Source organism: Crocosphaera sp. (genome assembly GCF_030064895.1).
Lineage (GTDB): Bacteria > Cyanobacteriota > Cyanobacteriia > Cyanobacteriales > Microcystaceae > Crocosphaera.
In genome coordinates, this window is the sequence record NZ_JASJEB010000006.1 from 57672 (window position 1) to 110841 (window position 53170).

Sequence of the window (53170 nt, forward strand, 5' to 3'; positions counted from 1 at the left end):
AAAGAACCTGTCAGTGTAGTAGAACCAACCTTCCCATCTGAATAAACAATAAAAACTTTCTCGCCAATGAGCCTTGTAATTAAATAACATCTCCAATTTACGGATAAAGAATAGCTAAAATCTAATAGCTGAATAATTTTCTGCTTTAATATTGTCTTCATTTTGTTAATGATGATTAATGATTGAATATAAAAGGCATAGTGGACAAGAGAAGATTAGCAACAAAGCTCAAAAATTGTTCGTCTTCGTAACCGACAAGAAACAATAACCAGACAATTCTAACATTGCTATAGAAAAAATTGAGTACACTAAAACAAGAAAATACACTAACAGCGATCAGCGAGATAGCTAAACTATGTTTTCCATGCCCATTATCTTCAAAAAAAACACCCTAGTAACCCTCAGTTGTACCCTAACGGCGATGGCGGCCATGATCGCCCTGAAAACCATTCCCAGAAACGTACAAGCCCAAACCCTAGCCCCGAATAGTCCCCTTACCGTTCGCTCCGATATCCAAGAAGCCAACTCAGAAACCGGCGTAGTCACCGCCAGAGGTAACGTACAATTTTTCTACCCTGCCCGACAAATTCAAGGTACATCCGCACAAGCACAGTATTTCAGCCGAGAACGGCGTTTAGTTCTCACCGGAGACGTTTATGTACTGCAAGAAGGCAACAGTATGAGGGCCGAAACCATGACCTATCTCATCGACGAAGGACGCTTTATTGCTACCCCAGAATCAGCCCAACAAGTAGAATCAATTTACCTCGTCACAGAAAACCAAAACAACCCCCCTCAACCCACCCCCGTGTCACCGGCACCACCCTTAGACACCACCTTGCCCACCCCCGACTTTTAAATGCCGAGCAATGACACTAATTTTAGAAAATATCCATAAAAGCTACGGAAAAAGAGACATTGTTAACCGCGTCAATATTAATGTTGCCCCTGGAGAAATTGTTGGGTTGCTCGGACCCAATGGTGCAGGGAAAACAACCACATTTTATATAGCCACCGGTCTTATTAAACCCAATAAAGGCAAAGTTTGGTTAAATCAACAAGAAGTGACGCGCTTACCCTTAAATAAGCGCGCTCGTCTCGGTATTGGCTATATGACCCAGCAACCCAGTATTTTTCGTCATCTCAGCGTGGCCGAAAATATTCAAGTTGCCCTGGAACAAACCAACGTTCCCTTTCGCCAAAGACCCCAACGCCTTCATAGCTTACTCAAAGAATTTCGTCTGGAAAAAATTGCCAACACCAAAGGCTCTCAAGTTTCCGGGGGAGAAAGACGGAGAACAGAGTTAGCCCGTTCCTTAGCAGTAGGTAAACAGGGGCCAGACTTTTTATTATTAGATGAACCCTTTGCCGGGGTTGATCCCATCGCTGTCTCAGAAATTCAAACCATGATCGCCCAATTACGCGATCGCCAAATGGGTATTTTGATCACAGATCACAATGTTCAAGCCACCCTAGCCATTACTAACCGCGCTTATATTATGAGGGATGGTCAAATTTTAGCCGCCGGCAGTGCCGAAGAAATTTATAACAATCCTTTGGTACGACAATATTATTTAGGAGATTAGAGAAAATCGGTCAACTCTAAAAGCACACACAAAATTATGGATATTGGTCAAGCAAACCCCCTTAAAATCAAATTAAAACCCAGCATCCCTGGTTTAGCAATCATGGATCGTTACCTATTTATTGAACTGCTGTTGCCTTTTCTGTTTGGCATGGGTATCTTCACCTCTTTAGGTTTATCCATTGGTACATTATTCGACCTGGTGCGTCGCGTCACCGAGTCAGGGTTAATGTTATCAGTCGCTTTAAAGGTTTTACTGCTAAAAATGCCAGGCTTTGTTAGTTTGGCCTTTCCTATGGCCATGTTATTAGCAGCTTTGATGGCTTATAGTCGTTTATCCAGTGACAGCGAAATTATCGCCTTACGCAGTTTGGGGGTAAGCGTTTATCGTTTAATCATCCCCGTGATTCTTTTTGGTTTCGTGGTTACAGGATGCGCTTTTGTTGTCAACGATTGGATCGCACCGGCGGCCACCCATGAAGCTGCTGTTACCTTAGAACGGGCAGTCAACCAAGAACGACCGGATTTTAAAGAGCGCAATATTGTTTATCCCGAATATAAAACCATTCAAGAGGAAGACGGACAAGAAGCCACTGTTTTGAGCCGTTTATTCTACGCCGAAGAATACAACGGCGAGCAAATGCAAGGGTTGACCATTTTAGACCGCACCCAAGAAGGAGTTAACCAAATTGTTACCTCAGAGTCCGCTACCTGGAATATTTCCAGCAATACTTGGGACTTTTTCAATGGGACTATTTACTTGATTGCCCCAGATGGTTCCTATCGCAATATTGTGCGCTTTCAACATCAACAATTAGCTTTGCCCCGGGCCCCGTTAGATTTAGCCAACCGTCGTCAAAATTTCACAGAAATGACCATCGCCGAAACCAAAGAATATCTCAAAGCCATGCAATTAAGTGGCAACGAGAAACGGGTAAGAAAGGTTAAGGTTCGTCTCCAAGAAAAGTACGCTCTACCTTTCGTATGTTTAATCTTTGGTTTAGTGGGGGCTGCCATTGGTGTTAGACCCCAAAATACCAATAAGGCCACCAGTTTTGGGGTCTGTGTCGGTTTAATTTTCGGTTACTATCTACTGGCCTTTATGAGTACGTCCCTCGGTATTTGGGGCATTTTAACCCCCTTTCTGGGGGCTTGGTTACCCAATATTCTTGGATTGGTTGCCGGTAGCTTATTATTAGTTCAATCAGCAAGTTTACGATAGTCCACGTATTAATCAATTGTTAATTGCTATATGTCTGAACCCCGTTCCTTAACCATCGGTTGGCTTTACCCCAACTTAATGAGTACCTACGGCGATCGCGGTAACGTTATCTGTATACAACGCCGTTGTCAATGGCGAGAGATTCCTGTAACTATTCTTCCTTTGGATCAGCAAACAGAAGCAGATTTATTTAAAAGTGTTGATGTGATTGTTGGCGGTGGGGCCCAAGATCGTCAACAAGAAATCGTTATGCGAGACTTACAAGGGGCAAAAGCTGATATTCTCCGCAGTAAGTTAGACGGAGGGACTCCTGGGGTGTTTACCTGTGGTTCACCCCAACTTCTGGGCCATTATTATGAACCGGCTTTAGGCCAGCGTATCGAGGGGTTAGGTTTATTAGATTTAGTCACCAAACACCCCGGCCCAAATGTCTCCCGTTGTATCGGTAATGTGGTCTTTGAAATTACTGCTTCTCCCCTGGCAGAAGATTTAAAAAAAATGTTGGGTCAACCACCGATTATTATTGGCTTTGAAAATCATGGGGGACGCACTTATTTAGGGGATGTACAACCCTTGGGTAAGGTTCAGTCAGGATACGGCAATAACGGGGAAGATGGTTACGAAGGGGCTTTTTATCGTCATGCGATCGCGACTTATTCCCACGGGCCTTTATTACCAAAAAATCCTTTTGTGGCTGATTGGTTGATTAAAACAGCATTAAAGGAAAAATATCAAACAGAAATCGAGTTAATACCCCTCGATGATACTTTGTCCCAACAAGCAAGGGAAGCCATGTTAAAACGCTTAGAAACCTCAGCCTAATTAGATAATTAACTCCATGAGCAAATCTACGTCATTTAAAATTTCTTTTCTTAGCCTAGCTTTGATTAGTTTTATTGTCATTACCTTAACTACCTATATTTTAAGAGGGTTAGGAATCTTAGGATTTATACCAGGAATTGTTATTTTGCTGTTAATCGCTGTCTCAATTTTTATAGCCATTTTCTACAGTATTTCAGGGAGAAGACGTTTCTAGAAACAACCATTTTTGAAACATTTTTCTGAAAAAGCTTTTGACTCAAAGTTGAAATTTGGTTAAAATAACCTCTGGTCAACAAAATACGTTAACCTACCTTAAGTACGGGTAAAATACCTGAAACTTCTAGAGAACACCAGAAATTATGACTGGAAAAGTATTCGATGGTAATCCGACTCCGGCTGCCTTCCTGATCCTTATTCTTCCCCTTGCCGCCATTATTGTCCTTCTTTACAAGGCTTGGATCTGGGTATTAGGATTTGTTGCATTAGTGATTGTCTGGAAATTAGTGGACAATTATCAATGGCAGCAGTGGAGTGCTAAGATTAACCCCATTTTTAACCAATTAATTCAAGAAAATCAGGGACAAATCACCCCGATGGATTTATCCCTCAAAGCAAATTTAAGTGCAAGAGGTGCTAAACGTTTCTTGGCCAGAAAAGCTGAAGAATTTAGCGCAACTTCTCGGGAATTACCAGAACAAGGAAAAGTATATTATTTCATTACTGCCAGCACTTTGGGCAGTATTCTTGATGATAGTGAACCAGTGGCAGAAGAACCAGAAGAACCCGAAACCTTTGACATTGACGAGGATGATGATGAGCAAATTGAGACACCTCCCAGTAATCAGGTAACATCCCAATCTTCTGAGGTGTCTTCACCCCCATCTACTACCTCTTCCTCTTTATCACCTTCCGAGGTGTCTTCTTCTCCATCCACTACCTCTTTATCAAGTCCTTTTGCTCAGTTGGCCGCCCTCAAAGAAGAACGACTACAACAAGATCAACCTTCACCAACAGAAACACCACAACCCCCACCAACTCTATCAACCCCTCCTGAAACTCCCCCAGAAGTTACTTCTTCTGAATCTGAAAAAACCTCTGCTGATGGCAAGGAAAAGGAGAAACTACGGCTTATTCAATCGGATTTGGCTAAAAGACTCGATACAACTCCCAGTACCATTGGCCGCCGTAAAACCGATGCTAGTTTCGCCGAATGGAGTCAAAGTAAAGATCCCGATGGTATCGCCTGGAAATATCTGAGACAGTCTCGGGTGTTTATCCCTGTTGACCCTGATAAGCGTTATGTCTGACAAGATCTATCCCCCCTCTGTAAGGGGGGTTAGGGGGGATCAAATGGGAGAAATATAAAGGTTTGTTAAGAATTCAGTTAGGCAGGAACAAAAATTGATATATTAGTAATTGAAGCAAGGAAAGCTTCCCTGGCAGATAAAACAGCCCAGTGAAAGTCAAAAGTGAAAGAAAGAGGTAAGTAAACGCTGTTTAAACTAACGTCTGTCTCGTATCCCACAACAACACCCAATCCGAAAATGGATAATTCCTCAAATGGGTAAATAGGAAGTAATACCGCAAGGTGAGCTTAGGAAGTAGGAAAGATTTAAGCAATTGCTAGGTATCTTCAGATAGTATCACAAAGGAGAGGAAAGAAATCTGAGAGTAGGATATGGGTGTTGTTTGTTACATTAATCAAGGAATTGCCATTATCTAGGTCATTGGAGTTAGACTATAAGTGGTGTCGTTTTAAATAGGGTTTTCTCATGTCAACCCATTCCCTTGACCAACAGATTGTTAAACAACGCTTAATAGAAATTATAAGGAAGATTCACGAATGTGTAGAGTTGGCTAAACTACGGCACTTAATTGCCACTGAACTCAAAGCCTTGCTTAAGGTAGATAGAGTTTTGATACATGAGCTAAGAGAGGAGTTAGACGAAGTTAAGACACCTCCATCGGACAGAGCAGATCGATACGCCAACTCTGTGCCTAAAAGCTTGGAAGAAGTCTATCATAGTAATCTGCAATCGACTCTCATGATATCAGAAAATTGGGAGCATTCTCTAGAAATAGGTGGTGAAATTACTCAAATATTCATACCTATTGTCTCAAAAAGACGAGAATGGGGAATATTAGTCATAGAGCATAAATCAAAACTGCGCCCTTGGGAACTAGAAGATAGCAAGTTGGTGCAGGAAGTTGTATTTCATATTAGTATTGCAGTAGAGCATCATCGAATGTACCAAGAAGAACAAAAGCAAAAGCGAATTCTTAATCTAGCAGTGGAAAGAGTTGCAGAAGAACACATTACTATTGCTGGTATTATCGATAAAATTCGCCGCTCTCTTGACATCAAGACCATATTAAGAACAACCACAGCAGAAACCCGCAAATTTTTCCAGTGCGATCGCGTGGCAATTTATCGCTTCAATACAGACCATAGTGGAGAATTTATTGCTGAGTCTGTTGCAGAGGGTTGGCGATCGCTGAGGAAAAATTCTCCTCAAGATGTTGATAACCAGGGGGAAGAGTACTGTACGAACCTTTGGGATAATCTAGAATTCAGTGACACTTATTTAGAAGGAACTGCCGCCAAAACCTTTAACCCTGAGGACTTGTTTCGAGTTTGTGACGATATCTATGAAGCCGGTTTTTCTCAAGACTATGTACAACTACTAGAAAAATATCAAGTTCAAGCTTATATTTTTGTGGCCATTTATAAGAATAGTACCCTGTGGGGACTTTTGGCCATCTGTCAAAATAGTAGTCCTCGTCACTGGGAAACCAGAGAAATTAACTTTATGGTACAACTAGGGGTAAATTTGGCTATTGCCCTACAACAAGGGGAACTCTTGGCCCGCACCCAAGAACAAGAAAAACAACTGCAAACCGCTTTAGAAACCGCCTTAAAACAGCAGACAGACACCTTACTCAAAATTAACCAAAAAGAACGAGCTTTAGGGCGAGTCATCGATAAAATTCGTCAAACCCTGGACTTAAAAACTATTTTCCAAACCGCAGCTACAGAAATGCAGCAACTGTTACGGGTGGAACATATAGCTATCTATCGCTTTGATAAAAGTTATGGAGGCGAGTTTATTTTTGAATCTGATCCTGGAGATTTTACTTCTTTGGTGGGGAAAAGTTGGAACGATGATTATTTACAAGAAACCCAAGGGGGAAGATTTCAAAATAATCAACCTTGTATTATTGACGATGTTCGCCGAGAGAATAACGTCTCTCAGTGTTATTTAGCAGCTTTAGAGGGTTTCCTGGTCAGATCCCTGGCCATTGTCCCTTTATTTCAAGGGTCACAACTATGGGGACTGTTAGCCGGGTTTGAGCATAGTCGTTGTCGACAGTGGAAAACTGACGAAATTAAGCTATTACAGCGAGTTGCGCGTCATCTCAGTGTGGGGCTACAACAAAGCTTTTATTTTCAACAAGTTAAAGAATACGGTGAAGAACAAGGGATTATATTAGAGCAAGAACGGGCTTTGTTGGAAGTCATTGATAAAATTCGTCGGACTTTAGATTTAGACACCATTTTTCAAACTTCTGTTACAGAAATTCGTCAGCTTCTCAAGGCAGATCGGGTCTGTATTTTTCGCTTCGATCCTGGTTCAGAGTTTGCCCTGGCAGAATTAATTTCCGAAGATGTGGCCGATGAGTATCCTTCTTGTCTGAAAGCACAAGTAGAGGATCACTGCTTTGCTAAACAGAAAGAAACCTTTTTTAAACAAAATCATATCTTTACCATTGACGATATCAGTAAAGCTAATATGTTAGACTGTCATCGTCAGACCTTAGAACGGTTTAACGTGAAAGCCAATTTGGTCGCTCCCTTGTTGATGGGAAAAAGACTTTGGGGGTTACTGTGTATTCATCAATGTTCTGGTCCTCGCCACTGGAAAACCAGAGAAAAAGGATTTATTACCAAAATAGCCACCCATCTCAGTGTCGGTATTCAACAAGCGGCCTTACTCAAAGATAGTCAGCAACGGGCGAGGGTTCTCGAGACTACTTTAGAACAAGTGCAAGTTCAAAAACGACATTTAGGGGACATCGCCAGCCAAGAAAAGGCTTTGTCTCGTGTGATTGAGCGCATCCGTCAAAGTTTGACCTTAGAAAAAATTTTTGCTTCTACCACCGAAGAAGTTAGACAGATGTTAAACTGCGATCGCGTGGTGGTGTATCGTTTTTGGGAAAATTGGGGCGGAGAATTTCTCTACGAGTCTGTTGGGCCGGGTTGGAAACCTTTGGTGGGTGAGGGCGCAGAGAACACTATGTGGGAGGATAGTTATCTGCAAAATACCAAAGGAGGACGTTATCGGCACCAGGAAATTTTTTTGGTGAGAGACGTTGAAACAGCAGACTTAGCCCCTTGTCATCGGGAAATATATCAACAATTCCAAATTAGGGCGTTGATGACCATTCCTGTGTTTAGTGGGGAAAAACTTTGGGGAATTTTGGGGGTTTATGACAATCAGCAGCCTCGATATTGGCATCGACGAGAAATTAACATAGTAAAGCAGGTAGCTAACCAGTTAGGGGTTGCAATCTATCAGAGTAACTTGTTGAGACGAACCCGAAAACAATCAGAAATGCTACAACGAACTTTAGCCGATCTCAATGCGATCGTGGATAATTTGGGTAATGGCTTATTAGTGGTGGATATTCTTGGGAAAATTACTCGCTATAATCCTACGTTACAGTCCATGTTTCAAATGACATCCTCCTTATTGGGAAGAAAAGTTGTCGATATCTTTCCTCCTGAGTTATCTACTTTGCTAGAAAAGAAAGAATTACAAGAACAAGAAGTGGTGACAATGGAAGTTCCTTTGGCTAAGGGCGTGGGTCAAGCTTTAGCCAGTAATATTATTAAGGAATCAGAAGGGGGTAGTCAAGAATTTCTTGGAGTGGTTATTTTAATTCGAGATATTACTAAAGAACGGGAAATAGAAGAGATGAAAAAGAACTTTTTATCGATGGTTTCCCACGAGTTAAGAACTCCTTTAACTTCTATTGTTGGCTTTTCTTCTTTGGTTCGCGATAAACTCAATGAGCTAATTTTTCCTCAGATAGAAAACCCAGATAGCCAAACAAGCAAAACCATGGATCGCATTCAACAAAATTTAGACATTGTGGTATCGGAAGGGGAAAGATTGAGCAACTTGGTCAATGACTTTCTGGACATGACAAAAATTGAGTCTGGGAAAATAACTTTGAATCTATTTCCCGTTAAACCTAGTACGATTTTGAGTTGGGCGATCGCTTCTACTATGCCTTTATTTGATACCTCTCCTGTGGAATTAATAGAAGACTTTTCTCCGGATTTACCGACTATTTTAGGGGATGAAGACCGCCTGATTCAAGTCCTTGTAAATTTGATTTCTAATAGCTTTAAATTTACGGAAAAGGGTTCAGTAACTTGTCATGCAGAAGTAGATCACAACGACCTATTGATTTCTATCATAGACACGGGTATTGGAATTGCAGAAAATGATTATAGAAAGGTTTTCAAGCCATTTCAACAGGTAGGTAATATGTTAACCAACAAACCGAAAGGAACAGGGTTAGGTTTATCTATTTCTCAGCAAATTGTCGAACAGCATGGAGGGAAAATTTGGTGTACTAGCAAGGTCGGAAAAGGTACAACATTCTTTGTCAGTCTCCCCTTAAAACAAGAGAATTAAAATTTTCAAATAACAAAATTTTAAATTGACAATTGATTAATTCTTGGAATGATAATTAAACACCAAAGGAGAGATTTTTAAGTAAATTAATTATCCATAATCCATTATTAAATTATTACAATGAAAAAAATTTTAATTGTTGATGATGAACCCAATATTGTTATTTTGATGGAGCAAATTTTAGAAGAGTTAGAAGATGAAGGTGTATCAATTTTAACAGCAAAAAATGGAGAAGAAGCGTTAGAAACGATTAAAAAAGAACAACCTAACTTAGTATTTTTGGATGTAATGATGCCTTATATCAGTGGTCTAGAAGTTTGTGAAACAATAAAAAAAGACGATTATCTGTCCAATATTTATATTATTCTCTTAACGGCTAGAGGACAAAGCTTTGATGAGGCAAATGGGTTCAAAGCTGGTGCTGATCTTTATATAACTAAACCGTTTCGTCCTAAAGACGTATTACTCAAGTCTAAAGAAATTCTGGGAATTGATCAGGTATCATAAAGATTCAACATTTTTATGAACTATTAAACCTAAATTTCGGGCTAAAGTTTTACTTTTCCATGAGTGCCTTTTTATTTTTGCCTTTACCCGAAAGGGTGCGGTAATTTGAAACTCTCACCGTTCAACTACGCTGTAAGGGGAATCCAAGGCGCAAAAATATGATATAAGTATTTATAACAGTTCTTAACATTTTTATATATGTAAACTATTTATAGCAGAGGGTAAACCATCCCCCGAACCCCTCCCAGGAGGGAAGAGGGAAGAGGAGAATAGGAGGCAAAACCTTTCTCTGATGGGTTTCCAGTAGCTAGACTGTCTTAAACTTTGGTTAGACTGCTATATAGGGTTTCTCGGACTCATGAGGTACATCTTGATTTTATTTTCTGTTCCCTGTTACCTAAGAGTAAACACTCCTGTACCTCACAAATGTGAGAACTGCTATATCCCTCTTTCATCACTTTCGGAACCACCTTGTTAATTCTAAGTCCTAAAAACCTTTGATAATAAGCGATCGCTAACTTTTTTCTGATAATAACTCAAATTTTTGATTTCTATTAAATATTTGGACAAAAATAAACGTTATAGTTGAGAAGAGGCAGGATTAGGGTTACCGCTATGTTTACAAATGTTTAAACAGTGGGCTTTATATATGTCCGACTACTTAGTTAGTGATCGCTGAAAAGCTTACCCAGAAAGAGGTACAGAGTCTAACTTCTATCTGGTCTTCCCCCAGAGTCATGAAAGAGGGATATATAGTTAATTCAAATAGAAATGAGACAAAACGTGCCTACTGTGTACCTACTGTATTGTCACCATAGTGAGCAGGATGCTCACACTACTCTGTCTCAAACTTATTTGAAACGACTATATCTGACTACTGAATGATTCCATACTTATTATTCAAATATGATTCAAGTTAAATTAAAGAAGTTACTCAGGAAACGCGACCTTAGTTCCTTGTTAGAGAGTTTCAGGGAAACATTGAATCTATCGTTTTTTATTAGTGATTCCCAAGAAAATGTACTTTGGGGTAATTTTGATAAAAGTTATGATTGTCATTATCCTATTATAGTTGATGAGCAAATTGTAGGTAGGATTCAAGGGAAAACCAATAAGATTAATGCTGTGTGTCAGATGTTGAACTATATTGCTAATGAAGAATTAAATAAAAAATTATTAGCGGCTGATACATTGGAAAGATATGAAGAAATTTATTTTTTATCTAGTATTTCTCATCAACTTTCAAAGTGTTTAACCTTTGAAGAAATAATGGAAATTCTTACAAGGGAAACGAATAAGTTGCTAAAAAGTTCACAAGTTTCTGTTAAATTATTAAACGAAAAAGGAGAGTTGAATATTTTTTCTTATTCACATCAAGAAAAAGAGTTGAAGAAAAGTCAAGGAACTATTGAAAGCATCAGTGGTTATGTCTTACGGTCTGGAAAAGCAGAAATTGTCAATAATGTCAATGAAGATTGTCGATATATACCTTCAGATAATAACATAAAGTCTGTTATTTGTGCGCCTCTAAAAGTCCAAAATCAAACTATCGGAGTCATTAAAGTTAGTCATCATGAATTTATTAAATATACCAGCGAACAATTGAAATTATTTACCGCATTAACTGCTCAATCTGCTATTGCTATTCAGAACGGTCAACATCGTGATAAATTGATAGAGTATTCTCAGAATTTAGAACAAAAAGTTATTAAACGAACTGAAGAGTTAGAAAAGTCTAAACAAAAACTACAAGTATCTAATCAAAAGTTAAAGAAAGCAACGAAAAAATTAAAGTATTTAGCTACAGTTGATGAACTCACCCAAGTATATAATCGACGATATTTTAATGACTATTTAGAGCAAGAATGGCGAAGATTAGTAAGAGGAAGAGGAGATATTTCTTTGATTCTCTGTGATATAGATTATTTTAAACTTTATAATGATTATTATCATCATCAAGCTGGAGATGAATGTTTATATCAAGTCGCTCACTGTTTGAAAAATTTTGTTAGAAGGTCAACAGATGTAGTAGCAAGGTTTGGAGGGGAAGAGTTTGTCATTATTCTTTCTAATACTAACCGTTTCGGTGCGAAAAAAGTAGCGGAAAAACTTTGCCAAGCTGTTGAATCTTTAAAGATTCCTCACTACCATTCTCAGTGTAGTCCTTATGTTACTATGAGTTTAGGAGTTGCTACTACTATACCCACCTCACAAGGTTCTCCTGAAAGGTTAATTGAAGCTGCTGATAAAGCACTTTATCAAGCTAAACTTAAGGGCAGAAATTGTTTTTCTCTGGCTGAGTTTATTCCTGTAATTATTTAAGATTTTGGCCAAACTTTTTCCTTATTAATTGGTTGTTCTTCTCCTGGGGGGACTGTTCTTTCTTCCATGAAGTAAATTTCGAGACTTTCTAACTTTTGATCAGGAGGATGGTTATTGTTCCATTCTCGAATTAAGTAGTCAACAAAATGGGGATAAAGTTTTTGGCCAATGGCACGATTCAGGTTAATATAATAGACACGCCATTGAATGGTTTGATATATTTCTCGGCGTTGTTTCAAGGTGGGTTTATCCCAAGATATGGGACTATTTTTATCAAGAAGGTTGACTGTTTCTCCATTGTTTAATTTTCCTATAATAACGTGCCATCCGTCATCTCTCGGTGGTGCAGGAGCAAAAATACTCCAAGATTGATCTAAACGGGTTAAATAACCAAGAATATTAATGCGTTGAAAGGTACGACGGTTTAACAAGTTACGGGTGAACAAAACCCAGTCTTTTTTGTTATTATTACGATACTCTGGATTACGTGCCACGGTTTGCTCTACAAACCCTTTTAAATTCCAGATAGTTGTTAATAATAATAACAATAATACAACTAGATTAAAAGGAGAAGAAGATTGAACAGTTAAAGGACGAAACTTAAACGGTTTGGTAAAGTTTCCTGCAACTTTGCGGTTAGAAGCAATCATTTCATAGAACTTTGTTCCCCCATTCATCATGGGTTTCCAACGTAATAGAGGTTCTAATAAAAAGAGAATAGGAGAAAGACTAACTACATAAGCGATCGCCTCAAATTTATAATGACGTTTCTCTTGCCAATCTACCACAACCCAAGAATTTTTTTCTAACATATCTTCGTAGATAGATTCGTATCCTTGTGCTTCTAGTAAAGGGGTTCCTGGTAAGATTAATAAGGTACGAATTCCATGCACTACTTTCTTACAAAAACCACAATCTTTATCGTAGTAAATAGTTAATCCTGTTCTGGGTTTAGTGCTAACTTTTTGGTGCAGTTTATCCCACACTTCTGTTGGTAATAATGCTAACCAATTAATAATACTGAGGTAACTTAAAACCCCAATAGCAAAACATAATTCAAAGCCAATATGTAGAAGAATAAAAGAAATGATAGTTAGACAACGAAAGAAGCTAGTGCGAATAGGAATAAAAATTAAAAACGGTCCTATCCATTCAAAAATTAATGCTCCAAATGTGAGTATTTGTAGAATAGGAATGGGAAAACCTAAGAGAAAATGACCAAATTCAGTGGCATATTGATCGAAGTGAAGAGAATAATAAACTGCATCACCATCGGGCCACCAAAGTTCACTTTTTGTTTTATAAGCTGCTGACCAAGTATAAATAAATATTAGTTGTACCATGAAGGCCAATGTAGCTATATTCATGACCTTTTTTGGTAATGGTTTTGGATTAGAATTGAAAGCACTATCGATAGAATAGGAACAACCTAACGGTAAAAACATCGACCAGAAAAGCATAGCCCGCAAAACGTCATCCCCGGCAAAAATTAAAGCAGGATTACGATTTTGTAGGGAAATATTTAACGCCCAAACCGCAATAACTGCCAGTCTAGTGCGATAGCCAACTAATAAGAACAAACAAAGAATAAAAGCGATGATAAATAAAAGAACTTGAAACCATAAACCATCATGTAGTAAATTAAATGACCAGTACCAAGAATTTAGTAAGGAATTTGGTGCTTTTTGAAGGGCAATAAAAGAAGCGAATAAATTAGTATGTAAGGCTTCTCTAGGCAGTACACCTTGATCAGTATAATGTGCGGAAACACCTCTAAAACGGCTCAATAAATCCGCCATAACTACTAAGGCTAAACCGATCCTGAAAACGGCCAAAGAGCGCAAATCTAAACCGAAAATATTAGTTAGTTTTGATAACTTTTTTTGATTCATATCAGTTATTAATTGTGTTGATAACCGGTTTTAATTGCTCGGCTAATTGTTCTGAGCGCAGTTTTCTCGCTTCAAAAACAAGGTGATGATGAGTATCAGCAAACAAACTAGAATCCTTCTTCAAATTGTAATCGTTTTTATCATACACAAGAGGAGCAATTTTGCTTAATTTGTTGGCAATATCTTCCATATTTGATAAGTTTTTTTCATCGTGACTTGCATAAACCCAAGGCAAAGATAAAATTAAAGTAGCATCTTTGGCCTCGACTTCTTGGCGAAACTGTTCAATTCTTTTAACTGCATGGGGAGAAATGGATTTATGAATTTTCCATTGCCACCATTTTCCCTGACGATATTTAACCGTGGTGGGATCACCCTTTTCCGTCAAAGGTTCGGAATAGTAACCCGTAAAACGGCCTTTTTCTACTAGATCTACCGCAGATTTAGTGATGGGTCTGAGACTAGGAACTCCCTGCATCCAGATGGTTTCTAGTAACTGTTGCGGAGGAACTCCACCGAGTCCTGGCCTTCCAGTGGCCACTCCAAAGGGGGCTGATCTTTCCAATAAACCATCCTCATCCAGTAAAATTAGGTCTTCAGGAATCAAAAGAACCATGTCTCCAGGACGCACGGCCTTAAGAATACTGGGTAAGATAACATTTAAGCCCACAGGACCGTCTAAACCCATGTTGAGGACGGGAATACCTAACTTTTCTGATAAAACCTCGGAGTCAACGGCATGATGGGCCCCAGAACCCCCTAAAATTAATAGTCGAGGAGAGTCTTGAACTTGTGCTGCTAGGGACATTTTTTCAAAATACATCCCCCGTAAGAAGCTTAATTCGCCACCATAATAGACATTATAGATGAAGCCCAATGACCAAGCGGCCGTTGCTGCGATCGCCCAAGGAGCTAATTTGAAAAGTTTCTGCATATCTGTTTAAATTAAACTTTTTCTAATAATATACCCCCCATAACAATATGGAGGGTTAAATATTTTGTACTAATAGCCAATGTTATCTTTAAGCTTATTGAACAGCAAGGGAGTGGGATAGAAGCATAATTAATTTATGAAACTTTAGCCAATTTATGGATACTAGGAACAGAAAATTTGGTGCTTTCTTCTAAGAGATAATCAAGAAAAGCTTTAGTAATAACTGATAATTGTTTACCTCCTAAATAGGCAACGTACCAACGACGTTTAATAGGAAAATGTTCTACATCCAAAACGGTTAATTCACTATCAATTCCTTCGGAGATTAATGTATGTTGAGAAAGAACGGAAATGCCCAAACCACCTGCAATAGCTTGTTTTATAGCTTCGTTACTACCTAATTCTAATCTGACAGGAACAGAGACTTTATGTTTATCAAAAAGGTTTTGTACAGCCCTTCTTGTTCCTGAACCCTGTTCCCTCATAATAAATTGTTCTCCATCTAAAGCGGTAATAGGAATATTATTTTTATTCGCTAAGGGATGGGTTTTTAAAGCAACTACAACTAAAGGGTTATCAAGAAAAGCTTGAGTACATAAATCTAATGCTTCTGGCGGATTACTGACGATGTAAAGATCATCTTCATTTTCTAACATTCTACGTTGAATTTGTTGATGATTTGTTACTTTTAATGATACATCTATGCCTGGATATTGCTGACAGAAAGAACCTAAAATACGAGGGATAAAATACTTGGCTGTTGTAATTACACCTAAACGTAATTGTCCTTGTCTAGTGCCTTTTAAATCAGCGACTTTCATCTCAAAATTATCCAGCCTTTCAAAAGTTTCCTGACAAGTTTTAAGTAATTCTTGCCCTGCTTCTGTCAAATAGAGACGTTTGCCAATTTGTTCAAATAACGGAAGACCAATGGCTTTAGTTAGTTGTTTGATTTGACTGGAAACTGTGGGTTGAGTAATAAATAATTCTTCGGCCGCACGGGTAAAACTGCCATGACGTGCTGTGGCTTCAAATACCTTCAATTGGTGTAAGGTAGCTTGTATCAATGGTAATGCCCTCTGCTGTGCGATGTGAGTAATAAGAGGATCTTCATAATCCTCGCCTCCATCATAGACTAATTTCGATAGTATATCAAGTTTAGGTTGAAATTAGTCTATTGTCATCAGAGAACTTTGTAACATTAACAACTTTTTTCTCAGCCAAGTTGTTGTAAGATTCTGCAAAATACTCGTATATTTAGTAATAAATACTTATGCCTAATTCTAACTCAGAAACTTGTCCTGTATGTGGTGTGAAAATTGTTGGAGGGGATAAAGTTATTTTTTCATCGGGTCCGGTGGCAACTCGGGCGCGTTTGTGGGCAAGGGTGTGTAATTATGCCAAAAAGGGCGGATGTATTAATCAGGATCAAGAAGCTATCGGTCAAGTTCATGAGAATGATTATTATAATCCCATGAAATGACCTAAAAAAAGAGACTTTTCTCTAAAGAATAAGTCTCTTGTCTTCTGGAAAAAGCAGTTGACCGAAAAAGTGGGGGTGCAGGTTCCCCGTCCGTCTTGATGCAGTCGCTCCTTGATGGGAACCACCAAGACTGCGCTGCATCGCTTTAGGACGCACAGTCAAGGTATTTTATGCTATACTAATTTTACGCCACTAAATATAGTGTCAAATGATAGTTTTTGAGTTCAAAGTCAAAGGAAAAAACAAGCAGTACCAAGCCATCGACGAAGCCATCAGAACATCCCAATTTGTTCGCAATAAGTGCTTGCGTTATTGGATGGATGGGAAAAAGGTTAATCGTGCTGAACTTTATCGGTACAATACTAAACTACGTTCTGAGTTTTCCTTTGTTCAAGACCTCAACTCTCATGCTTGTCAAGCTTCTGTAGAAAGATGCTGGTCAGCGATTGCTAGATTTTTTGATAACTGCAAGAAGCAAATTCTTGGGAAGAAAGGATACCCTCGGTTTAAGAAAAATACTCGTTCTGTTGAGTATAAAACCAGTGGATGGAAACTTTTAGACCCAAAACATATTGAGTTTACTGATAAAAAAGGCATCGGAAAACTCAAGTTGATTGGAACTTGGGATTTAGCTTTTTATCCTGAAGATAAAATTAAACGAGTTAGGTTGGTGCGTAGAGCAGATGGTTATTACTGTCAATTTTGCATCTCTGTTGATGTCAAAGAAGATTTAGCACCTACTCATAAAACCATTGGTTTAGATGTTGGTTTAAAGGAATTCTATACTGACTCAATGGGGGGAACTGAACCCAACCCTAGATTTTATCGTCAAGGAGAAAAAAGATTAAAGTTTCATCAACGGCGTATTTCTCGTAAAAAGAAAGGCTCAACCAACCGTAGAAAAGCCATTAATAAACTTGGTCGTAAACATCTCAAAATAAGTAGGCAACGTGAAGAACACGCTAAGAGACTAGCGCGTTGCGTAATCCAATCTAACGATTTGGTGGCCTACGAAGATTTGAGAATTAAAAACTTAGTTAAGAACCATTGTTTGGCTAAGTCAATTAATGATGCAGGTTGGTATCAATTTAGAAAATGGTTGGAGTATTTTGGGGTGAAAATGGGTAGGGTAACTGTTGCAGTTAATCCTGCTTATACAAGCCAAGTTTGTTCTAACTGTGGGGCTGTCGTTAAAAAATCCTTGTCTACAAGAACTCATGTTTGTGCTTGTGGATGTCGATTAGATCGGGATGAAAACGCAGCCATAAATATTCTTAATGGAGCCTTGGGTACTGTAGGGCATACAGGAACCTGGATCTTAGATCAGAACGCTTCAGGAGACTTGTCCTCTACTTTTGTTGGAGCAATCCTGCATCAGCAAGACGGGTCGTTGATTGAAGAATCCCCGTGCCTTTAGGTCGGGGAGTGTCAAGCTCAAACAATAACCTCCATAGGACTACCTGTTTTTGGTGGGGGATAAATGCGAATTCTTGCTTTTTGTCCCAATTGATTCAAATAGTGACCAACTATTTCTAAAGATTTCAAAATTTGCCAAGTCAAGCCATTTCTAGGACAAATCAAGACTAAAGTTAAGCCATCACGACCAGTAGTCAAATTCCAGCCACATTTCGATAATAAGCTTTGGGTTTCTTCGTCACAGGAATTATAAAACAAACTGCTAAGCACATCATTAAATTCCCAACATAATTCGAGATCATTGGGAACCCAAGAGGGTAAATCATCGGGAGGTAAAAAGGATGGATTCATAGTATTGTCAGGGATTTCTTATCTAATCTAAGTTTTGTATAAAATGTTACAGAAGTCAATACGGTACTATATTAAAAACCATTAAGATTCTTCCACCTCTCCGCAAACCTCCCACTCTCCCCATCACCTTCTAGAATAGGAATAGGGTTGGACACTTTTGATACCTATCAATGAACAATAAACAACAACAAAGATCACGGGAGGATATTCCTGAAGCATTGCGGGATATTCCTATTTCTCCTACTGCTACGACTTCATCCCTAAACCCTAAATGGCTAATCATGGGGTTAGGTGGGGTTATTATGATTGTGCTTGGTACATTAGGGATTATGCGTCTTGTTTCTTCCCCCTCACAGACTAATACTGTGTCTGTTGAACCCTCTCCCTCACCGAGTCCAACCCCTGAACCTGAACCCATTGAAAATATTTTGGGTCATTTACCTTATGAAGAAGCTGATCCCAGTCAACTAAAAGCTATTACTAATGATGGCAGAATTAAACTTAGAAAAAAAGCTGCCGATAGCTTTTTACAAATGCAGCGAGATGCGCGTGCAAGTGGCATTGTTTTAACGGCAATTTCTGGGTTTAGAACTGTTCAACAGCAGGACTATTTATTCTTTGAAATTCAACGCCAACGGAATCAAAATCCTAGTAAAAGGGCTGAAGTGAGTGCGCCTCCAAACTATAGTGAACATCATACAGGATACGCTATTGATATTGGGGATGGTAAGGTTCCTGCTACTAATTTAAGTGAGAATTTTGAACAAACTCCTGCTTTTCGCTGGTTGGAAAATAATGCAGCTAGATATAGTTTTGAGTTGTCTTTTCCTCGTAATAACATTCAAGGTATTAGTTATGAACCTTGGCACTGGCGTTATGTAGGTGATACTGACAGTTTAAAGACGTTTTATGAGGCTCAACAATTACAAAATAATTCTTCTTCTGAAGAAAATACAGTTAATTAATGTGAGATTTAATCAAGATGACAACAGCTAATGGATTAAACAATGATAGTAATTTAGCTCAACAAGAATGGTGGGTTATTCGTTGGTTAGAATTATTGGATTCTTATCGGTTTAAAAAGAGGTTAGAAAGGGCAAGAAATTATGCGAGAGAGGGTCATGTCTTAAGTATTGATTTTTCTGGTTCTAAGGTATTTGCTAAGGTTCAAGGAACAGACCCAGAACCCTATAAAGTTTCTCTTTCTCTTGACCCTTTTACGGATGAAGATTGGAGTTTTATTCTTCAAAGTTTATCGGAGAAAGCGATTTTTTCTGCTCAATTATTATCTGGGAAAATGCCAGATGATATTGAAAAGGTTTTTACTGATAATGGTTTGAGTGTCTTTCCTTTTAAATTATCAGATGTTCATTCCCATTGTACTTGTCCGGATAAAGCTAATCCTTGTAAACATATTGGGGCTATTTATTATCAGTTAGCTGAAAGATTTAGTGAAGATCCTTTTATTATTTTCCAGTTAAGAGGAAGAAGCAAAAATCAAATTTTGGAAGGGTTGAGAAATTTACGCAAGGAAAAAATTGATCAAGAAGAAAATGTTTCAGATAATATTGAAGAAACAGTTAATTATACGGAAGAAGTAGAAGAAAAAAACACGCAAGAAAATCAGCAATTAGATGTTAAGCAATTCTGGCAATATCAAGAATCTCTTGACCCTTCTTTAGTTGTTATTGTTCCTCCCACAGACAATAAAACAGTCTTGGATGTTTTAGGAAGAATACCTTTAGCTTATGAAGAGGCAAAAATTGTTAAAGATTATTTACAGCAAGTCTATCAAACGGTTTCACAACAAGGGATGATGACAGCTTTAAAAAGAGATGAATAATTAACAGTGAACAGTGAACAGTTAAAAGTTAACAATTAATAATTGTGATTACGAGGTACTCCGAATCTTCATAACCTCATAATTATAATAAGTAGTCCTATATTCAATATTTTATGAGCAAAAAAACTTCTATTTTATATTTAATTTGTCCTGGGTTTCATCAGCAAAAACTGACCCATTCTTTTGTCGAAAATATTACTAATTATTGTCCTGATCTAGATAATTTATTGATCTTTCCCACGGATCAATATCCTCCCTATTCAGGCTTTCATCTTACACACTATTTACAAGAAAAATGCAAGCAAAAATCACAAAACTTAATGTTTATTGCCTTTAGTGCAGGAGTGGTCGCTGCGGTTACTGCTGCAATGCAATGGCAAGGACAAGGGGGTAAGATTAAGGGGTTAATTGCTTTTGATGGTTGGGGGGTTCCTTTACTGGGTGCTTTTCCTATTTATCGCATCAGTCACGACGAATTTACCCATTACAGTTCTGCTATCTTAGGTAGAGGAAATCTGAGTTTCTATGCTGATCCTGCGGTTGAACATTTGGACTTGTGGCGATCGCCTCATCAAGTTCAAGGTTGGACAAGCGAAACAATGACAGATAAAACTTTTTTGTCTCGTCTGTCTTTAATGGAGTTTTTGCGTAAAGTTTTGTAAGTTTTTGAATTTCAGAAAATAAACTTTCCCCAAGTTACCTTACTAATCACTTATAGTTACACAGTTTTTTACAAATGTCAAGTGCTACCCCGAAAAGTTTAGAGAAATTTATTGAGTTTTGCCAAAAACATATCACAGGAAAAGAGCGAAAAGAGGCGCAAATTTTCTTAGATAGATTCTTTCAAGCGTTTGGTCATGAGGGGGTATTAGAAGTAGGGGGAAGTTATGAGGAAGCGATTAAGAAAGGGAGTAAAAGAGGTGGTACTGGTTTTGCTGATTTAGTCTGGAAACCTCGGGTTTTAATTGAGATGAAAAAGCGGGGGGAATCTTTGGATAAACATTATTCTCAAGCCTTTGATTATTGGATGAGATTAGTGCCGAATCGGCCTCGTTATGTCATCTTATGTAACTTTGATGAGTTTTGGATTTTTGACTTTGATTCACAGATAGATGAACCCGTTGATATTGTGGCACTTTCGGAGTTAAAAAGTCGTGCCAGTGCGTTTAATTTTATGGAGTTGGGGAACCGGACTCCTGTGTTTAAAAATAATCAGGTGGAGGTGACAGAAAAAGCAGCAAGACGTATGGGAGAATTATTTAAAATGTTACAGAAACGGAGTAAAAAAGATAATTTTACTGAGTTACAAGCACAGCGTTTTATCCTGCAATGTGTGTTAGCAATGTTTGCACAAGATCGGGGTTTATTACCGAGAGATTTATTTTTGTGTTGTGTTAAAGATTGTTTAAATGGAGGGAGTTCTTACGATGTTTTGGGAGGGTTATTTAGGGAGATGAATCAACAGGGAAAAACTCCTGCTGGACAATATAAAGGGGTGGATTATTTTAATGGTGGTTTATTTTCTCATATACAACCCATAGAGTTAAAGAGACAAGAATTGGAATTGTTAGAAGCAGCATCTCTTCAAGATTGGAATAAGATTCGGCCTGCTATTTTTGGGAATCTTTTTGAGGGTACAGTCAATGAAGATGAACGTCATGCTTATGGTATTCATTACACTTCGGAAGCAGATATTATGAAGATTGTTCGACCGACTATTAGTCGTTATTGGGAGGAGAAAATAGACGCAGCTAAAAACATCGGTGAATTGAATCAATTACAGTTAGAGTTACAACAATATAAGATATTAGATCCGGCTTGTGGTTCGGGAAATTTTTTGTATATTGCTTATCAAGAGTTAAAGCGCATTGAACAGTTATTATTAAGGAAAATTTATCAGCGTCGTAAGTCTAAAAATGAACAGATGATGATGGGTTTTGTCACCCTTAAACAGTTTCATGGCATGGATATTAATCCTTTTGCTGTAGAGTTAGCGAGAGTGACATTAATGATCGCTAGAAAAGTTGCGATCGATAAGTTTAAGTTGACGGAAAATTATTTACCTTTGGATAGTTTGGATAACAATATTGTTTGTCAAGATGCTTTATTTAATGACTGGGTTAAAACAGATGCAATTATCGGTAATCCTCCTTTTTTGGGTGGCTATCGTATTCGTCAAGAATTAGGAGATAACTATACAGACAAAGTATTTAAGAAGTTCTCTGATGTACAAGCACAAATTGATTTTTCTAGTTATTGGTTTCGTTTAAGTCATGACAATATAGACGAAAAAGGAAGAGTCGGTTTAGTAGCAACTAACTCTATCAGTCAAGGAAAAAGTCGGGTTGCTGCACTCGATTATATTATTCAAAATGGAGGTCATATTCATGACGCTATTTCTAGTCAACCTTGGTCGGGAGAAGCTAATGTTTATGTTAGTATTGTTAATTGGTCAAAGACATTAACTAATCAATCATTTTTAGATGATAATCTTGTTTTAAAAATAAATTCTGCACTTAAAGTAACAACAGATATTTCTACTGCTAAAAGATTAAAAGGAAATATAAATTATTCTTTTGTTGGAGTACAACCTAATAGTAAAGGATTTTTAATTGATGAAGAAATTAGAAACAACTGGAATAAGTTAGATGCAAAGAATAAAGAGGTATTAAAACTATTTTCATCTGCTAAAGATTTAACTAATAAACCTCATGGAATACCGAGTCGATGGATTATTGATTTTGCTGATATAAGTATTGAAGAAGTGAGTGAATATAAACATCCCTTTCTCCATGTTCAAGAATATGTAAAACCAGAAAGAATGAATAACAGAGAAGCAGTTTTAAGAGAAAAATGGTGGCGTTTTAAACGAACTAATGAAGCGATGAGAAAAGCATTACAAACAGTTGACTTTTATTTTAATATTCCTAGACATTCTAAATGGTTTATCTTTGTAGTTGCTGATCAATCTTGGCTTCCTGCTGACTCAACAGTTGTTGTTGCATCTGATGATTTTTATATCTTAGGTATTTTGACATCAAAAATTCATAGACTATGGATACAAGGACAAAGTTCAACTCTTGGTCAAACTATCCGTTACACTCCTAAAACTTGTTTTGAAACCTTTCCTTTTCCCCAAAACCCTACTTATGAAACCGTTGATAATATTCGCAAAATAATGACACAACTCCATGATTATAGAACCCAACAAATGGAAAAGAAAAAATGGGGAATTACTAAACTATATAATGCTTTTTTTGATGAACCCAGTAGCAAACTTTATCAACTCCATCAACAACTAGATAATGTTGTCATGGAAGCGTATCAATTTAACACTGATGATGATATTTTAGAAAAACTATTAACTTTAAATTTAGCATTAGCAGAAAAAGAAAATAAAGGAGAATCAATTATTGGACCTTGGTGTCCTAATAAGTCCAAAATTTAGAATTTATTAGATGTAAAAATTTAAAATTTTAAAATATTGTAGGGAATTAATACTATTAAGCCCAGTATACTTAGGAGATTCCTCGGAGTGGTAATTAAATCAAAAAATAACAATATTTATCCTTTCCTCGGAATGACAATTTATATATCAATAAATAGATTCCTAAGAGGGATAATTAAAGCTAGAAATAATCAGATTCAACCGATAACTGGTAACTGGTAACTGGTAACTGGTAACTGATGACTGATAACTGATAATTGATAACTGCTATTAAAGCCAAGTAGAAATAGATCGCAACTCATTAGGAATAGATGTATTTGTCTCAAACTCCAATATAGTTTCTGAGTCCCCTAAATATCCTGATTGAGCGAAGGATAATAACATTCGACATAGTGCAACCCAAACCACTTGATCAAATTCCCAATCTTGTCCTTTTCTAGAGTAACAACTAATAGATTTTAACGCCCAAAAATAACTATTTCTTACAATTGATCCACCTTTTTTATAACTAGGTAAATCTTCTTGATTAATATACAAAATATCATCTTTTAAATAAACTTTCATAGAGCATTTTTGTCTCTTTAATTGTTATTCCGAGGTGAACAGTAATCTCTTTAATATCCTAACCATAATACATAATGGTATATCATAAGAAAAAGGGGCATTTACGCCCCTTCTATCAAACATTAAATTTTTTAGTTTCATTGGGAGTATAGCATGACCCCAGAAGAAAGACTGAGCCAAATAGAGACATTATTAGAGACGGCAGCGAGTTACATCGTTAGACATGAAGAGGCTGTAAGCCGCCAAGAAGAAAGATTGAATCAATTAAATGAGCAAAATATTCAAACAAGTCTAAGAATGGCTGAGTTAGCGGAAATGATTCGCCAATTAGGTCAATATCAGCAAGAAGTATTAAGACGGGTTGATGAAAGTCACGAACGTATCGATCGCATTTGGGAATACTTGTCAAGTCAAAATGGAAACGGTAGATCCAATAATTAGTTTAATCATAAGACAGGCATAAATGTCTGTCTTTTTTTGTCAAAAAAAGTTAAAATAATTTCAACCCTTGACCTTCCAAATAAATTTCATGCCAAGAAGGTTGACGATAATCTGGGTTTTGAGTTTGATCAACATATCCAACTAAATTAGGAAGTTGTTTAAAATGAATTTCTCGATTAAGATATTGATCAATTTGTTGAACAAAATTCTGGGGATAGTCTCTAATAATAGGGTGTTTAATTACCATAGATTCATATTTACCTTCGTCCGGGTCAGTAACAATATCTAAACTCAAAGCAGCTAAAGGTTGAATAAACATTCCTGTGGCAGCAATTTTAAATTTCCCATTTACCTCATTTTGTTTCAAAACAGCGACAAAGTGACCCCCTTCGGGAATATTGTAGGGAATGCTATCTTGATCAGCGATGGGTTCAACCTCGATGTTATAACCCAAACTTAACCCTTCTTCTAGGGTAATATCTTCGTAAGTTTGCTCAGGATGAGGTACATAAATAGTGAACTGATGCAAGTCTAACCAAGGATTATTAATAGGATCATCCGTTTCCGACTTCCAAGTATTATAACGTTCTTTCATCGCTTGACCCACATGACTATCTTGGTTACAAATATTAATCAGGGCTAGACTAAGAACAGATTGCTCAAACTTGTTGGTTGCCAGAATTTCTGAGGGTAGGAGTTCCATAAACAGTAATCCTTAATTGTTACATAACTCTATGATAATCAGGAATTTAGAGAGAGAATCTTAATTTTTTTTTAAAGACTATTGCGACAACAGTTCGTTTTGGGTGCGAACTTTCCTCATGGTTTGAGGTAACACCCCCACTAATAGAGCAAAGGTTTCATCCGGTAAAACATTAGCGGTTTCCAGGTCAAACCAATGTTCAAACTGATTTAAAATCACTTGGGCCCTCTGTTGCGCAATAGTATTATCGCTAATTTGTTTAGCCAGTTTAACCCATTGTCGCCGAATTAAATAACTTTTGATTCGTTCTTGACCGATTCTCGGTTCAATTAAGGATAATTTACCCACGGGAAGCACATCAATAACATCTTTATCAAAATTTGCCCCAATAGCTGCACCCGGGCCAGCAAACTCCGCATGATAGGGTTTATAGAGAATTAAGCCATTTTTACGACGAGGGTTAATAACCAATAAATTTTCGCTATGGAGATGTTGAAGAATTTCATCGATTTGTTTTTGTTCGTTGTCGGTAACTTGCTGCTGAAAAACGGTATTAGACATAGTTTTTTATAGTTTCTTTTTCAAGAATAATTTTTGAGAACGAACCCAAAACCAATTGGGCCAAAGAAGTTCAGTTTCACAGATTTTATAACCATTGCTCAAATACAATTTTTGGGCAGCATAATTATTCTCTAAAACATGAAGATTAAGACTATCGTATCCCCATTTTGAGGCCATTTGTTCACATTCTTTGAGTAACTGTTTAGCAATTCCTTTGCGTCGATGAGTCTCAAGAACTGCTAAATTACTAATATAGAGATAATCGCAATTAAATCCATTTTTAAGACTCAGTTCAACAGTTCCGATCACTTTTTCCTTAGTTCCTGAAGGGGTTTTGCTAATTTCTACTGCGACTAAACAACAATAATAGGGAACTGTTCCCCTAAGACGCAAGCGCAAATCTTCGGATACTCCTAATTTTAAAATAGGTTGTAGGAAAGATAACCATCCCCCAGATGGATGAAAGCTAAGGGTAAGAACCTCTGTTAAAGCTTTGATATCTTTTGATGTAGCACCCCGAATGTTAATAGAAAGGTTACAGGGCGGATTTTTCTCTAATTCTGACCCCTCACCCATCAATGACGACAAACCACAAAAGTCCACAATTTTTCCCCACTCAATTTTTAAATAATCTGAATTTCTTTGTATCATCTATTATGACCTTTTTGACACTCTCGCTGTTAACCTGTCGGTGTAAAGCTGGTTCTCTGGCAACACTTAAGATAGCATTTCTTTTGTTAATTAGCTAATCTCTTCCTGAGACCAGGTAATGAGTACAGTCTGACGACAAGGCAAAAACCCTGATTTGCTATACTCATCTCAAAACCATTGAGTATTTATATAATAATAAGTGTAGAACATTAAAAGTTACTATGTTGAATATTTTTAATTCTTTATTAGGTCGCGACCCAGAAAAAATTAAAGCGGATGTGGAAATATACACTTGGCAAACTTGTCCGTTTTGTATCCGTGCTAAATTACTTTTATGGTGGAAAGGCGTTAATTTCACTGAGTATAAAATCGATGGGGATGAGGCCGCTAGGGACAAAATGGCACAACGTTCTTCTGGAAAGCGGTCAGTTCCTCAAATTTTCATCAATAATCAACATATTGGAGGATGTGATGATTTATATGCACTCGATGGAGAAAATAAATTAGATCCTCTTTTAGTAATGGATAATGGATAATTAGACCAGAAGGTTTTAAGCTAATTAATTATCCATTATAGTGTTTCTTAGAATTATCAGGTATGTACCTCAATAGTATGATAAATTCTATATCTGTTGATAATCTCCTGATTTTCCTCCTGTTTTACTAACTAAACAGATATTTTCAATTGTCATGGATTTTTCTAAGGCTTTGGCCATATCATAAAGGGTTAAAGCAGCAATAGAAACGGCGGTTAATGCTTCCATTTCTACTCCTGTTTCTGCTTTAGTAATAACCTTTGCTTCTATTATATAGCCTGGTAAAGTTTTATCTCCTCTTATGTTTACTTCTATTTTATGTAGGGGTAAAGGATGACATAAGGGGATCAAGTTCGCTGTTTGTTTGGCGGCCATAATACCGGCTAATTTTGCAGTTCCTAAAACGTCACCTTTGGGGGTATTTCCTGTTTCTATTGCCTCAAAAGTTGCTAACTTCATTCTTATTTGTCCTTGTGCAATCGCTTGACGACGGGTCACATTTTTAGAAGAAACATCGACCATTTGTGCCTCTCCTTTTTCGTTCAGATGAGATAAGTTAAATGATTTTTGTTCAGACATTATTTTTAAATTTTTTCTGGTTAATTTTTGAAATCTTTTCCCATTCTCTCTCTGATAAAGGTTCTGTTATCAATTCTATCTTAAAATGTTCTGTTGCTGCTGCGGTTAAAACTTCTATAATATCTTCTTGAGAATAATTTTTAGATAATCTTTCTTTTAAGGTTAAATTCCAAGGAGCGACTTGATTAAAAACTGTTTCAAATAACTTTTTATCTGTTGACAAAACCATAGAACCATGCTGCAAAATTGAGCGTTTTCCCCTTCGTTGCGCGCTACCAATTAATTTACTACCATCTGCTGTAATTAAGTCTGCTACGGTTGCTGTATTAAAACAACTAGAATTATTAATATATCCCCGTTTTCCTGTACCGTATTCTAAAACGATATCTAATGTTTTCCAACCTTGAATTAAAAAGGTACAAATATCTTCATAAATAGCCAAGGTTTTACGATGATCTAAGGGCATAACTATCATATAAGTTAAATCTCCTTGATGTAAAACCGCCCTCCCTCCTGTGGGACGAGTTACTAAGTCTAAAGGTTCCTTTTCCCAGATTAAATTATGCCAATGGGACGGATATTTTTTTTGTAAATAACCCAAAGAAATAGTTGGTTTTGACCAATTATAAAAGCGTAAAATAGGTGGAGTTAGTCCCTGTTCATGTTGTTCAAATAACCAGCGATCAATAGACATTTGTAATTTTCCCGATGCTTCGATGGGAGGAATCAAACGCCATTTTTTTTCTATCTTCATCAATCTAAAAATAAATAATCTGCCCTACAAAAACTATTAAAACTGTAATCGTGAGAGCAAAAATATCTTGATTTTTATAAGTTAATTTTTCTGAATTTACAGGAAAGCCTTGATAACCTCTTGATAACATAGCATTGTAAATCAATTCTCCCCTTTCATAACTACGAATAAATAAAGACCCAATAGCATTTCCCATGACATGACGGATCATCTTACCATTACTCATTAAATTGCGAGAAATAGCTGCTCTTTTCATGGTGGTAAATTCTCGATTTATGACACCTATATAACGATACATAGAAGCCATAATTGATACTAATAAAGGAGGCATTTTTAAGGCTAATAATGCTTTAAATAATTCGGGAATTTCTGTTGTAATTATTAACGTATTTAACATCAATAATGATAAAATTACTTTCGTGGTAACACTACCTAACACCATGACTCCAGTAGTGGTAACTTGGAGAATACCCCAAGACCAAATAATCTCACCTTCAGGACGAAATAAAGTCCCCAATAATACCACACCAACAAAAGCAAATTCCACCATCACTCTCGACAATAAACTAGTCCAAGAAACCCGACTAATTAAGATAATAAATAATACTCCAACCCCATAAATTAGCCAACTTTTCCATTGTCCATTGGGAGTTAAAGCAATGGCAAAAACACCAATAAAAGTACATAGAACTCTTGATTGAACATTCAAAGAATGCCAAATTGTGGGCGGTTGTTTTTTCTGCTGACTGAGAAAAGAATGAATGTGTAGTAACATATTGAATTTAGAATTGAGAATGTAGAATTTAGAAATATTTTGCCTCTAAATTCTACATTTACGTCTTATCGAAAATAGTTGGGTTTAAAACCCCGCCTTTTAAGGCGCATAGTTTTTAAAACGGAGCATAAATCTCTGTTTTAAAAACAACTTCTGTTCGCTAGAGCCGGAACGTAGTGAGGAACTTCTGACTTCTGACTTCTGACTTCTGACTTCGTTAATCTTCTCCATGCACTGAGGGGCGAGCTAATAATTTACCCGTTCCCCAGGCAATACCAAAAGTGACAACAGTACCGGCTAAACCAGCTAGAGGAGTTGCTAAAATGTCGGGAACTCCTCGCAAAGCATATTCTTCAAAAACCGCGTAGAAGGGCAATTTTTGTGCCGGCGCATCTTCTATGGCCTTATCTTCAAATTTTAAGTCTTGGGAGACTCTATCTAACCCGTCGGGGTTGGAACTGGCAAAGGGAGAAACGAAAACAGCGACAATGAGAGCAATCCCCATTGCAGTTAGCATAAAAGAACGATTACGCTGTTTATTAGATAGTTTATTCGTCATTTTTCTGATTCTTCTCTTGTTACTGGTGAACTTGCTGTGTCACATCTAACTTAATAGATGAAGGACGATCGTAGATGAGCTCGGGACGCGATCGCCAGACATACCCTACAGCGATCAGAGTAATAATGGCCTCTCCTACACCGATAACCACGTGCCAAGTTACCATGGCAATCATCGACACAATTAAGGGAACAGTGCCTGATAAAGCCAATTGTAAGGCTGTTGCGATCGCAGCGATCACCACACTACACCAAGCAGCAACCACAGTAGCGATGGTCATACTTCTCCAGGAATTACGTCCTAAAGCGAAACGAATCGCTCTATAGAGATAATACCCGCAAAAAGTTCCTATTAGACCCATATTCAAGATATTTGCGCCTAAAACAGTTAAACCACCATCTTGGAACAAAACTGCTTGGACAATAAAGACCACTGTTACCACTAAGGTTCCGGCCCAGGGTCCCAAAATAATAGCGGCCAGGGTTCCCCCCACTAAATGGCCCGATGTTCCCCCAGGAATAGGGAAGTTGATCATTTGTGCAGCAAAAATAAAAGCTGCACAAACTCCCATCAACGGTACTGTTTTTTCTTGGTAGTCTCTCTGTACTTTTTTCAAGGAAACAGCAATTAAAACAATGGTAATAACCCAACAAAATAAGCTAACAGAGGGACTCAAAAAGCCATCAGGAATATGTAGTGCAAAATAGGGTGTGAAGAGAGAATTTTGGATAATTTGTAGCATAAAAACTCAACAAAAGCCTCTTTGTATTAATTTAGATTCACCCTCCTTTGTAAACGTTTTTTCTAGCTTTCATAATTATTTTCACAACATCTTTAGATTTTCCATAAAACTATTAGGGTTAAAAAGAAATTAAACAATCGGGTTTTAAAGAGACAATTTTATTAATTTTTAAGAATTGCTCTTGATTTATTCTTGAAGTTATGAACCAACTTATGAAATAAATCTAAATAAAAAGTCCTATTTGCTAAAAGTTAGGCACAATTACAATAGATGTCAGTGATCGCCAAATATAGATTTAATTATAGTTAGGGAATCAAAATAGTATGAAAAGTTATTTTTTAAATTTTTATAAAACTAAAATCTATCAAAGACTGATTTTAGGAATATTAAGCTTATTATTAGTCTTATTTCAAAGCAATTTTTTATCTAGTTACAGTTCAGAAGATGTAGATAATAACCAGGGTTTTCCTGTTGTCTTTAACTACATCACTCTTTTCAATATTTATCAAGCAAATGGGTCTTTATCGGCACAAGAAAGAGCGACTATTATCACCCGAAGATTAAAAACCATTGCTAATGATAGTAATATAGAAATTACTGATGATAAATTTGATATTGATGATCGAGGGAATGTCATTGTTATTTTGTTTAAAAATAAAACTTTAATCACTATAACCGCAGACGATGCTATAGCAGAAACAACTTCCCGTCAAGACTTAGCAGAACAATATTTTAATACTATCAAAAAAGCCTTGAAATCTTATCGACGCGAACGCCGTCCTTTTTATTGGGTAATTGGCGTTATTTTTACGGTGATTAGTTTATTAATTTTATTGTTGATTTTAAAAATATTTGATTTTATTTTTCCTTATATGAATTCCCATCTAGAAAGATGGCAAGGAACTTTAATTACCTCTATTAGAATCAAAAATGTAGAATTATTATCAGCCGAAAAATTAACCCAAATATTTAAAACCCTAATTAACACAGTTCGCATAATTATTACTTTTTTCATTCTTTATATTTTTGTTCCCATTATTTTAGGTTTTTTCCCACAAACAAGAAAAATTGCTAACATTCTTTTTGATTATTTAATCAAGGCTATTACAACAGTATTTAGTGGTTTAGTTGGTTATTTGCCTAATATTTTTGTAGTAGGAGTGATTATATATTTAACCTATTATATTTTACGATTTTTAAAATTTATTTTTAATGAAATAGAAACAGGAAATCTACATTTTTCGGGTTTTTATTCTGAATGGGCAAAACCAACTTATCAATTACTCAGTTGGTTAACTATCATGTTAGCTGCTGTCTTTACTTTTCCTTATTTACCAGGGTTTGATTCTCCTGCTTTTAAAGGAGTTTCTGCTTTTGCTGCTCTTTTATTTACATTAGGCTCAACGGGAGTTGTTTCTAACACAGTATCAGGTTTAGTGTTGATTTATACCCGTGCTTTTAAGATTTCTGATCGGGTGAAAATTGGGGATGCTGTTGGCGATGTCCTCGAAAAAAATCTTTTGGTGACTCGAATTAGAACAACTAAAAATGTTGTCATTACTATTCCTAACTCTGTGATTATTAATAGTAATGTTGTTAATTATAGTTCCTTAAAAAGAGACTTACAACGGCCTTTGATTTTACATACAACTATCACCCTTGGTTATGATATACCTTGGCGAAAAGTTCATGAAGTATTAATTGCTGCTGCTCATTCTACTAATTATGTCTTAAAAACCCCTTTACCCTTTGTTTTACAAACAGGTTTAAACGATTTTTATGTTAGTTATGAAATTAATGCTTATACCAACGAATCAACAAAAATGGCTGAAATTTATTCCCACTTACATCAAAATATCCAAGACAAATGTAACGAAGCTGATATTGAAATATTATCCCCCCATTATAGTGCCATTCGTGACGGTAATCATAATACAATGCCAGAAGATTATTTACCTGAAAATTATACCGCCCCAGGATTTCGTTTAGACCCCGTTACTAACTTATTAAACCAGAATAATCACAATCATAATTCGGTTAATGGTTCTGTAGAAAGTCAGTAAAACTAATAAATATCCGAATCAGCGATCGCAGAATTTAATTGTGATCACCACATACAATTTTAAGAATTTTTAATAATTATCTTATCATAGAGGAATTATAATGTTCCTTGTTTGATGTCTTTTCCTGAATGAATAGGAACAACAACTCTTTGTCCTTCGCTATTTTTATAAATTGCATGACTTCCTTTTTGACGATCTAAATAAAACCCTAATTTTTCGATGACTTTGATAAAATCTTTCGCTTTAACACTAGGAAAATTGCTCATGCTAAAATACTTAACGGTTTAACAATTAAATTATCTTGGGGAATGGGTTGATTATCTTCCCTTAAACTTTCCAGATACAATTCAATAGCTTCTGTTATATTTTCAATAGCTTCTTCAAAGGTATCTCCTTGGGAATGACATCCTTTCAAGACTGGACAAAAAGCGTGATAACCTCCCTCTGCTTCTTGTTCCAAAAGAACAGTATAATTATAAATCTGCTTACTTGTGTTATCCATTTGTCTTACTTAGTTTAAACTAATCTTATGATAAACGTTTTTTTAACTTAAACATGACTATATAAAAAAAATAAAAAGGTGCGTTTTTCACGCACCTTAAAGTCATGCAAATAACACTTAATTAATGATGAGGTTGGATCATCATGGGTAAATCGGTGGGAACTGAATTAGTCAACTTAATAAATTAGTTTAGCATCTTGATGTAAAAAAAATTTATGATTAAGGTAGTAAATGATAAAAAAAATTTAATTAAATCCATAAGCATAGATTATATTGAATCAAAACCCATTAAACAATAGATTAAAATCAATGCGAAGATCAACAACGATATGCTATTGCAAAGCGACCAATTCCTGCTAAATCCGGTAAAATCTGAATAGATTGATAATGACCAGATGCTTCTAATAATCGTTTAACTTGTTCTCCTTGTCCAGCCATCATTTCCACTAAAAAAATGCCCCCTGAAACCAGATAATCAGGAGAAGTATCGATAAGATGATTAATTGCCTCTAAACCCTCATTTCCCCCATCTAACGCGAGTATGGGTTCATGTTCTTTCACTTCTGGTTGTAGTTGAGACAGTAAAGCAGTGGGGATATAGGGAGGGTTAGACACAATTGCGCTGACTTGTCCTTTTAACTGTTGCAAAGGACTCCACCACGATCCTTGATAAAAGTTAATTCTAGACGAAAATCCCTCTTTAACAGCATTTTCTTGGGCAATGGTTAAAGCTTTGCTGCTAGTATCTACAGCATGAATAGTTGCTTCAGGAAAACTATCCCCTAGTCCAAGGGCGATCGCACCACTTCCCGTACCCAGATCCACCCAATGGCCAAAGATTAGATCCGGGTTAGGACTCTGTTTCGCTGCGTTAACAGCAAAATCAATCATTAATTCCGTTTCAGGACGAGGAATTAAGACATCGGGAGATACTTTTAAAGAAAACCGTCGCCAAGGAGTAATCCCCACTAAATATTGCAAAGGGACTCTCTGTTTAACCCGACGTTGCCATAGTTGGGTTAATTCTGATAAAGAGTATTCTAGAGGAATTTGCCATCGCTCTTTGAATAACCCCAAGCGCAACGATAAACTATCTAAAGAAGTCACTGCTTGAAGCAACCAGTCTACTTCTGAGGGCGATATCTCAGCAGCGATCGCTTCTTGTTTAGCCCAATGATACCATTTAGCTAATTCTAGGCCGGAGACAGAAAACACAGAGGCCATCTTTAATTTATTGAGGTTGATTTTGAGAATTAGAACGAATAATTTGTATCATTTCTTCAGAAGGCCACAACAGCAAACTTCTGAGGAAATTGTTATCATTGTTTTCCAAATTAGCAATTAAATTACTCAAAGAAATAACATTAATGGTTATACTATCACCAAGCTCCGGTTGAGCTTCAACAACCCTCTTGATCCATTGATCAATAGTCGCTTTTTCAAAGAAAATAGGAACAACGTCTTGATCATTTTGTTTGATAGTTAGATAAGATTGATTAGATTCAATCTTTGCCAGATATAAAGGCACATCTCCTGGATATTCTTGACCTCTTTCCCTGGCTAAGTTGCGCGCAACCTCTGCTTCTCTGGTATTAGGAATATAATCGAGAAAGAGACGGGTTGAGTTGCCCGAATTTTCCCTTGCAACCTCATAAATACGGCTGAGGGGAAGCACTTGAATGCTATAGGAACTAGCAGTTTCAGGATCTATTCGTCGTAACTCTGTGGCCAAAGCTTCAGCTTCTCTGCGACTCATAAACACAGGAGTAATGACGCTACCATTATCTAATTGACGACCAATAGGAGAGCCTTGTTGATTGATTAAACTATAAACAGGAACTCCCGACAAAAAATCTACAATTACTGATTTTGGGAGGGCAACCACTGGGATTGGCTGCGTTAAACTAAGATTAGTAATGGGATTGATCAGTATTCCTAATGTTAAACCCCAACGAATTATACTTTTCATCGTGTTTTTGTTGATCACTATAACAAATCTAAAAACAGATAAAACCCCCAAACCTAAATATCTGGGGATTTTTAATGGTGTTCAATGAGAATTTTATTGACCTTGATTTTGCTGAGATTGGATAGCGTCTTGAATAAATTTTATGGTTTCCTCGGAAGGAACTAACTGTATCTGTTTGAGCATGGCATCATCTTCACTTTGTAATAAACCGATGACAAATTCCAAGGGAACCACTTCAATTTTCATGGTTGCGGCAATATCGGGTTGATCTTTCTTCATTTGTTCGGCGATGGCTTGAATGGGGGCTTTTTCAAAGAAGAAAGGGATCACTTCTTGATCGTTTTGTTGAATAGTTAACATACTATTTTCAGGACCACCCCGAAGGATAAATAAGGGAACTCCTCCCTGATATTCTTGTCCATTATCACTGAGAACTTTTTTTGCCGACTCCACCGCGCTTCTCATAGGAATATAAGCAAATGTGAAAGGCTCTTGTTCTTTGTTACTGGTCAAAGCAACACGATAAACTTCCCCTAAAGAAAGTGCTTGTACCTTAAATTGATTTGCTAGTTCCGGTTGAACTTCTTTGAATTGAGTCAAAAATTGGTTGGCATCTTGCTGGCTAATAAAAACCTGTATTATCTTCCGATCATCTTCTAATGTCCGAATTAAAGGTGATCCTTCGTCTGTAGTGATAGTAAAAACTGGAACTCCTTGTAAAACTTTGACCACTTCAGTTTCAGGGAGAGCTATAACTTTAGGCATTTGAGCAAACCACGTACCAATTAAGGTACTTCCTAATAAACTAAGGGTGGCACTCCAACGTATGAATGATTTGATCATAACTAACCTCATATTCTATAGGGATATGTATACTTGTTCTGATTTTAGTGTAAGATTTTCCTTTTTCAACGATCATCTAAAAAGGAGGGCGCAAGCTCTCCTTTTCGTCTTGTTACCTTAATCTATGATGGCGGTAAGATCCAATCAGTTCCTTGAACAACATTTTAACCAATTTATCACCAACTCGGACTTTTCCCCATTGTTTCAGGGAATTATTGCCAGGGTTATCAGGGTCAATTTTTCCATCTTTGGTTAACTTAGCTTGAATATCCTTAAGATAGCTATCATACAAGTATTTTATCGCTGGTTTCGGGTTTTTCAGTTGATTCATCCTCATACTGATATCTTGCACCAATATAGGAAAACTCAACAACAAAAGAAACTTTCATCAATTCTCAAGCAGTTACAGTCAAAATAAATCCTGTTCCCTGTTACCCCTCTAAATTAGCTACTTTTATCGAAGCTGCAAGATGTGAGTTAAACCTAATTTCGTGTAAATTTCCTAACACCGAACTCAGTTTGATTTAGGCTTTAAAAAAAATCTTTCTCACCATGGTAATTTTGAGGGCAGTTTTGGGAATGATAAGCACGTAAGCAGCCTATAATTACTGCCTTATGTCATCTTTGTCTACCTCAAACTTAACCTCTTCCAAACGCAACCGGGCAGTTGCCCTGCGTAATTACTTTTCACCCTTTGGCAACAAACTGATCGAAGTCGGATACGTCGGGCCAGATCAGATGAAACAGGCCCTGGTGGAAACCCGTAAAACTGGTCGTCCTTTAACCGATGTGTTACAGGTGATGACAGGGGAACCCTTATCCCCCGATTTATTACGACAACATAAAAAACACCATTTATTTGAACTAAAAATTCTCTATGGTGTTGACTCCATCGATCCCGAAGTATCTCCTGTCGCGGATCGCCAGATGGCTGAATTAATTAATTCCTTAATTTCTTTTGATATTTGTCGTCGCCATAAAATTTTACCCTTATCCAGACACGACGGTGACCCACCTTCTATATTGGTGGCCATGGTTGATCCTGATAACCTTGCGGCACAAGATGACTTAAACCGCATTTTGAGGGCGAGAAATTTAGACCTACGCCGTATGGTTATCACCCAAGAAGATTATGACGGCTTATTGCAACAGTATCATGAAATTCAACAGGAGATCGATGTAGAAAACGAACGCATCTCTAAAGAAGAAGCCCTCAATAAAATGGCCGATCTCACGGACATTGTGGGTGATCTCGATGCAAACATGAGTGAAGAAGAAGATGAGAGCCACGATGCTCTTGATTCTAACGATGCGGGTCAGGCCCCGGTTATTAATTTAGTCAATAAAATTCTTGCCAAAGCCCTCCAAGAAGGCACTTCCGATATTCATGTGGAACCCCAAGAAGAAACCCTTGGCGTTCGTTTCCGTAAAGATGGGGTACTCCAACAAGCGTTTGATCCCCTTCCCCGGAAAGTTACCCCGGCGGTGGTAGCGCGCTTTAAAATTATGGCGGATCTCGATATTGCTGAACGTCGTCTTCCTCAAGATGGTAAGATTCGACGCATTTATCAAGGTCGAAAAGTAGATTTTCGCGTTAATACCTTACCCAGTCGTTACGGGGAAAAAGTTTGTTTACGGATTTTAGATAACTCTGCAACTCAGTTAGGTTTAGATAAACTAATTACTAACCAAGAAACCCTGGAAATCGTCCGAGACTTGGCCAGTCGTCCCTTTGGCCTGTTTTTGGTAACGGGGCCAACCGGTTCAGGTAAATCGACCAGTTTATATTCAGTTTTAGCAGAAAGAAATAACCCCGGGGTGAATATTAGCACCGCCGAAGATCCTATCGAATACTCTTTACCCGGTATTACTCAGGTTCAGGTGATTCGAGAAAAAGGGATGAACTTTGCCTCTATTTTACGGGCATTTATGCGACAAGATCCCGACGTTATTCTGGTGGGGGAAACTCGGGACGTAGAAACGGCGAAAACGGCCATCGAAGCAGCCTTAACCGGTCACTTAGTTTTAACTACCCTACACACCAACGATGCCCCTGGGGCAGTTGCTCGTCTCGATGAAATGGGGGTTGAACCCTTTATGATTTCTGGGGCGTTATTAGGGGTACTAGCGCAACGGTTAATGCGTCGGGTCTGTAGTGAATGTCGAATCCCTTACAAACCAACCAAAGAAGAATTAGCCCGTTTTGGTCTGTCTGCTTCTAATGATGAAGAAATGACCATCTATAAGGCTAATAAATTGACCCCAGAGGAAATAGCCGAAGCTAAACAAAATGGCTCTCTATGCCAAAAATGTGGGGGTAGTGGCTACAAGGGACGGGTTGGGGTTTATGAGGTGATGCGTAATACAGAACGGATTCAAAGCCTGATTAATGAAGGCGCAACCACCGATCGCATTAAGGAAGCGGCTGTGGAAGAAGGAATGGTAACTATCTTGGCTTACAGCTTACAACTGGTTCAAGAAGGTTATACAACCCTTGAAGAAGTGGAACGGGTAACCTTTACTGATACAGGGCTCGAAGCTGAATTAAAAGCGAAGCGCAAGAGTTCCTTGGAATGTAAAAACTGTTCTGCGGTACTCGAACCGGAGTGGATGGACTGCCCTTATTGTATGACTCCCAGATTTACTTAATCCACCTGAGTTCGGAGTTTAATTTTTACTCAATTTTATTTATCTAAGGAGAAGAATCTAATGGAAATGATGATTGAAGATTTGATGGAACAACTTGTGGAAATGGGGGGTTCTGATATGCACATTCAAGCCGGTGCGCCCATTTATTTTCGTGCTAGTGGTAAATTAGCCCCCATTGACGATGAACCCCTTTCTCCCCAAGAAAGTCAAAAATTAATTTTCAGTATGCTCAATAATAGTCAAAGAAAAGAGTTAGAACAAAACTGGGAATTAGACTGTTCTTATGGGGTGAAAGGGCTGGCACGGTTTCGGGTCAATGTTTATAAAGAACGGGGTTGTTACGCCGCTTGTTTAAGGGCTTTATCCTCGAAAATTCCTAATTTTGAACAGTTAGGACTGCCTAATATTGTCCGAGAAATGGCTGAACGTCCTCGGGGTATGGTGTTAGTAACTGGTCAAACGGGATCGGGTAAAACGACTACTTTAGCAGCTATTTTAGACTTGATTAATCGTACTAGACAAGAACATATTTTAACCGTTGAAGATCCCATTGAATATGTTTTTCCTAATGTTAAAAGTCTCTTTCATCAACGACAAAAAGGGGAAGATACTAAATCCTTTGCTAATGCCTTAAAAGCTTCTTTACGGGAAGATCCTGACATCATTCTGGTGGGGGAAATGCGGGACTTAGAAACCATCGGTTTAGCCATCACCGCAGCAGAAACAGGACACTTAGTTTTTGGGACTTTACACACTAATTCAGCTGCCGGTACTGTTGACCGTATTGTTGATGTATTTCCAGCGAATCAACAGGCACAAATTAGGGCAATGTTATCTAACTCTTTGATCGCTGTCTTTAGTCAATGTTTAGTTAAGAAACATAAACCCAAACCAGGAGAATTTGGTCGGGCAATGGCTCAAGAAATTATGATTGTTACCCCTGCGATCGCTAACCTGATGCGAGAAGGAAAAGCGGGTCAAATTTATTCCTCTATTCAAACAGGAATGAAACTAGGAATGCAGACTATGGAACAAGCTTTAGCAAACTTAGTTATTAGTGGGACAGTTTCCTTTGAGGAAGCTGTTTCTAAAAGTGGTAAACCCGATGAGTTACAACGCTTAATTGGTGGGGCAAATATGAGAGCAAAAAGTAAGTCTCGTCGTTAGTTAGCAATAAATCCTCGTTAACGGCAGGGTTTAAATTACTGTTTATTTTATATGAAAGAAAATGCCTACTTATATCGCTCAAGTCAAAAACTTAAAAGGAAAAGTTTCTAAGCAAAAAGTTGAAGCAACCTCACCTGAACAAGCAAGGGCAATGCTTAGACAGCAATATCCTGCTATTGGAAAAATCAGCGAAGCAGGAATACAATTTGATTTATCAGGTATCGAGGGAGCTTTAAGTAATGTCACTGTTAAGGATAAAGCTGTATTTTCCCGTCAATTTTCTGTAATGATTAATGCGGGGGTTGCTATTGTTCGTTGTTTGGGTGTTTTATCCGATCAAGCGACAAATCCTAAAATGAAAAAGGCTTTATCAGCTATTAGTGCTGAGGTACAACAAGGGATTAGTTTATCCGACGCTTTAGGTAAACATCCAGACTGTTTTGATCAACTGTATGTCAGTATGGTAGAAGCTGGGGAAATGGGGGGAGTACTGGATGAAGTGTTAAATCGTCTGGCTAAACTTCTCGAAGATATGGCCCGACTGCAAAACCAAATTAAGTCCGCCATGGCCTATCCGGTTACGGTTGGTCTTTTAGCCGTGATAGTTTTCTTTGCTATGACCATATTTTTGATCCCAGTTTTTGCAGGAATTTTTGAAGATTTAGGGGCAGACTTACCAGCTTTAACCCAATTTATGCTTTATTTAAGTGGTATTATGAGAAGCTGGAAAATTTTAATTCCTATTGTGGGTTCTATCGTCTTGGTTGTTGGTATTAAACAATACTATAAAACTCCTGTTGGTCGTTTACAAATTGATAAGTTTCTCCTAAAAATGCCCCTATTTGGTGACTTAAATGAAAAGTCTGCTGTAGCGCGTTTTTGCAGAGTTTTTGGGACGTTAACTCGTTCTGGGGTTCCTATTTTAACCTCTTTAGAAATTGTTTGTAACACTGTAGGAAATAAGGTGATTGCTAATGCAGTGGCCGGGGCCCAAGCGGAAATTCAACAGGGTGGTATGATGAGTTTAGCTCTACAAAATGCCAATGTTTTTCCGCAGTTAGCGATTCAAATGATTTGTATTGGCGAAGAAACAGGGGAACTGGATGCCATGATGATGAAAGTGGCTGATTTTTATGAAGATGAAGTGGAACAAGCGGTGAAAGCTCTAACCAGTGTCATTGAACCGTTAATGATGGTCGGTATTGCTGGTATGGTAGGGGTTATTCTCTTATCTATGTATCTACCTATGTTCAAAATTTTCGACCAACTAGTGTAAAAAGTTTGTCAATTTTGCCAACTTATAGAGGCGTTTTTTCTAGCGTCTCTATAATCTTTTTAGGGTCTATTTTATTATTCATTTTCTTATGTCTATTAAACCATCTCACTACGAACAACTTTTATGCGAATATAGCGATCGCTTGGGTGCTATTTCTCTCTTAAAACAGAATCGTTCTTATTTAGAAATGCTCCCTAGTTTACGTCGTCCCGAAGAAAGTTTGATGACTATTCCTCTCCCAGTAGTGAAAGTTCGTCAACCACAACCTTTGAGCGAAAGTCGTTTGAGTTCTCCTAATATTCAAGAAGCGATCGAGTTACCTTGTGATTTAGCTATTCTCATCTGTGACCCAGAATGGAAAATTAAGTTAGGGTCAGAAATTATTGTTTTTATTCATCGTCCTCATGAAGATTTTTCACATTTATTGGGACGTTGGCGACAAACTCAAATTCATTTGGATAAAGATTATGAATGGTTAATGCCTATGAAAGAAGAACATATGTTAAGCGAAGGAGGTGAGAAAGTTTATCCTTTGTTTGTTATCTTTGAACATAGCTTAGAGAGAATTAAAAAAGGATTAAAAGGAGCTTATTTACCCTATATTATTCAAAAGTCTATTCCAGAAGCAAGTGAAGAAAATTTAGAATATTTAGGAACAATGTAAGGTGAGTAATTTTACAATCATTAACCGCATATATTACACCATACAAATTTATCTAAGTTTCATTTTTACCAATTAAGTCAATAACAGCATTGATTAAAGTATCATCATGAAAACTACTTTTTGTTAGATAATAATCTGCCCCTACTTCTAACCCTTGTAAGCGATCTTCTTCTCGATCTTTATAGGAAACAATAATCACAGGAGTCGATTTCAACTGTGGGTTACTTTTAATCTTATGAACCAACTTAATTCCGTTCATACGAGGCATATCAACATCACTAATAACTAAATCATAATTACCAACACGAACTGCATTCCAGCCTTCCATTCCATCAACAGCAACATCAACTTTATAGCCTTTATTTTCTAACAATTTTCTTTCCATTTCTCGAACCGTAATCGAATCATCGACCACTAAAATATTTTTACTAGATTGATGCCAATTCCTTTCCTCTTTCGTTTTAACATGATTAATAGAAATGTTAGCCAAAATCTTATCAAGAGAACGGACTAAATCCAAAACATCGATAATTAAAATGGGTGAACCATCCTCTAGTAAAGCAGCCCCAGTAATATCTTGAACCTTACCCAAGCGAGGATCTAAAGGACGAACCACTAAACTTTTTTCCTCCAAAAAGCGATCAATAACTAAGCCATAACGATTCATTTGATCACTAACAACAATTACAGATAAAGGTTCTGTAGGAGTCGAATTGGAAGTTAATTCTAACACTTGTTCGGCCCTAACTAAACCGATATTTTGATTATTTAAGGTAAAATACTGTCTATTCTCAACAGAATAAATATCTTCAAAATTCAAAGTTAGAATTTTTTCAATACGAGATAGAGGAAAAGCATAAGGTTCTCCACCAATTTCCACTAATAAAGTACGAATAACCGACAAAGTTAAAGGCAGTTGAAAATGGAAATTCATGCCCTTTCCTGGTTTAGAAATAGCCTGAAGATTACCACCCACTTCTTGAACCATTGTTTTAGCAATATTTAATCCCACACCCCGACCCGAAATTTCCGTCACTTGATTCGCTGTAGAAAAATTAGGTAAGAAAATAAATTCCATTAACTCCGTTTCGTTTAATTCCCGACACATTTCCTCTGTAACTAAACCTTTTTTGATAATAGATGCTCGTAATTTATCCAAATCAATACCTTTACCATCATCAGAAATAGTAATAGATAACATTCCGAAACGATGGTTTGCTTCTAAAGAAATAGTCCCTTCTGGTGGTTTTCCTTGAGCTACTCTCTCATCAGGGAACTCAATTCCATGATCGATCGCATTCCGCAAAATTTGTGTTAAAGGGGCTTCTAATTTCCTTAAAATATCCCGATCAACCATCGTTAATTTACCAATAATTTCTAATTTCACCTGCTTCTTTAACTGTCTAGCTAAATCTCTAACCATACGAGGAAAACTACTGACCCCTTCTTCAAAAGGACGCATATGAGTAGCAATAACTTCCCGATATAAACGATCCGATAAATTAAAAGAACGATAACTAAACTGTTCTAAAGCATTTAAGCGATCGTTAAGAATTGCCCGACATTCCCTTTCTTTATGAACCAAATCACTCAAATAGTTTTCTGTTTCTTTAGATAGAGGCGTTTGCACTAAATTGACTTGTAATTGTTCTAATAATTGTGATAATTCTAATTGACTTTTTTTTAAGTTTAAAAAAGACTCAGATAAGGGAGTCAAAGCCGTCGCTTCAACCAAAGATTCCCCAGCTAAACCCATGAGACGGTTTAAGTTATCTGTGCTGACCCTGACAAAGCGATCTTTAGAATTTGCCGTCCCCGAAGCCGACATTAAAGAGGTGGTGGGTATCATCTCTTCAGAATCTATTGGGGAACTATCTGAGGTTAAACTATTTAAGTCTGTAACCCCCTCTTCTTCCTCATCAACCCAACTAATAACCTCCTCTGTATCTGAGGTTTCGCCCTCTGATGATGGTTCCTGTAAAAAATGAGCAGCAGCCTTGCTATCAGGACTAAAGAGAATCGTGTCTTCTCCATCCTCGGGAAAAACATCATCTAAAGAAAGATCAAATTCAGATAAGGTATCATCCTCAGTTTCTTGAGTAGTATCTGTTTGCTGAGGATTGAGAATATAAGCGATCGCCTCAACAATTTTTTCCGAGTTAGCTTCCTGTTCAGACAGCCAAGTATTAAACTCATTCTGTTCAACCTTTCCAACCGATTGTAAAAAGTCCACCCCTTGTAGGAGAACATCGATATGATTGGGGGTAATGGTGATAGTTCTCTCCATAGCTGCCATGAAACAATCTTCCATGACGTGAGCAATTTTCACCGCCGGTTCAATTTGGACAATTCTCGCTGCCCCTTTAATGGAATGAGAAGCTCGCATCAGAGCTTCTAACAAGGAAATAGACCCTTGAGCATTTGATGAGTCTTGCAGTTGGTTTTCTAGGGTGAGAAGGTGATCATTGAGAACTTCCCCTTGGGTTTCTACTTCCAAGCTAAAAAGATCCAACATTGAAAAATCACTCAAGTCCATTTTTTCATTCACTGTTTAACTCGTGAACTACCTACGCTATAATCTTCGATTTGGCGTTGGCTTCCTACCCAATCGACAGCTTTCTGCTCAGAAGAGCAGCAAGTCTCACATCAAGGCGATAGGCTTTGCCCCTCGTCCCGAAGGTCAGAGTACACGGTTAATCAAATTTCCAGATGTATATAGCTTGGTTGTCGCTATTTACTTGCCGTGCCAAGCCCCTTGATTATATCACAAACCCTGTCCGCGATTCATCCGACCCTGATTGTTTCAGCGATTGTTAAACTCCGGAGACAATACAGCGTTCGGCTTCTCGCGGCGGACAGCTAAAAATCCTAGCTTAATATTTGACGAGCTAGAATACAGTCTTGCATAATTTGATGTTTGAGAGCATCCAAAGAAGGAAATTTTTGTTCAGAGCGTAAAAATTTTTCTAAGCGAACTCTTAAAAAAGTTCCATATAAGTTTCCCGACCAATCTAACAAATGCACTTCTACTGTAGGAACTTGACCATTGACTGTGGGACGACTGCCAATATTAATCACACCCTTAATAACTTCTTCTGTGGCTAAAATAACACGAACACAATAAACACCACGACGGGGTAATAATTTTTCCGAGGCTACCTGTAGGTTAGCGGTGGGAAAACCAATACTTCTGCCCACTTGTTGACCTTTAACCACCATTCCTTCCAATGAATAAGGATAACCCAACATGTCTTGAGCTTGTCTAACATTGCCAACAGCTAAACATTGACGAATTCTCGAACTACTAATACGTAAACCACTCTCTTCACTGACACAGGTTTTTAACTTGGTAATATGAACAAAGACCCCGAACTTTTGGGCCAATTCTTGCAACATTTGGGCAGTTCCTTCTCTTCCCTTGCCAAAGCGAAAGTCTTGCCCCACACTGATATATTTAACATTTAGCTGCTTAATTAAAATATCTTCCACAAAAGCTTGAGGACCCAGAGAGGCTAAACTGCGATCAAAAGGTAAACGCACTAACTGCTCGATCTCCAGAGACTCTAAGCGTTTGACCTTCTCTGTCAGAGGCGTTAATAATTGTCTGCTTTTGCCACTAAAAAATTCTTGAGGATGGGGAGTAAAAGTGACCAGGGTGGGGATATACTCCTCTCCAAATTCTATAATTGGTTTAATAACTTGTCGATGTCCTAGATGGATACCGTCAAAGTTACCCAAAGCAATGGCCGTTGGGGTTTTAACGTTGCTAGTTGATGATGTTACCCACACATTAACTCCGATAGTGTCCTCACTCAAAAAATAAAATCTCCTGTTATAACTTCAATGTAGTTATAACAGGAGAGAATATCAACCATAATTAGGCTTTGATCGTTTCATAAACTTCAATATATTTTTCCACAGGGTTGCGCCAAGAATAGTCACAACGCATTCCTTGAACCGCTAATTTGTTGAATGCTTCGCGATCGGTGTACCATAGCTCTAAGGCACGGTGCATGGCTGATTCCAAGGCACTGGGATCCGTATGATGGAAGACAAAGCCATTGCGTTCTTCTGGCAGATGATTCTCATCATTATCGTAATCAAACACAGTATTAGCTAACCCTCCAACCGCACGCACAATGGGAACGGTTCCATATTTAAGGGAAATCATTTGAGTTAGGCCACAGGGTTCGTAATTACTGGGAACCACCATCATATCTGCCCCTGCATAAATGAGGTGGGATAATTCTTCATCAAAACTCAGTTCTAGATGAACATCAGGGTGATCATTTAAACGATGTTTTGTCTGCCAAAAGAGATTCTTTAAGTGGTCAGAAGTAGCTGATCCCAATAAAACAAACTGCGCGCTTCTTCTCAGGGCGTATTCTAAAGCATGGAGAACTAAACCAACTCCTTTTTGGTCATCCAGACGACCAATATAGGCAATTATGGGTCTATCTTTGTCTTCTAACCATAACCGTTCTCGTAATGCTTTTTTGTTATAGGCTTTTAATTCAAAATCATCTGGACCAAACTGCATGGAAATATGCTCATCTAGTTCTGGGTTCCATACCCCATAGTCTAAGCCGTTGAGAATACCTTTAAACTTATCTTGATGAACAGCAAGGATATCACCTAACCCATAACCTTCATTGCTAAAACGAGCTTCCCAAGCGTGGTGAGGGGAGACAGTATTGACAGCATTAGAATAAACGATACCTGCCTTCATAAAGTTAATATGATTGGGGATACTGGTATCTTTAAGGCGATCGGGACTCAAATAATAACCCTCATTATCCAACTGGGTCGCGTGTAAAATAGCAACACTACCCCCTCCTTGATGTTTAAAGTTATGGACGGTATAACAAACCCGTTGACCATCCATCTCTCGATATTTATACTGTTCAAATAACATTACCGGCAGCAGTCCCGTTTGCCAGTCATGACAATGGATAATCTCAGGACGCTTGTCACTCATACACATATATTCCAACACCGCTCTACTAAAGAAAGCAAAGCGGACGTTATCATCATTGTCCCCATAGTATTTGCCTCGGTTAAAGAAATTCCCAGCCTCACCATGAGGTTCGATAAAGAGACAGTTGAGTCCATGTACTTTACCACGCAAGACAGTACAGTGAACTGAACCACCTCCCCAAGGTACCCATAAATCCTTATAGTCTTCCTGTAATTCCATGATATGGTCGTAACGCATACAATCATATTTGGGAAGAATAACGTCTACAATATGACCTTGATTTTCGAGTTCGCGACTTAGCCCGAAAACAACATCACCTAAACCCCCAGCCTTAATGACCGGGGCGCATTCCGAGGCTACTTGGACAATATACATAATGGCTTCTTACTTTGATCCCTCTTTAGTTATATCGGCTATTGTATCAATTCTTAATATGCTACAAGCAATGTGTCAACTCTTTTCAAGAGAAGAAACAGGTTATACTGAAAACATTACTGGCGTGATTAAGAAATCATAGTCCTAATAATACCTGAGTTTGATGCCAGAATTGAACAACCCTACCGTGTATACGAGTAGGGATTATTTATCCCATAGAGGATAAGTTAGTTTTGATTGTCCTTTTTTGTCCCACTTAAGCTGCTTGAATCAACTCTTCTAAGGGTTGCCAACGGAAGTATCTTTCACCTCCCATTTCAACTACCACTTTCAGACGAGGTTCTTGTTGAGGTAAGGCGACTAAATATTCTAATTCTGCTTTGGAAAGGATATAACCCTCTATAATCCATAAAACTAAGCCTTTGGAACTAGAGGATAAACTTTCGAGTTGATAGGCAGCAATAGGGGGCACGAAATATATTGGTCCAACGGCAGCACTTTGAGCAATATCCTTTTTTCCTAAATGGGGAGGCCGTACCCCATGAATTCCCATCAAATAAGCCCCCACATCCCCTAAACCTCTAGCAGATAGGGATAGACTTTCATAGCCATTGGTGCGTAAACGTCTTTGATAGCGTCCTTCATACCCTCCTTCTAGGGGAGCATAAACCCCTAAGGTGCATGACTTCTCTAGTGCGCGAACAAATCCTTTTCCTGTGGTAAGCAGTGCCATCTGATTAATACGATAATTACATCTACAAATTCCTCCCTTGATTATAGGAGAAGGACTGCCGATCTGGAGAATGCTCAGTCTAGAATTAAGAATCAAATTGCTTCAGCCCAAGACAAAAAGTCCATATATGGGTTAAAGTCAGATAGGAACTATTAACATTTCTTCAGGATCAATCCCTCATAAGGAGAACAAAATACTATGCTAACGTTAAAAATTGCTGTTTACATTGTTGTGGCTTTCTTTATTTCTTTGTTCGTTTTCGGTTTTCTTTCTAGTGACCCCACTCGGAACCCTGGACGTAAGGACTTTGAATAGGAATTTTTGGGCAGTACCTAAGCTCAAATCTAGATGTGTTAAGTTAGGTGAGTAAAACGATAGGGGCGAGATATGGCTCGTCCCCATCTCATTTCAATTGATCACGCTGCAGGTAGCCACTAAACCTTTGAGCTTGATACTATTAATTTAAGATGGCCCCATTCGTTCCACCACCTGATCCTCCAGCCCAAATCAAAACTGTTGTTTCTCCTAGTCAGGAAAAGCACCTAGAGCTTTTGACCAATTCTCCAGGGCAACCTAGAGAAAATGCTGGTGATGAAATAATGTTCACCCAATTACCTTCTGAGTTTCCACAGACACCTGTAACACTGCCATTGGCAGAAGATATTCCTACGTCTCCCCCAGAGGTAGTTGAATTTTATTTATCAGCACCAGAAACAATCTCAGAGCCAGATTTTACCCCTTCTTTCCCATCCAGGGGACAAGCTGCTGATCTCTTGGGTGATCCCATCAGCACAGGAAACTCTCGATCGCCGAGGTTAACCCCATTTAAGCCCAGGTTCCAAAAAGGTGTCTCAAAGACTATCCGCTTAAAAGACCAAGGGGATCAGGCCAGACTCTTGCGCCTCAAACCTCGAGACACAAAAACACAACCCTTAGAATTATCCATCCCCCCGACCTCAACGTTCGCTCAGGGAGGAGTAGGAAATACCAATTCAACACAGGCTGAAGCAGCACCAGTGGTTGAATTAGTGTCCGATCGCCAGGAGTACGACGCGGAAAGACAAGTGGTTTATGCAGAAGGTAAAGTGATTATGCGCTTTGCCAATGGGGTTTTATTGGCCGATCGCCTCTGGATTAACCTTCCAGATCAATTTGCAGTGGCTGAGGGCAATGTGGTTCTCGATCGCGGAGAACAAACCCTAAGAGGAGAACGCTTCGAGTATTATTTTGTCCAAGATAGCGGTGTTATTTTTGAGGCCAATGGAGAAATTTATCAACCCACCACCGGCCAAGACTTTTCCCCAACCTTACCCACCTCTGTCGATAATAATTTAATTCCCAATCGAACCCTCAATGAAAGACTGGCCTTAGAACAACCCCTACAACGCATCACTCAAGCACAAGGGATCAGCTACTCCTTCGGTGTGTCCTTTGGAGAAGAAAATATTCAGGATATCGGAGGCAGTGGGGGAGAAGGTAGTGGAGGCCAAATTAACCGCCTTCGCTTTGAAGCTGATCGCATGGAATTCGATTCTGAGGGTTGGCGGGCCACTGACGCTCGTTTAACCAACGATCCCTTTTCCCCTCCTGAAGTGGAAGTACGGGCAGAAACAGCCACTTATCGCAATATTGCCCCCTTAGTGGATGAACTGAAACTTACTAATTCACGGGTGGTACTCGATCAAGCCAACTCCTTTCCCACCCAAGATCGTTTGATTTTTGATCGGCGCGATCGCCAACCTGGAGTAATTGGGTTTGGTTACGATGATCGCGATCGCGGAGGTTTCTTTGTAGAAAGGGCATTTAATGTCATCGACAGCGATACTGTCAGTTGGCAAGTTACACCCCAATATTACCTACAAAAAGGGATTTCCCCAGAAGGATTGACGGTTGACGATCGCAATACAGATTTATTTGAACAAGATCCAGACGACGTTGACTTAATTAGTCCCCCTACTGTCGGTTTTGTCAATGAGTTTAACGCTAATTTAAGTCCACAAACCACCTTCTTTTCGAGATCGTCCCTAACCAGTCTAGAATTGGATGATATTGAAGATCGCCTACGGACAAAAACCTTTGTACAATACCGTTTCGGTGAGCCGGTCGCTCCCTATGACGTGAGATTGGAATATAATTATCGCGATCGCCTCTTTAATGGATCTTTAGGGTTTCAAACCGTTCGTAGTAGCCTAGGTGTACTGTTGGTTTCCCCTCAAATTCCTATCGAAAAAACAGGGATAAACGTGAGCTATCAAGGGTCACTTCAAACAGTTAATGCAGATACCGATCGCCAAAGTCTCTTGGGTGCTGACTCAGATGATCGTCGTGTGAGTTTAACTAGGTTTCAAGGGGCAGCGTCTTTAAATAAACCTTTCTTGTTGTGGTTTGGAGAAGCTTTAGATCCTACCCCAGAAGAGGGCTTAAAATATACTTCAACGCCAGTTTTACCCTATTTAGTCCTATCTACAGGCGTAACCGGTGTTACCAGTCTCTATGGTAATGGAGACTCCCAACCCTCCCTTTCAGGTAGTATTGGTTTATCTGGACAAATTGGCAATTTTTCTCGACCTTTTCTGGATTATACCGGGTTTAATTTCACCTTTAGTCAAGCACTGCGGGGAGATCCCTCTCCTTTTTTGTTTGATCGTTTTGCTGACTTGAAAACCTTAAACTGGGGTGTAACTCAGCAATTATATGGTCCCGTGCGAGTTGGGGTTCAAAGTGCCTATAACATCGATACAGATGAAGAAATTAATACGGATTTATATGTGGAATATAGTAGACGAACCTACAGCATTCTCCTGCGTTATAATACAGTGCTAAAGGTTGGCTCGATTTCCCTGCGCATTAGCGACTTTAATTGGGGCGGTAATCCAGGTCCATTTGATGGTACTGGTATTCGTCCTGTTATTCAGGGTGTTCCTAGATAAAATCCCATGATATAATAAGAAGTTCGAGTCAAACAAAAAACAACTCAAAGCCAACTAGGAGTTAAAAGAATCAAAATGATTAAGTTACGACTAAAAAAATACGGCAAAAAACGAGAAGTCAGTTATAGAATTGTGGCTATTAATAGTGCCAATCGTCGCGATGGTCGTCCCCTGGAAGAACTAGGATTTTATAACCCTAGAACCGATGAAACTCGCTTAAACGTTCCGGCTATCGTAACTCGCCTAAAACAAGGGGCGCAACCTAGTGATACGGTACGGAGTATTCTCAAGAAAGCAAAAGTATTTGAACAAGTTAATGGTTAAATCGATTGATACCTCTAATTTATCCTATTCTGTCTCCCCCAATTACTTAAAACTGCTTTCATTTTTAATTGAACCTCTCTTAGACTCTCCAGACTCCCTAAAAATTGACTGCGAAGAAATTACCAGTACAAAACGGGTCTGGATTAGAGTAGCGGTTGATGAAGGGGACAAAGGACGGATCTATGGACGAGGAGGACGGAATATTCAGTCCATACAGATGGTTTTAGCGATCGCGGCTAAACAAGTGGAACAAACCCTCTATTTAGAAATCTATGAAGAGGCTGGAGATAGTAATCGTTCCAGTTATCATCGACGTTCTGAACCTAATCGCAAGTTTGTACGTCGTCGTTCTCGTTCCCAAAGTCAAAGCGATCCTAAACTCTCAATTCGCTCTCGTTGGCAAGAACAATGAAATCCGTTGATCTTCTCATTCTCTCCAATGGGCCAGGGGAAATTACTACCTGGGTTCGGCCTGTGGTTAAGGCGTTAAGGAAGCAATTAGGGGAGGATCGCGAGCAAACTAGGATTTCAGTGATGTTATCTCCTTGTCCCCATAGTACAGGGCAAGAAGCTGCCATTGCTCGCCGTTATCCTGAAGTGGATCGAGTTCAGTCCAGTGAAGAGTTTTTTTCTTTCCTAATACTAGGAAAAACTCGGGATAATTGGGATTGGCGAGAGCAAGGGGTGGTTTTATTTCTGGGAGGAGATCAGTTTTATGCGCTGATGATTGGAAAGCGGTTGGGATACCGTACGGTGATTTATGCTGAATGGGAAGCGAGATGGTATCGTTGGTTAGACTCTTTCGCTGTGATGAATGAAAGGGTCATTGAAGGTATCCCTGGGTCTTATAGGCAAAAATTGAGTGTTGTTGGGGATTTAATGGCTGATTTTTCCCCAGTCTCTCTAAATTTTATCGAGATGGCTGCTAATCCAATCATCGGAATTTTGCCTGGGTCTAAGGCCGGAAAGTTAACTCAAGGGGTTCCCCTTTGCTTAGCTATTGCTGAACATATTTATGAACAGAAACCTCAAACTCGTTTTATTTTACCTATCGCACCCACTATAGATATAGAAACATTAGTTCGCTTTGCTGACCCTAAATATAATCCTTTTGTGATGAAAATGGGGGGTGTGAGTGGACAATTAAAAGAAGAAAATAAAAAATATTATTTACAGACGAAAACTGGGTTAAAGGTCGAACTAATTAGTCAATTTCCGGCACATGAACCCTTGCAGCAATGTTGTTTGACCTTAACTACAGTGGGGGCTAATACTGCGGAGTTGGGTGCTTTAGGTATCCCTATGATCGTGTTGCTGCCAACCCAACAACTGGATGCTATGCGCACTTGGGACGGTATTCCTGGTATCTTAGCAAATTTACCTTTGCTGGGTAGTCAGTTGGCTAAATTGATTAATGCGAGGGTGGTAAAAACTGGTCGTTTATTTGCTTGGCCTAATATTTGGGCAAAAGAAGAAATTGTACCGGAATTGAGGGGAGAATTGAAGGCGGAGAAAGTAGCGGAGTTGGTGTTAGATTGGTTGGAAAATCCCTTGGAGTTAAATAAAATTCATCATCGCTTATTAGAAGTTAGAGGAAAACCAGGGGCGGCAGAAAAGATTGCGAATATTATTCAACAACAGGTTTTATCGTAGCGATCGCATTGATGAATTAATAATTTAGCTTCTTCGGCAAGAAGCCCCACGCTGTATTTTCCCAAAAAATGACCACAAATCAGCGTGGGATGAATTGCCGTCCGAGATTACTCGTGAGGACGAGTTTGATTTTCAACATATTTCTTAAGAGTAGAAATAGTGACACCACCACAAGAAGCTATAAAGTAAGAGCTATTCCAAAAAACCTCTTTCCAATAAAATTTATTAATTTGCTCTGGAAACTCTTGTCTTAATTAGTGATATCAATTATATAATCACTCATGTTCAACAAGTTATAAAATGATCCTCAATTACCAGTACCGATGTTATCCAGAGACACCCCAAAAAAGCCAGTTAAATAGATGGCTTAGGGTTTGTCAATATTGGTACAACTGGCAAATCGGGGATCGTTTTCGTTGGTGGGATAGAAATCGCACTAATTATGTTATCCCCAGTGGTGATTTTTGTTATGTTTCCTGTACCTTACCTCCCCTGGAACTAAGAGATAAACCCAATTTCTATTCTCAAAAGAAACTATTGCCTGAGAAGAAAAAAGATTTAACAATAGTAAGGCATTCGGGGGAATTACTCGACTTTTCTATTGTTCCGTCTCAAACTTTACAGGATGTTTCTAAGCGTGTTGAATTAG

The 53170-nt window shown here is 38.2% G+C and carries 51 protein-coding genes and 1 pseudogene; 28 read left to right on the forward strand and 24 right to left on the reverse strand.

Translation table 11 applies throughout. The annotated features are described in order from the left end of the window. The first annotated feature begins 355 nt into the window (after positions 1-355). The 9 genes from QNJ66_RS02660 (at position 356) to QNJ66_RS02700 (ending at position 12163) form a co-directional block, all read left to right on the forward strand. Positions 356-859, forward strand: coding sequence for an LptA/OstA family protein (locus QNJ66_RS02660; RefSeq protein WP_300502776.1), 504 nt, complete (start codon positions 356-358; stop codon positions 857-859). Positions 860-869: 10 nt separating this feature from the next. Beyond that, positions 870-1586 carry an LPS export ABC transporter ATP-binding protein gene (gene lptB / locus QNJ66_RS02665; protein WP_300502778.1) on the forward strand — a complete coding sequence of 239 codons (717 nt, stop codon included), beginning with the start codon at positions 870-872 and terminating at the stop codon, positions 1584-1586. 36 nt (positions 1587-1622) lie between these two features. Continuing rightward, positions 1623-2807, forward strand: coding sequence for an LptF/LptG family permease (locus QNJ66_RS02670; protein WP_300502779.1), 1185 nt, complete (start codon positions 1623-1625; stop codon positions 2805-2807). A 30-nt stretch (positions 2808-2837) separates the two neighbouring features. Then, positions 2838-3629 (forward strand): type 1 glutamine amidotransferase, encoded by a 792-nt coding sequence (locus QNJ66_RS02675; RefSeq protein ID WP_300502781.1) that lies wholly within the window; start codon positions 2838-2840, stop codon positions 3627-3629. A gap of 16 nt (positions 3630-3645) precedes the next feature. Further along, positions 3646-3843: a hypothetical protein gene (locus QNJ66_RS02680; protein ID WP_300502783.1), complete on the forward strand. Its 198-nt coding sequence runs from the start codon at positions 3646-3648 to the stop codon at positions 3841-3843. Positions 3844-3988: 145 nt separating this feature from the next. After that, the gene (locus QNJ66_RS02685) at positions 3989-4936 is read left to right on the forward strand and encodes a hypothetical protein (RefSeq protein WP_300502784.1); all 948 of its coding nucleotides are present in this window, start codon (positions 3989-3991) and stop codon (positions 4934-4936) included. Positions 4937-5401: 465 nt separating this feature from the next. Beyond that, the gene (locus QNJ66_RS02690) at positions 5402-9334 is read left to right on the forward strand and encodes a GAF domain-containing protein (protein ID WP_300502785.1); all 3933 of its coding nucleotides are present in this window, start codon (positions 5402-5404) and stop codon (positions 9332-9334) included. 120 nt (positions 9335-9454) lie between these two features. Beyond that, entirely contained in the window at positions 9455-9841 is a 387-nt protein-coding gene (locus QNJ66_RS02695) for a response regulator (protein WP_300502787.1), read from the forward strand. Between the two features lie 981 nt (positions 9842-10822). Beyond that, entirely contained in the window at positions 10823-12163 is a 1341-nt protein-coding gene (locus QNJ66_RS02700; protein WP_300502789.1) for a diguanylate cyclase, read from the forward strand. Here QNJ66_RS02700 and QNJ66_RS02705 read toward each other — a convergent pair. From QNJ66_RS02705 to QNJ66_RS02715, 3 genes are all read right to left on the reverse strand, one after another. Continuing rightward, positions 12160-14055: a hypothetical protein gene (locus QNJ66_RS02705; protein WP_300502791.1), complete on the reverse strand. Its 1896-nt coding sequence runs from the start codon at positions 14053-14055 to the stop codon at positions 12160-12162. The genes QNJ66_RS02700 and QNJ66_RS02705 overlap by 4 nt on opposite strands. A 1-nt stretch (position 14056) precedes the next feature. After that, positions 14057-14989, reverse strand: coding sequence for a hypothetical protein (locus tag QNJ66_RS02710; protein WP_300502793.1), 933 nt, complete (start codon positions 14987-14989; stop codon positions 14057-14059). A 134-nt stretch (positions 14990-15123) separates the two neighbouring features. Beyond that, on the reverse strand, positions 15124-16056 hold the full coding sequence (locus tag QNJ66_RS02715) for a LysR family transcriptional regulator (RefSeq protein WP_300502795.1): 933 nt from the start codon (positions 16054-16056) through the stop codon (positions 15124-15126). Positions 16057-16262: 206 nt separating this feature from the next. On the opposite strand from QNJ66_RS02715, the gene QNJ66_RS02720 reads away from it, so the two are divergent. Together QNJ66_RS02720 and QNJ66_RS02725 are read left to right on the forward strand one after the other, a co-directional pair. Beyond that, on the forward strand, positions 16263-16472 hold the full coding sequence (locus QNJ66_RS02720) for a hypothetical protein (protein ID WP_300502797.1): 210 nt from the start codon (positions 16263-16265) through the stop codon (positions 16470-16472). Positions 16473-16680: 208 nt separating this feature from the next. Beyond that, on the forward strand, positions 16681-17889 hold the full coding sequence (locus QNJ66_RS02725; protein WP_300502799.1) for a transposase: 1209 nt from the start codon (positions 16681-16683) through the stop codon (positions 17887-17889). A gap of 17 nt (positions 17890-17906) precedes the next feature. Here the strand turns inward: QNJ66_RS02725 and QNJ66_RS02730 are convergent, their stop codons facing one another. Beyond that, positions 17907-18239 (reverse strand): hypothetical protein, encoded by a 333-nt coding sequence (locus tag QNJ66_RS02730; RefSeq protein WP_300502801.1) that lies wholly within the window; start codon positions 18237-18239, stop codon positions 17907-17909. Positions 18240-18409: 170 nt separating this feature from the next. On the opposite strand from QNJ66_RS02730, the gene QNJ66_RS02735 reads away from it, so the two are divergent. The 4 genes from QNJ66_RS02735 to QNJ66_RS02750 all read left to right on the forward strand — a co-directional run bounded on the left by QNJ66_RS02735 (position 18410) and on the right by QNJ66_RS02750 (position 23530). Next, on the forward strand, positions 18410-19204 hold the full coding sequence (locus QNJ66_RS02735) for a M15 family metallopeptidase (RefSeq protein WP_300502803.1): 795 nt from the start codon (positions 18410-18412) through the stop codon (positions 19202-19204). A 17-nt stretch (positions 19205-19221) separates the two neighbouring features. Next, complete coding sequence (locus QNJ66_RS02740; protein WP_300502805.1) at positions 19222-20082, forward strand: SWIM zinc finger family protein; 861 nt, start codon at positions 19222-19224, stop codon at positions 20080-20082. 113 nt (positions 20083-20195) lie between these two features. Further along, the gene (locus QNJ66_RS02745) at positions 20196-20744 is read left to right on the forward strand and encodes a hypothetical protein (protein ID WP_300502807.1); all 549 of its coding nucleotides are present in this window, start codon (positions 20196-20198) and stop codon (positions 20742-20744) included. Between the two features lie 74 nt (positions 20745-20818). Then, positions 20819-23530, forward strand: coding sequence for a DNA methyltransferase (locus QNJ66_RS02750; RefSeq protein ID WP_300502809.1), 2712 nt, complete (start codon positions 20819-20821; stop codon positions 23528-23530). Between the two features lie 270 nt (positions 23531-23800). On the opposite strand, the gene QNJ66_RS02755 is transcribed toward QNJ66_RS02750, so the two are convergent. Beyond that, positions 23801-24094 (reverse strand): hypothetical protein, encoded by a 294-nt coding sequence (locus QNJ66_RS02755; RefSeq protein ID WP_300502810.1) that lies wholly within the window; start codon positions 24092-24094, stop codon positions 23801-23803. A 153-nt stretch (positions 24095-24247) separates the two neighbouring features. Between QNJ66_RS02755 and QNJ66_RS02760 the strand changes: the two genes are divergently transcribed. After that, complete coding sequence (locus tag QNJ66_RS02760) at positions 24248-24535, forward strand: hypothetical protein (protein ID WP_300502812.1); 288 nt, start codon at positions 24248-24250, stop codon at positions 24533-24535. A 49-nt stretch (positions 24536-24584) separates the two neighbouring features. Here the strand turns inward: QNJ66_RS02760 and QNJ66_RS02765 are convergent, their stop codons facing one another. The 3 genes from QNJ66_RS02765 to QNJ66_RS02775 all read right to left on the reverse strand — a co-directional run bounded on the left by QNJ66_RS02765 (position 24585) and on the right by QNJ66_RS02775 (position 26450). Beyond that, a complete protein-coding gene (locus QNJ66_RS02765; protein WP_300502814.1) occupies positions 24585-25238 on the reverse strand; it encodes a hypothetical protein in 654 nt (217 codons plus the stop codon). Positions 25239-25316: 78 nt separating this feature from the next. Beyond that, a complete protein-coding gene (locus QNJ66_RS02770; RefSeq protein WP_300502816.1) occupies positions 25317-25799 on the reverse strand; it encodes a hypothetical protein in 483 nt (160 codons plus the stop codon). Positions 25800-25805: 6 nt separating this feature from the next. Next, a complete protein-coding gene (locus QNJ66_RS02775) occupies positions 25806-26450 on the reverse strand; it encodes a GNAT family N-acetyltransferase (protein WP_300502817.1) in 645 nt (214 codons plus the stop codon). Positions 26451-26671: 221 nt separating this feature from the next. On the opposite strand from QNJ66_RS02775, the gene grxC reads away from it, so the two are divergent. Then, positions 26672-26986: a glutaredoxin 3 gene (grxC, locus tag QNJ66_RS02780; protein WP_300502819.1), complete on the forward strand. Its 315-nt coding sequence runs from the start codon at positions 26672-26674 to the stop codon at positions 26984-26986. Between the two features lie 87 nt (positions 26987-27073). Here the strand turns inward: grxC and moaC are convergent, their stop codons facing one another. From moaC to cbiM, 5 genes are all read right to left on the reverse strand, one after another. Beyond that, positions 27074-27565 carry a cyclic pyranopterin monophosphate synthase MoaC gene (gene moaC / locus QNJ66_RS02785; RefSeq protein ID WP_300502821.1) on the reverse strand — a complete coding sequence of 164 codons (492 nt, stop codon included), beginning with the start codon at positions 27563-27565 and terminating at the stop codon, positions 27074-27076. Then, positions 27558-28319: a biotin/lipoate A/B protein ligase family protein gene (locus QNJ66_RS02790; RefSeq protein ID WP_300502823.1), complete on the reverse strand. Its 762-nt coding sequence runs from the start codon at positions 28317-28319 to the stop codon at positions 27558-27560. Before QNJ66_RS02790 ends, moaC begins: the two co-directional genes overlap by 8 nt. Before the next feature lie 4 nt (positions 28320-28323). Continuing rightward, positions 28324-29094, reverse strand: a complete 771-nt coding sequence (gene cbiQ / locus QNJ66_RS02795) for a cobalt ECF transporter T component CbiQ (RefSeq protein WP_300502825.1) — start codon at positions 29092-29094, stop codon at positions 28324-28326. Between the two features lie 217 nt (positions 29095-29311). Next, a complete protein-coding gene (locus QNJ66_RS02800) occupies positions 29312-29653 on the reverse strand; it encodes a PDGLE domain-containing protein (RefSeq protein ID WP_300502827.1) in 342 nt (113 codons plus the stop codon). Positions 29654-29672: 19 nt separating this feature from the next. Beyond that, a complete protein-coding gene (cbiM, locus tag QNJ66_RS02805; RefSeq protein WP_300502829.1) occupies positions 29673-30395 on the reverse strand; it encodes a cobalt transporter CbiM in 723 nt (240 codons plus the stop codon). Positions 30396-30718: 323 nt separating this feature from the next. Here cbiM and QNJ66_RS02810 point away from each other — a divergent pair, with 323 nt between their 5' ends. Continuing rightward, positions 30719-32458: a mechanosensitive ion channel family protein gene (locus QNJ66_RS02810; RefSeq protein WP_300502831.1), complete on the forward strand. Its 1740-nt coding sequence runs from the start codon at positions 30719-30721 to the stop codon at positions 32456-32458. A 95-nt stretch (positions 32459-32553) separates the two neighbouring features. On the opposite strand, the gene QNJ66_RS02815 is transcribed toward QNJ66_RS02810, so the two are convergent. The 6 genes from QNJ66_RS02815 to QNJ66_RS02840 form a co-directional block, all read right to left on the reverse strand. Then, a complete protein-coding gene (locus tag QNJ66_RS02815) occupies positions 32554-32724 on the reverse strand; it encodes a type II toxin-antitoxin system HicA family toxin (protein ID WP_300502833.1) in 171 nt (56 codons plus the stop codon). Next, a complete protein-coding gene (locus QNJ66_RS02820) occupies positions 32721-32960 on the reverse strand; it encodes a type II toxin-antitoxin system HicB family antitoxin (protein WP_300502835.1) in 240 nt (79 codons plus the stop codon). The genes QNJ66_RS02815 and QNJ66_RS02820 overlap by 4 nt, the downstream gene beginning before the upstream one ends. Positions 32961-33278: 318 nt before the next feature. Next, entirely contained in the window at positions 33279-34184 is a 906-nt protein-coding gene (prmC, locus tag QNJ66_RS02825) for a peptide chain release factor N(5)-glutamine methyltransferase (protein WP_300502837.1), read from the reverse strand. A gap of 7 nt (positions 34185-34191) precedes the next feature. Next, on the reverse strand, positions 34192-34929 hold the full coding sequence (locus QNJ66_RS02830) for a Tic22 family protein (protein WP_300502838.1): 738 nt from the start codon (positions 34927-34929) through the stop codon (positions 34192-34194). Positions 34930-35022: 93 nt separating this feature from the next. Further along, complete coding sequence (locus QNJ66_RS02835; RefSeq protein ID WP_366146270.1) at positions 35023-35772, reverse strand: Tic22 family protein; 750 nt, start codon at positions 35770-35772, stop codon at positions 35023-35025. 112 nt (positions 35773-35884) lie between these two features. Next, positions 35885-36103: a hypothetical protein gene (locus QNJ66_RS02840; RefSeq protein WP_300502840.1), complete on the reverse strand. Its 219-nt coding sequence runs from the start codon at positions 36101-36103 to the stop codon at positions 35885-35887. 284 nt (positions 36104-36387) lie between these two features. Here QNJ66_RS02840 and QNJ66_RS02845 point away from each other — a divergent pair, with 284 nt between their 5' ends. The 4 genes from QNJ66_RS02845 to QNJ66_RS02860 all read left to right on the forward strand — a co-directional run bounded on the left by QNJ66_RS02845 (position 36388) and on the right by QNJ66_RS02860 (position 41528). Beyond that, positions 36388-38421, forward strand: a complete 2034-nt coding sequence (locus QNJ66_RS02845; protein WP_300502842.1) for a type II/IV secretion system protein — start codon at positions 36388-36390, stop codon at positions 38419-38421. A gap of 60 nt (positions 38422-38481) precedes the next feature. Continuing rightward, positions 38482-39588 (forward strand): type IV pilus twitching motility protein PilT, encoded by a 1107-nt coding sequence (locus tag QNJ66_RS02850; RefSeq protein WP_300502844.1) that lies wholly within the window; start codon positions 38482-38484, stop codon positions 39586-39588. Between the two features lie 61 nt (positions 39589-39649). Continuing rightward, positions 39650-40864 (forward strand): type II secretion system F family protein, encoded by a 1215-nt coding sequence (locus QNJ66_RS02855; RefSeq protein ID WP_300502846.1) that lies wholly within the window; start codon positions 39650-39652, stop codon positions 40862-40864. 88 nt (positions 40865-40952) lie between these two features. Beyond that, positions 40953-41528, forward strand: coding sequence for a hypothetical protein (locus tag QNJ66_RS02860; protein ID WP_300502848.1), 576 nt, complete (start codon positions 40953-40955; stop codon positions 41526-41528). Positions 41529-41580: 52 nt separating this feature from the next. Here QNJ66_RS02860 and QNJ66_RS02865 read toward each other — a convergent pair whose 3' ends face one another. The 4 genes from QNJ66_RS02865 to QNJ66_RS02880 all read right to left on the reverse strand — a co-directional run bounded on the left by QNJ66_RS02865 (position 41581) and on the right by QNJ66_RS02880 (position 47614). Continuing rightward, positions 41581-44043 carry a hybrid sensor histidine kinase/response regulator gene (locus tag QNJ66_RS02865; RefSeq protein ID WP_300502850.1) on the reverse strand — a complete coding sequence of 821 codons (2463 nt, stop codon included), beginning with the start codon at positions 44041-44043 and terminating at the stop codon, positions 41581-41583. A gap of 353 nt (positions 44044-44396) precedes the next feature. Then, positions 44397-45317, reverse strand: coding sequence for a bifunctional riboflavin kinase/FAD synthetase (locus QNJ66_RS02870; RefSeq protein ID WP_300502872.1), 921 nt, complete (start codon positions 45315-45317; stop codon positions 44397-44399). Positions 45318-45405: 88 nt separating this feature from the next. Then, positions 45406-46881, reverse strand: coding sequence for a glycogen synthase GlgA (glgA, locus tag QNJ66_RS02875; RefSeq protein WP_300502852.1), 1476 nt, complete (start codon positions 46879-46881; stop codon positions 45406-45408). Between the two features lie 256 nt (positions 46882-47137). Further along, positions 47138-47614, reverse strand: a complete 477-nt coding sequence (locus tag QNJ66_RS02880) for an NAD(P)H-quinone oxidoreductase subunit N (protein WP_300502853.1) — start codon at positions 47612-47614, stop codon at positions 47138-47140. A 198-nt stretch (positions 47615-47812) separates the two neighbouring features. Between QNJ66_RS02880 and QNJ66_RS02885 the strand changes: the two genes are divergently transcribed. The 5 genes from QNJ66_RS02885 (at position 47813) to QNJ66_RS02905 (ending at position 52521) form a co-directional block, all read left to right on the forward strand. Then, positions 47813-47929 carry a photosystem II reaction center protein I gene (locus QNJ66_RS02885; RefSeq protein ID WP_008276509.1) on the forward strand — a complete coding sequence of 39 codons (117 nt, stop codon included), beginning with the start codon at positions 47813-47815 and terminating at the stop codon, positions 47927-47929. A 152-nt stretch (positions 47930-48081) separates the two neighbouring features. Beyond that, entirely contained in the window at positions 48082-50544 is a 2463-nt protein-coding gene (locus QNJ66_RS02890) for a DUF3769 domain-containing protein (RefSeq protein ID WP_300502858.1), read from the forward strand. A 75-nt stretch (positions 50545-50619) separates the two neighbouring features. Next, positions 50620-50868 (forward strand): 30S ribosomal protein S16, encoded by a 249-nt coding sequence (gene rpsP / locus QNJ66_RS02895; RefSeq protein WP_300502859.1) that lies wholly within the window; start codon positions 50620-50622, stop codon positions 50866-50868. Further along, entirely contained in the window at positions 50861-51280 is a 420-nt protein-coding gene (locus QNJ66_RS02900) for a KH domain-containing protein (protein ID WP_300502861.1), read from the forward strand. The genes rpsP and QNJ66_RS02900 overlap by 8 nt, the downstream gene beginning before the upstream one ends. Further along, positions 51277-52521: a lipid-A-disaccharide synthase gene (locus tag QNJ66_RS02905; RefSeq protein WP_300502863.1), complete on the forward strand. Its 1245-nt coding sequence runs from the start codon at positions 51277-51279 to the stop codon at positions 52519-52521. Before QNJ66_RS02900 ends, QNJ66_RS02905 begins: the two co-directional genes overlap by 4 nt. Positions 52522-52628: 107 nt before the next feature. Here the strand turns inward: QNJ66_RS02905 and QNJ66_RS02910 are convergent. Continuing rightward, positions 52629-52775, reverse strand: a pseudogene (locus QNJ66_RS02910) (transposase); the annotation flags it as partial. A gap of 46 nt (positions 52776-52821) precedes the next feature. On the opposite strand from QNJ66_RS02910, the gene QNJ66_RS02915 reads away from it, so the two are divergent. Next, on the forward strand, positions 52822-53170 hold a 349-nt coding region (locus QNJ66_RS02915; RefSeq protein WP_300502865.1), incomplete at its 3' end, for a helix-turn-helix domain-containing protein.

Excerpts from the sequence above, each read along its gene's own strand:
- QNJ66_RS02775 (WP_300502817.1), bottom strand. The coding sequence starts at position 26,450 with ATGATACAAAGAAATTCAGATTATTTAAAAATTGAGTGGGGAAAAATT.
- QNJ66_RS02675 (WP_300502781.1), top strand. The coding sequence starts at position 2,838 with ATGTCTGAACCCCGTTCCTTAACCATCGGTTGGCTTTACCCCAACTTA.
- QNJ66_RS02725 (WP_300502799.1), top strand. The coding sequence starts at position 16,681 with ATGATAGTTTTTGAGTTCAAAGTCAAAGGAAAAAACAAGCAGTACCAA.
- QNJ66_RS02865 (WP_300502850.1), bottom strand. The coding sequence starts at position 44,043 with ATGTTGGATCTTTTTAGCTTGGAAGTAGAAACCCAAGGGGAAGTTCTC.
- QNJ66_RS02815 (WP_300502833.1), bottom strand. The coding sequence starts at position 32,724 with ATGAGCAATTTTCCTAGTGTTAAAGCGAAAGATTTTATCAAAGTCATC.
- prmC (WP_300502837.1), bottom strand. The coding sequence starts at position 34,184 with ATGGCCTCTGTGTTTTCTGTCTCCGGCCTAGAATTAGCTAAATGGTAT.
- QNJ66_RS02705 (WP_300502791.1), bottom strand. The coding sequence starts at position 14,055 with ATGAATCAAAAAAAGTTATCAAAACTAACTAATATTTTCGGTTTAGAT.
- QNJ66_RS02830 (WP_300502838.1), bottom strand. The coding sequence starts at position 34,929 with ATGAAAAGTATAATTCGTTGGGGTTTAACATTAGGAATACTGATCAAT.
- QNJ66_RS02880 (WP_300502853.1), bottom strand. The coding sequence starts at position 47,614 with ATGGCACTGCTTACCACAGGAAAAGGATTTGTTCGCGCACTAGAGAAG.
- QNJ66_RS02800 (WP_300502827.1), bottom strand. The coding sequence starts at position 29,653 with ATGACGAATAAACTATCTAATAAACAGCGTAATCGTTCTTTTATGCTA.
- QNJ66_RS02690 (WP_300502785.1), top strand. The coding sequence starts at position 5,402 with ATGTCAACCCATTCCCTTGACCAACAGATTGTTAAACAACGCTTAATA.
- QNJ66_RS02660 (WP_300502776.1), top strand. The coding sequence starts at position 356 with ATGTTTTCCATGCCCATTATCTTCAAAAAAAACACCCTAGTAACCCTC.
- QNJ66_RS02685 (WP_300502784.1), top strand. The coding sequence starts at position 3,989 with ATGACTGGAAAAGTATTCGATGGTAATCCGACTCCGGCTGCCTTCCTG.
- lptB (WP_300502778.1), top strand. The coding sequence starts at position 870 with ATGACACTAATTTTAGAAAATATCCATAAAAGCTACGGAAAAAGAGAC.
- QNJ66_RS02695 (WP_300502787.1), top strand. The coding sequence starts at position 9,455 with ATGAAAAAAATTTTAATTGTTGATGATGAACCCAATATTGTTATTTTG.
- QNJ66_RS02760 (WP_300502812.1), top strand. The coding sequence starts at position 24,248 with ATGACCCCAGAAGAAAGACTGAGCCAAATAGAGACATTATTAGAGACG.
- grxC (WP_300502819.1), top strand. The coding sequence starts at position 26,672 with ATGTTGAATATTTTTAATTCTTTATTAGGTCGCGACCCAGAAAAAATT.
- QNJ66_RS02720 (WP_300502797.1), top strand. The coding sequence starts at position 16,263 with ATGCCTAATTCTAACTCAGAAACTTGTCCTGTATGTGGTGTGAAAATT.
- QNJ66_RS02670 (WP_300502779.1), top strand. The coding sequence starts at position 1,623 with ATGGATATTGGTCAAGCAAACCCCCTTAAAATCAAATTAAAACCCAGC.
- QNJ66_RS02810 (WP_300502831.1), top strand. The coding sequence starts at position 30,719 with ATGAAAAGTTATTTTTTAAATTTTTATAAAACTAAAATCTATCAAAGA.
- QNJ66_RS02855 (WP_300502846.1), top strand. The coding sequence starts at position 39,650 with ATGCCTACTTATATCGCTCAAGTCAAAAACTTAAAAGGAAAAGTTTCT.
- QNJ66_RS02850 (WP_300502844.1), top strand. The coding sequence starts at position 38,482 with ATGGAAATGATGATTGAAGATTTGATGGAACAACTTGTGGAAATGGGG.
- cbiM (WP_300502829.1), bottom strand. The coding sequence starts at position 30,395 with ATGCTACAAATTATCCAAAATTCTCTCTTCACACCCTATTTTGCACTA.
- QNJ66_RS02885 (WP_008276509.1), top strand. The coding sequence starts at position 47,813 with ATGCTAACGTTAAAAATTGCTGTTTACATTGTTGTGGCTTTCTTTATT.
- QNJ66_RS02860 (WP_300502848.1), top strand. The coding sequence starts at position 40,953 with ATGTCTATTAAACCATCTCACTACGAACAACTTTTATGCGAATATAGC.
- QNJ66_RS02770 (WP_300502816.1), bottom strand. The coding sequence starts at position 25,799 with ATGTCTAATACCGTTTTTCAGCAGCAAGTTACCGACAACGAACAAAAA.
- glgA (WP_300502852.1), bottom strand. The coding sequence starts at position 46,881 with ATGTATATTGTCCAAGTAGCCTCGGAATGCGCCCCGGTCATTAAGGCT.
- QNJ66_RS02900 (WP_300502861.1), top strand. The coding sequence starts at position 50,861 with ATGGTTAAATCGATTGATACCTCTAATTTATCCTATTCTGTCTCCCCC.
- QNJ66_RS02905 (WP_300502863.1), top strand. The coding sequence starts at position 51,277 with ATGAAATCCGTTGATCTTCTCATTCTCTCCAATGGGCCAGGGGAAATT.
- QNJ66_RS02820 (WP_300502835.1), bottom strand. The coding sequence starts at position 32,960 with ATGGATAACACAAGTAAGCAGATTTATAATTATACTGTTCTTTTGGAA.
- QNJ66_RS02765 (WP_300502814.1), bottom strand. The coding sequence starts at position 25,238 with ATGGAACTCCTACCCTCAGAAATTCTGGCAACCAACAAGTTTGAGCAA.
- cbiQ (WP_300502825.1), bottom strand. The coding sequence starts at position 29,094 with ATGTTACTACACATTCATTCTTTTCTCAGTCAGCAGAAAAAACAACCG.
- QNJ66_RS02790 (WP_300502823.1), bottom strand. The coding sequence starts at position 28,319 with ATGAAGATAGAAAAAAAATGGCGTTTGATTCCTCCCATCGAAGCATCG.
- QNJ66_RS02750 (WP_300502809.1), top strand. The coding sequence starts at position 20,819 with ATGTCAAGTGCTACCCCGAAAAGTTTAGAGAAATTTATTGAGTTTTGC.
- QNJ66_RS02710 (WP_300502793.1), bottom strand. The coding sequence starts at position 14,989 with ATGCAGAAACTTTTCAAATTAGCTCCTTGGGCGATCGCAGCAACGGCC.
- QNJ66_RS02890 (WP_300502858.1), top strand. The coding sequence starts at position 48,082 with ATGGCCCCATTCGTTCCACCACCTGATCCTCCAGCCCAAATCAAAACT.
- QNJ66_RS02735 (WP_300502803.1), top strand. The coding sequence starts at position 18,410 with ATGAACAATAAACAACAACAAAGATCACGGGAGGATATTCCTGAAGCA.
- QNJ66_RS02755 (WP_300502810.1), bottom strand. The coding sequence starts at position 24,094 with ATGAAAGTTTATTTAAAAGATGATATTTTGTATATTAATCAAGAAGAT.
- QNJ66_RS02835 (WP_366146270.1), bottom strand. The coding sequence starts at position 35,772 with ATGATCAAATCATTCATACGTTGGAGTGCCACCCTTAGTTTATTAGGA.
- QNJ66_RS02845 (WP_300502842.1), top strand. The coding sequence starts at position 36,388 with ATGTCATCTTTGTCTACCTCAAACTTAACCTCTTCCAAACGCAACCGG.
- QNJ66_RS02730 (WP_300502801.1), bottom strand. The coding sequence starts at position 18,239 with ATGAATCCATCCTTTTTACCTCCCGATGATTTACCCTCTTGGGTTCCC.
- moaC (WP_300502821.1), bottom strand. The coding sequence starts at position 27,565 with ATGTCTGAACAAAAATCATTTAACTTATCTCATCTGAACGAAAAAGGA.
- QNJ66_RS02680 (WP_300502783.1), top strand. The coding sequence starts at position 3,646 with ATGAGCAAATCTACGTCATTTAAAATTTCTTTTCTTAGCCTAGCTTTG.
- QNJ66_RS02840 (WP_300502840.1), bottom strand. The coding sequence starts at position 36,103 with ATGAATCAACTGAAAAACCCGAAACCAGCGATAAAATACTTGTATGAT.
- QNJ66_RS02745 (WP_300502807.1), top strand. The coding sequence starts at position 20,196 with ATGAGCAAAAAAACTTCTATTTTATATTTAATTTGTCCTGGGTTTCAT.
- rpsP (WP_300502859.1), top strand. The coding sequence starts at position 50,620 with ATGATTAAGTTACGACTAAAAAAATACGGCAAAAAACGAGAAGTCAGT.
- QNJ66_RS02740 (WP_300502805.1), top strand. The coding sequence starts at position 19,222 with ATGACAACAGCTAATGGATTAAACAATGATAGTAATTTAGCTCAACAA.